General features: G+C 71.8%; 55 protein-coding genes (1 of these 55 only partly in view). 29 read left to right on the top strand and 26 right to left on the bottom strand.

Annotated elements, in window-relative coordinates; genetic code table 11:
* Positions 1-195 precede the first annotated feature (195 nt).
* On the bottom strand, positions 196-1,602 hold the full coding sequence (lpdA, locus tag ACWGR4_RS20090; RefSeq protein WP_380014741.1) for a dihydrolipoyl dehydrogenase: 1,407 nt from the start codon (positions 1,600-1,602) through the stop codon (positions 196-198).
* A gap of 110 nt (positions 1,603-1,712) precedes the next feature.
* A complete protein-coding gene (locus tag ACWGR4_RS20095) occupies positions 1,713-2,399 on the bottom strand; it encodes a helix-turn-helix domain-containing protein (RefSeq protein ID WP_452134063.1) in 687 nt (228 codons plus the stop codon).
* A gap of 213 nt (positions 2,400-2,612) precedes the next feature.
* Between ACWGR4_RS20095 and ACWGR4_RS20100 the strand changes: the two genes are divergently transcribed.
* The gene (locus tag ACWGR4_RS20100) at positions 2,613-4,046 is read left to right on the top strand and encodes an aminotransferase class V-fold PLP-dependent enzyme (protein ID WP_452134062.1); all 1,434 of its coding nucleotides are present in this window, start codon (positions 2,613-2,615) and stop codon (positions 4,044-4,046) included.
* Between the two features lie 335 nt (positions 4,047-4,381).
* Complete coding sequence (locus tag ACWGR4_RS20105) at positions 4,382-4,636, top strand: acyl carrier protein (RefSeq protein ID WP_380014732.1); 255 nt, start codon at positions 4,382-4,384, stop codon at positions 4,634-4,636.
* A gap of 41 nt (positions 4,637-4,677) precedes the next feature.
* On the opposite strand, the gene ACWGR4_RS20110 is transcribed toward ACWGR4_RS20105, so the two are convergent.
* Both ACWGR4_RS20110 and ACWGR4_RS20115 read right to left on the bottom strand, forming a co-directional pair.
* On the bottom strand, positions 4,678-5,568 hold the full coding sequence (locus tag ACWGR4_RS20110; protein WP_452132641.1) for an alpha/beta fold hydrolase: 891 nt from the start codon (positions 5,566-5,568) through the stop codon (positions 4,678-4,680).
* A 69-nt stretch (positions 5,569-5,637) separates the two neighbouring features.
* Complete coding sequence (locus tag ACWGR4_RS20115; RefSeq protein ID WP_452132640.1) at positions 5,638-6,006, bottom strand: transposase; 369 nt, start codon at positions 6,004-6,006, stop codon at positions 5,638-5,640.
* Positions 6,007-6,177: 171 nt separating this feature from the next.
* Here ACWGR4_RS20115 and ACWGR4_RS20120 point away from each other — a divergent pair, with 171 nt between their 5' ends.
* Positions 6,178-6,573, top strand: coding sequence for a Rid family hydrolase (locus tag ACWGR4_RS20120; RefSeq protein WP_452132639.1), 396 nt, complete (start codon positions 6,178-6,180; stop codon positions 6,571-6,573).
* 62 nt (positions 6,574-6,635) lie between these two features.
* On the opposite strand, the gene ACWGR4_RS20125 is transcribed toward ACWGR4_RS20120, so the two are convergent.
* Both ACWGR4_RS20125 and ACWGR4_RS20130 read right to left on the bottom strand, forming a co-directional pair.
* Complete coding sequence (locus ACWGR4_RS20125; RefSeq protein WP_452132638.1) at positions 6,636-7,910, bottom strand: hypothetical protein; 1,275 nt, start codon at positions 7,908-7,910, stop codon at positions 6,636-6,638.
* A 292-nt stretch (positions 7,911-8,202) separates the two neighbouring features.
* The gene (locus tag ACWGR4_RS20130; protein WP_380014717.1) at positions 8,203-8,433 is read right to left on the bottom strand and encodes a hypothetical protein; all 231 of its coding nucleotides are present in this window, start codon (positions 8,431-8,433) and stop codon (positions 8,203-8,205) included.
* Between the two features lie 500 nt (positions 8,434-8,933).
* On the opposite strand from ACWGR4_RS20130, the gene ACWGR4_RS20135 reads away from it, so the two are divergent.
* A complete protein-coding gene (locus ACWGR4_RS20135; RefSeq protein ID WP_452132637.1) occupies positions 8,934-10,172 on the top strand; it encodes a porin PorA family protein in 1,239 nt (412 codons plus the stop codon).
* Positions 10,173-10,240: 68 nt separating this feature from the next.
* On the opposite strand, the gene ACWGR4_RS20140 is transcribed toward ACWGR4_RS20135, so the two are convergent.
* Positions 10,241-11,131: a LysR family transcriptional regulator gene (locus tag ACWGR4_RS20140; RefSeq protein WP_452132636.1), complete on the bottom strand. Its 891-nt coding sequence runs from the start codon at positions 11,129-11,131 to the stop codon at positions 10,241-10,243.
* 84 nt (positions 11,132-11,215) lie between these two features.
* On the opposite strand from ACWGR4_RS20140, the gene ACWGR4_RS20145 reads away from it, so the two are divergent.
* The 6 genes from ACWGR4_RS20145 (at position 11,216) to ACWGR4_RS20170 (ending at position 18,057) form a co-directional block, all read left to right on the top strand.
* Positions 11,216-12,232, top strand: coding sequence for a threonine ammonia-lyase (locus tag ACWGR4_RS20145; protein WP_452132635.1), 1,017 nt, complete (start codon positions 11,216-11,218; stop codon positions 12,230-12,232).
* Between the two features lie 306 nt (positions 12,233-12,538).
* Positions 12,539-13,210 carry a FadR/GntR family transcriptional regulator gene (locus ACWGR4_RS20150; RefSeq protein WP_078979967.1) on the top strand — a complete coding sequence of 224 codons (672 nt, stop codon included), beginning with the start codon at positions 12,539-12,541 and terminating at the stop codon, positions 13,208-13,210.
* A 418-nt stretch (positions 13,211-13,628) separates the two neighbouring features.
* Positions 13,629-15,020, top strand: coding sequence for an L-fuconate dehydratase (locus ACWGR4_RS20155; protein WP_452132634.1), 1,392 nt, complete (start codon positions 13,629-13,631; stop codon positions 15,018-15,020).
* Positions 15,017-15,775 carry an SDR family NAD(P)-dependent oxidoreductase gene (locus ACWGR4_RS20160; protein ID WP_380015586.1) on the top strand — a complete coding sequence of 253 codons (759 nt, stop codon included), beginning with the start codon at positions 15,017-15,019 and terminating at the stop codon, positions 15,773-15,775. The genes ACWGR4_RS20155 and ACWGR4_RS20160 overlap by 4 nt, the downstream gene beginning before the upstream one ends.
* A 457-nt stretch (positions 15,776-16,232) precedes the next feature.
* Positions 16,233-17,174, top strand: coding sequence for an aldo/keto reductase (locus ACWGR4_RS20165; RefSeq protein WP_452132633.1), 942 nt, complete (start codon positions 16,233-16,235; stop codon positions 17,172-17,174).
* A gap of 142 nt (positions 17,175-17,316) precedes the next feature.
* Positions 17,317-18,057, top strand: a complete 741-nt coding sequence (locus tag ACWGR4_RS20170) for an SDR family NAD(P)-dependent oxidoreductase (protein WP_380015580.1) — start codon at positions 17,317-17,319, stop codon at positions 18,055-18,057.
* Here the strand turns inward: ACWGR4_RS20170 and ACWGR4_RS20175 are convergent.
* The gene (locus ACWGR4_RS20175; protein ID WP_452132642.1) at positions 18,047-18,214 is read right to left on the bottom strand and encodes a hypothetical protein; all 168 of its coding nucleotides are present in this window, start codon (positions 18,212-18,214) and stop codon (positions 18,047-18,049) included. The genes ACWGR4_RS20170 and ACWGR4_RS20175 overlap by 11 nt on opposite strands.
* Before the next feature lie 22 nt (positions 18,215-18,236).
* On the opposite strand from ACWGR4_RS20175, the gene ACWGR4_RS20180 reads away from it, so the two are divergent.
* Positions 18,237-18,539, top strand: a complete 303-nt coding sequence (locus ACWGR4_RS20180; protein ID WP_452134226.1) for a methyltransferase domain-containing protein — start codon at positions 18,237-18,239, stop codon at positions 18,537-18,539.
* Positions 18,540-18,641: 102 nt separating this feature from the next.
* The gene (locus tag ACWGR4_RS20185) at positions 18,642-19,247 is read left to right on the top strand and encodes a short chain dehydrogenase (protein WP_380015571.1); all 606 of its coding nucleotides are present in this window, start codon (positions 18,642-18,644) and stop codon (positions 19,245-19,247) included.
* Positions 19,248-19,401: 154 nt separating this feature from the next.
* On the opposite strand, the gene ACWGR4_RS20190 is transcribed toward ACWGR4_RS20185, so the two are convergent.
* Positions 19,402-20,061 carry a hemerythrin domain-containing protein gene (locus ACWGR4_RS20190; protein ID WP_452132631.1) on the bottom strand — a complete coding sequence of 220 codons (660 nt, stop codon included), beginning with the start codon at positions 20,059-20,061 and terminating at the stop codon, positions 19,402-19,404.
* 304 nt (positions 20,062-20,365) lie between these two features.
* Here ACWGR4_RS20190 and ACWGR4_RS20195 point away from each other — a divergent pair, with 304 nt between their 5' ends.
* Positions 20,366-20,653, top strand: a complete 288-nt coding sequence (locus ACWGR4_RS20195; RefSeq protein ID WP_452132630.1) for a hypothetical protein — start codon at positions 20,366-20,368, stop codon at positions 20,651-20,653.
* A gap of 98 nt (positions 20,654-20,751) precedes the next feature.
* Here the strand turns inward: ACWGR4_RS20195 and ACWGR4_RS20200 are convergent, their stop codons facing one another.
* From ACWGR4_RS20200 to ACWGR4_RS20220, 5 genes are all read right to left on the bottom strand, one after another.
* Positions 20,752-22,092, bottom strand: coding sequence for a hypothetical protein (locus ACWGR4_RS20200; RefSeq protein WP_452132629.1), 1,341 nt, complete (start codon positions 22,090-22,092; stop codon positions 20,752-20,754).
* Between the two features lie 111 nt (positions 22,093-22,203).
* Positions 22,204-23,526: a nucleotidyl transferase AbiEii/AbiGii toxin family protein gene (locus ACWGR4_RS20205; RefSeq protein ID WP_452132628.1), complete on the bottom strand. Its 1,323-nt coding sequence runs from the start codon at positions 23,524-23,526 to the stop codon at positions 22,204-22,206.
* Positions 23,527-23,573: 47 nt separating this feature from the next.
* A complete protein-coding gene (locus ACWGR4_RS20210) occupies positions 23,574-24,119 on the bottom strand; it encodes a GNAT family N-acetyltransferase (protein ID WP_452132627.1) in 546 nt (181 codons plus the stop codon).
* Between the two features lie 90 nt (positions 24,120-24,209).
* Positions 24,210-25,646: a GuaB1 family IMP dehydrogenase-related protein gene (locus ACWGR4_RS20215; RefSeq protein WP_452132626.1), complete on the bottom strand. Its 1,437-nt coding sequence runs from the start codon at positions 25,644-25,646 to the stop codon at positions 24,210-24,212.
* Positions 25,647-27,282: 1,636 nt separating this feature from the next.
* Positions 27,283-28,170 carry a sigma-70 family RNA polymerase sigma factor gene (locus ACWGR4_RS20220; protein ID WP_380015303.1) on the bottom strand — a complete coding sequence of 296 codons (888 nt, stop codon included), beginning with the start codon at positions 28,168-28,170 and terminating at the stop codon, positions 27,283-27,285.
* 473 nt (positions 28,171-28,643) lie between these two features.
* Here ACWGR4_RS20220 and ACWGR4_RS20225 point away from each other — a divergent pair, with 473 nt between their 5' ends.
* Both ACWGR4_RS20225 and ACWGR4_RS20230 read left to right on the top strand, forming a co-directional pair.
* Positions 28,644-30,197: an MFS transporter gene (locus ACWGR4_RS20225; RefSeq protein ID WP_380015300.1), complete on the top strand. Its 1,554-nt coding sequence runs from the start codon at positions 28,644-28,646 to the stop codon at positions 30,195-30,197.
* Between the two features lie 726 nt (positions 30,198-30,923).
* Positions 30,924-31,352: an OsmC family protein gene (locus ACWGR4_RS20230; protein WP_380015297.1), complete on the top strand. Its 429-nt coding sequence runs from the start codon at positions 30,924-30,926 to the stop codon at positions 31,350-31,352.
* A 96-nt stretch (positions 31,353-31,448) separates the two neighbouring features.
* On the opposite strand, the gene ACWGR4_RS20235 is transcribed toward ACWGR4_RS20230, so the two are convergent.
* Positions 31,449-32,126: a class I SAM-dependent DNA methyltransferase gene (locus tag ACWGR4_RS20235; protein ID WP_452132235.1), complete on the bottom strand. Its 678-nt coding sequence runs from the start codon at positions 32,124-32,126 to the stop codon at positions 31,449-31,451.
* Between the two features lie 190 nt (positions 32,127-32,316).
* On the opposite strand from ACWGR4_RS20235, the gene ACWGR4_RS20240 reads away from it, so the two are divergent.
* Positions 32,317-32,979 (top strand): hemerythrin domain-containing protein, encoded by a 663-nt coding sequence (locus ACWGR4_RS20240; RefSeq protein ID WP_452132234.1) that lies wholly within the window; start codon positions 32,317-32,319, stop codon positions 32,977-32,979.
* 273 nt (positions 32,980-33,252) lie between these two features.
* Complete coding sequence (locus tag ACWGR4_RS20245) at positions 33,253-33,741, top strand: beta-class carbonic anhydrase (RefSeq protein ID WP_452132233.1); 489 nt, start codon at positions 33,253-33,255, stop codon at positions 33,739-33,741.
* A gap of 104 nt (positions 33,742-33,845) precedes the next feature.
* Here ACWGR4_RS20245 and ACWGR4_RS20250 read toward each other — a convergent pair whose 3' ends face one another.
* Positions 33,846-34,880, bottom strand: a complete 1,035-nt coding sequence (locus ACWGR4_RS20250; RefSeq protein WP_452132232.1) for a hypothetical protein — start codon at positions 34,878-34,880, stop codon at positions 33,846-33,848.
* Positions 34,881-35,089: 209 nt separating this feature from the next.
* On the opposite strand from ACWGR4_RS20250, the gene ACWGR4_RS20255 reads away from it, so the two are divergent.
* The 3 genes from ACWGR4_RS20255 to ACWGR4_RS20265 all read left to right on the top strand — a co-directional run bounded on the left by ACWGR4_RS20255 (position 35,090) and on the right by ACWGR4_RS20265 (position 37,067).
* Positions 35,090-35,536: a DUF4267 domain-containing protein gene (locus tag ACWGR4_RS20255; protein ID WP_380015282.1), complete on the top strand. Its 447-nt coding sequence runs from the start codon at positions 35,090-35,092 to the stop codon at positions 35,534-35,536.
* Between the two features lie 179 nt (positions 35,537-35,715).
* Entirely contained in the window at positions 35,716-36,108 is a 393-nt protein-coding gene (locus ACWGR4_RS20260) for a BlaI/MecI/CopY family transcriptional regulator (protein WP_452132231.1), read from the top strand.
* The gene (locus ACWGR4_RS20265) at positions 36,105-37,067 is read left to right on the top strand and encodes a M56 family metallopeptidase (protein WP_452132230.1); all 963 of its coding nucleotides are present in this window, start codon (positions 36,105-36,107) and stop codon (positions 37,065-37,067) included. Before ACWGR4_RS20260 ends, ACWGR4_RS20265 begins: the two co-directional genes overlap by 4 nt.
* Positions 37,068-37,109: 42 nt before the next feature.
* On the opposite strand, the gene ACWGR4_RS20270 is transcribed toward ACWGR4_RS20265, so the two are convergent.
* Positions 37,110-37,571: an ATP-binding protein gene (locus ACWGR4_RS20270; RefSeq protein WP_380015273.1), complete on the bottom strand. Its 462-nt coding sequence runs from the start codon at positions 37,569-37,571 to the stop codon at positions 37,110-37,112.
* A gap of 177 nt (positions 37,572-37,748) precedes the next feature.
* On the opposite strand from ACWGR4_RS20270, the gene ACWGR4_RS20275 reads away from it, so the two are divergent.
* From ACWGR4_RS20275 to ACWGR4_RS20290, 4 genes are all read left to right on the top strand, one after another.
* Positions 37,749-37,949 carry a DUF1918 domain-containing protein gene (locus tag ACWGR4_RS20275; RefSeq protein WP_380015271.1) on the top strand — a complete coding sequence of 67 codons (201 nt, stop codon included), beginning with the start codon at positions 37,749-37,751 and terminating at the stop codon, positions 37,947-37,949.
* Positions 37,950-38,012: 63 nt separating this feature from the next.
* Positions 38,013-38,474 (top strand): universal stress protein, encoded by a 462-nt coding sequence (locus ACWGR4_RS20280; protein ID WP_439679893.1) that lies wholly within the window; start codon positions 38,013-38,015, stop codon positions 38,472-38,474.
* A 221-nt stretch (positions 38,475-38,695) separates the two neighbouring features.
* A complete protein-coding gene (locus ACWGR4_RS20285) occupies positions 38,696-39,475 on the top strand; it encodes a VOC family protein (RefSeq protein WP_452132229.1) in 780 nt (259 codons plus the stop codon).
* 223 nt (positions 39,476-39,698) lie between these two features.
* Positions 39,699-40,814 (top strand): PP2C family protein-serine/threonine phosphatase, encoded by a 1,116-nt coding sequence (locus tag ACWGR4_RS20290; protein WP_452132228.1) that lies wholly within the window; start codon positions 39,699-39,701, stop codon positions 40,812-40,814.
* A gap of 91 nt (positions 40,815-40,905) precedes the next feature.
* Here the strand turns inward: ACWGR4_RS20290 and ACWGR4_RS20295 are convergent, their stop codons facing one another.
* From ACWGR4_RS20295 to ACWGR4_RS20320, 6 genes are all read right to left on the bottom strand, one after another.
* Entirely contained in the window at positions 40,906-41,598 is a 693-nt protein-coding gene (locus tag ACWGR4_RS20295) for an RraA family protein (RefSeq protein WP_452132227.1), read from the bottom strand.
* A gap of 157 nt (positions 41,599-41,755) precedes the next feature.
* Positions 41,756-42,424 (bottom strand): response regulator, encoded by a 669-nt coding sequence (locus ACWGR4_RS20300; protein ID WP_452132226.1) that lies wholly within the window; start codon positions 42,422-42,424, stop codon positions 41,756-41,758.
* Position 42,425: 1 nt separating this feature from the next.
* Entirely contained in the window at positions 42,426-43,676 is a 1,251-nt protein-coding gene (locus tag ACWGR4_RS20305) for a sensor histidine kinase (RefSeq protein WP_452132225.1), read from the bottom strand.
* Positions 43,673-44,527: an ABC transporter permease gene (locus tag ACWGR4_RS20310; RefSeq protein WP_452132224.1), complete on the bottom strand. Its 855-nt coding sequence runs from the start codon at positions 44,525-44,527 to the stop codon at positions 43,673-43,675. The genes ACWGR4_RS20305 and ACWGR4_RS20310 overlap by 4 nt, the downstream gene beginning before the upstream one ends.
* Positions 44,527-45,462: an ATP-binding cassette domain-containing protein gene (locus ACWGR4_RS20315; RefSeq protein WP_380015247.1), complete on the bottom strand. Its 936-nt coding sequence runs from the start codon at positions 45,460-45,462 to the stop codon at positions 44,527-44,529. Before ACWGR4_RS20315 ends, ACWGR4_RS20310 begins: the two co-directional genes overlap by 1 nt.
* Positions 45,463-45,760: 298 nt before the next feature.
* Complete coding sequence (locus tag ACWGR4_RS20320) at positions 45,761-46,447, bottom strand: TetR/AcrR family transcriptional regulator (RefSeq protein WP_452132223.1); 687 nt, start codon at positions 46,445-46,447, stop codon at positions 45,761-45,763.
* A 162-nt stretch (positions 46,448-46,609) separates the two neighbouring features.
* Here ACWGR4_RS20320 and ACWGR4_RS20325 point away from each other — a divergent pair, with 162 nt between their 5' ends.
* The 4 genes from ACWGR4_RS20325 (at position 46,610) to ACWGR4_RS20340 (ending at position 51,472) form a co-directional block, all read left to right on the top strand.
* Entirely contained in the window at positions 46,610-47,572 is a 963-nt protein-coding gene (locus tag ACWGR4_RS20325; RefSeq protein WP_380015241.1) for a metal-dependent hydrolase, read from the top strand.
* A 129-nt stretch (positions 47,573-47,701) separates the two neighbouring features.
* Entirely contained in the window at positions 47,702-48,748 is a 1,047-nt protein-coding gene (locus ACWGR4_RS20330) for a PDR/VanB family oxidoreductase (RefSeq protein WP_452132236.1), read from the top strand.
* 31 nt (positions 48,749-48,779) lie between these two features.
* Positions 48,780-49,652 (top strand): M24 family metallopeptidase, encoded by an 873-nt coding sequence (locus ACWGR4_RS20335; protein WP_452132222.1) that lies wholly within the window; start codon positions 48,780-48,782, stop codon positions 49,650-49,652.
* 23 nt (positions 49,653-49,675) lie between these two features.
* Positions 49,676-51,472, top strand: a complete 1,797-nt coding sequence (locus ACWGR4_RS20340; protein ID WP_452132221.1) for an SDR family oxidoreductase — start codon at positions 49,676-49,678, stop codon at positions 51,470-51,472.
* A gap of 894 nt (positions 51,473-52,366) precedes the next feature.
* Here the strand turns inward: ACWGR4_RS20340 and ACWGR4_RS20345 are convergent.
* Positions 52,367-53,557 carry a Cmx/CmrA family chloramphenicol efflux MFS transporter gene (locus ACWGR4_RS20345; protein ID WP_452132220.1) on the bottom strand — a complete coding sequence of 397 codons (1,191 nt, stop codon included), beginning with the start codon at positions 53,555-53,557 and terminating at the stop codon, positions 52,367-52,369.
* 397 nt (positions 53,558-53,954) lie between these two features.
* On the opposite strand from ACWGR4_RS20345, the gene argF reads away from it, so the two are divergent.
* Positions 53,955-54,938 (top strand): ornithine carbamoyltransferase, encoded by a 984-nt coding sequence (gene argF / locus ACWGR4_RS20350; protein WP_452132219.1) that lies wholly within the window; start codon positions 53,955-53,957, stop codon positions 54,936-54,938.
* A gap of 110 nt (positions 54,939-55,048) precedes the next feature.
* Here the strand turns inward: argF and ACWGR4_RS20355 are convergent, their stop codons facing one another.
* Positions 55,049-55,900: a dioxygenase family protein gene (locus ACWGR4_RS20355; protein WP_380014888.1), complete on the bottom strand. Its 852-nt coding sequence runs from the start codon at positions 55,898-55,900 to the stop codon at positions 55,049-55,051.
* Between the two features lie 72 nt (positions 55,901-55,972).
* Positions 55,973-56,405 carry the 3' portion of an AraC family transcriptional regulator gene (locus ACWGR4_RS20360; protein ID WP_452132218.1) on the bottom strand. It continues 530 nt past the right edge of the window, so 433 of the gene's 963 nt are visible here — the last part of the coding sequence; the start codon falls outside the window, past its right edge — the gene reads right to left on this strand; the stop codon is at positions 55,973-55,975.

The raw sequence follows: 56,405 nt of genomic DNA on the forward strand, positions 1-56,405 counted from the left end.
CGGGGGTCGCGCGGCGTCGGGGGCGGTGTGGTGGGGGGGGGGCGGGCGCCCCCCCGGCCCCCCCCGCCCCCCCCCCCCCCGGCCCGGGGGCGATCCCGGAGGGATGCCGGAGTGGTCCGGATCGGCGTCACGGACGGCTTCACCGGGTGGCTCCGGCTCCGGGGTCCGGCGCGGCGAGCCCGAAGGCCCGCCTCGTCACATGTTGATCATGTGGCCGGCGAGGCCGTGGATGGCTTCCTTGACGGCTTCGCCGAGGGTCGGGTGGGCGTGGACGTTGCGGGCCACCTCGTGGACGGTGAGGTCCCACTGTTGGGCCAGGGTGAGTTCGGGGAGGAGTTCGGTGACCTCGGGGCCGATCAGGTGGGCGCCCAGGAGTTCGCCGTGGGTGCCGTCGCTGATCACCTTGACGAAGCCGACCGGGTCGCCCAGGCCATGCGCCTTGCCGTTGGCCGTGAACGGGAACTTGGCGACCTGTACGTCGAAGCCCTTCTCCCGCGCCTGCGCCTCCGTCCAGCCGAAGCTGGCGATCTGCGGCTGGCAGTAGGTGGCGCGCGGGATCATCGGGAAGTCGAGTTCCATCGTCTCGGCGCCCGCAATCGTCTCGGCGGCGATCACCGCCATCGACTCGGCCGCGTGCGCGAGCATCAGCTTCGCGGTGACGTCGCCGATCGCGTAGATGTGCGGGACGTTGGTCCGGCCGCGGCCGTCCACGTCGATCGCGCCGCGCTCGGTGAGGGCGACGCCGGTGTTCTCCAGGCCGTATCCGCTCACGCGCGGCGCGAAGCCGATCGCCTGCAGGACCTTGTCCGCCTCCAGCACCTGCTGCTGCCCGTCGCGGGTCACGGTGACCCGGACCTTGGCGTTCGGGTCACCGTCGTCGATCGACTCGACCCGCGTGGAGGTCAGGATCTCGATGCCCAACCGCCGGTAGCGCTTGGCGAGTTCGGTGGAGACCTCGACGTCCTCGAGCGGCACGACCCGGTCGAGGAACTCGACGATGGTCACCTTCACGCCGTAGTTGTGCAGGACGTACGCGAACTCCACGCCGATCGCGCCGGCGCCCGCGATGATGATGCTCTCCGGCAGCCGGTCGGTGAGGATCTGCTCCTCGTAGGTGACCACACGCTCGCTGAGCGAGGTGCCCGGCAGCAGCCGGGTGGTGGCGCCGGCCGCGATGATGCAGTGGTCGAAGGTAACGGTCTGGACGCCGCCCGCGGTGAGCGATACGTCCAGGGTGTGCGTGTCGACGAACGTGCCGAGCCCGTCGAACTCGGTGATGCCGTTCTTCTTCATCAGATAGTGCACGCCGTTGACCCGGCCGTCGGCCACCTTGCGGCTGCGCTTGAACGCGGCCTCGTAGTCGAACGTGACCGAGCCCTCGACACGGATCCCGAAGGTCTTGGCCTCCTGCGTGAAGATGTGCGCCAGCTCCGCGTTGCGCAGCAGCGCCTTGGACGGGATGCAGCCGACGTTCAGGCAGACACCTCCCCAGTACTTCTGCTCGACGACCGCGACGCGCAGTCCGAGCTGCGCGCTGCGAACCGCCGCGGTGTATCCGCCGGGACCGGCACCCAGGACGACGACGTCAAAGTGATTGCTCATGATCCATACGATATGCGGCCGGCGTCGGGCCCGGGACGGCCGGGGCGCCCTCGCGGGCACGTGTTCCGGACGCCCCGGCGGACGCCGCCGCACCCGCCCCGCCACGCCCGCTACGCCTCCCCCGCCGGCGGTCGCACCCGCCGCCCCGTCATGCGCTCGGCGCGGATCCGGATGCACACGTCGCGGCGCCCGGCCGGCCACGGTCCCTCGTCCGCACCCGGCATGTCGGCGGGGTCGTCGTCGGGCTCCGCCGTGCCCCGGATCAGGACGCTCCAGCCGATCCGCGCCGCGTCGACGATGTCGTCCACCTCGAACAGCACCGGGCCCGCGACGCGCGCCAGGGACGAGTCGGCGGCGGTACAGAACACCACGTCGCGGCCGAGCAGCACGTAGTTGACCGGCAGCACGAACGGATCGGGCGCATCCAGCGCGGCCACCCGGCCGACCAGTTGCAGGGCGACCCGGGCCAGACACTCCTCCTCCGTCATCACCACCAACTCCCGCTCCGGGGCCTGCTCCCGACCCTGCGGCGCGGGCGCGATCCGGTGCGTGAAGGCCGCGGACGACGGGGCCAGCAGGTCGTCGACGGTGGTTTCGAGCGCGTCGGCGAGTCGGGACAGGGCCGGCGCCGACGGCGCGGTCGAACCGGACTCGACGGAGTGCACCCACCCGCCGGGCAGCCCCGTACGGCGGGCGATGTCCGGTACGGACAACCCGAGTTCGCGTCGCCGGGCGGCCACCCGCCCGGGCAACGCGTCGGTGGATGGACGGACGGTACCCGCAGTCTCCTCGGTCATCACCCCAGCCCACTCCCCAAGACCCGGTTCGACCGGGCATTGCGCCGATCGGCGGCGCGCCCCCTCCGGAGGCGGGCGAACACCACGCGTCGATCCCTACAGACATCCCGCACCCGCCGCGCTACCGTGCCCGAACCCCGGGTCGAAGCGCGTGGGAACACCGCCGGATCGGGTCGTGATCGGTCGCATCGAGGCAACGATCGGGAGGCACGAATGGGCACATTCGCGGACGGGCGGCCGGCGGCCGAGGTGCTGGCGGAGTTGACCACGCTGCACGCCGGGGACGAGCCCGGGCGCGGGCGGCCCGGGGTGGCCAATACCTTCGACTCCGGTTCGGCCACGGTCGAGGACGTCGCGGTCCGCGCATTCGAACTGTATCTGCACGTCAACGGCCTGTATCCGACCTCCTTCCCGAGCGTGGCCACGCTGGAGCACGAGGTCGTCGCGATCGTCGGCGAGCAGCTGCACGCCCCGCCGGGCGCCGCCGGGAGCTGGACCAGCGGCGGCACCGAGAGCTGCCTGCTCGCGGCGAAGGCGGCCCGGGACGCGCGCCCCGACGTGGCCCGCCCGCGCGTCGTGTTCGCCCGCTCGGCGCACGCGGCCTGGGCCAAGGCTGCCGGATACTTCGGCCTCGACCCCGTCATCGTGGACATCGACCCCGTCACGATGACCGCCGACGTCGCCGCGATCGAGCGGGCGATCGACGACGACACCGTCCTGGTGGTCGCCTCGGCACCCTCCTACGGCCACGGCGTCGTCGACCCCATCCCCGAGATCGCCGCGATCTGCGCTCGGCGCGGCGTGCGCTGCCACGTGGACGCGTGCATCGGCGGCTGGGTACTGCCGTTCGCCGAACAACTCGGACACCCCGTCCCAGCCTGGGACTTCCGCGTCCCCGGCGTGGACTCGATCTCGGTGGATCTGCACAAGTACGGCTACACGCCCAAGGGTTGCTCGATCCTGCTGTACCGCACCGCGTCGCTGCGCCGGACCCAATACTTCGTCGGGTCCGACTGGACCGGCTATCCGGTGGTCAATCCGACCATGCAGAGTTCGAAGTCGGGCGGACTGATCGCCGCAGCGTGGGCGGTACTGCGCCACCTCGGGGCGGACGGATACCGGGAGTTGGTCACCCGCACACTGACCGCCACTCGCGAACTGGTCGACGGCGTGGGGGAGATCCCGGAACTCCGCGTCCTGGGCACTCCCGCCGCCAGTCTGGTCGCGGTGACCACGAACGGCGTCGACTTCTTCGCCTTCCTGGACGAACTGGAGCGCCTGGGTTGGGCCGTGCAGCCCCAGCTGTCGCAGCCGAACGTACCGCCGACGATCCATCTGACCATGACCGCGACCCACGGCCCCCACGTCCCGGATCTGCTCCACGCGCTCCGCACCGCCGCCCGCACCGCAGCCGACCGCGAACCGCTGCCCACCGCCGAGCAGTTGCGTGCGGTCGACCGGCTCACCGCGCTCGCCGCCGCCGACGGCGGGGTGTCGCCCGACGCACTGACCGAACTCATGGCAGAGACCGGCCTGTTGACCGATGGTCGGCTCGCCCCGGTACACGCGCTCCTGGACCACCTGCCGCCCGCTCTGCGCGAGGCCGTGTTACTCGCCTTCTTCGAGGGCCTGAATCCGCCGCTGTAGGCCCGGCCTGCCCGACACCCACCCCAACACCCACCCCGGGGCGCCCGCGCGGTGCCCGGCCGCCACGCCCGGCCGAATCGCCGCCGGCCTGGTCGTCACGGCGATTCGCCATGCTTCGCCACCCGCGCCGCGCCGATTGTGTCCTACCGCCGGAACCTGGGCGCCGACTAGCGTTTCCTCCGGTACGACAGGAGCCGATGCCGTCGATCGGCGGCCTCGGAGCCCGGTCGACGGGCCGCCCCGGAACATCCCCGCCGTCGGCCGCCACGCCCGTGTCCGTGTACCGCCCCTCTCCCCGTCCGGGACGCATCCATGACCCGCCAAGGAGCCACGCCATGTCCGTCAACGCCGCTCTTCTGGACGAGATCGTCGATCAGACCGCCCGACTCATCTCTCTCGACGTGACCCGAATCGATCCCGACGACACCTTCGCCGAACTGGGCGTGGACGCGACCCTCGCGGTCGAGTTCGCGGAGGTGCTCGGCAAGCGGTACGGCATCTCCGTCGCGCCGGCGGCGATCCTGGCGCGGGTCACGCCCAGCGGACTGGCCGAGTTCGTCGACCAAGTGCGCGCGGGCGGCACGGCCTGATCGCCTGCGGCGGGCGACCGGCGATCGCCCGCCGCAGGCGATCACCCACCGCGCTCGGCCCGCGCGGACACGCCGTTGCGCCCGGACAGGAAGGCCCGGAGCACGGCCAGGGACCGTTCCGGCGCCTCCCGGAAGGCCCCGTGACCGGCGTCCGGCAGTACGTGCAGCCGGGTCTCGGCGTTGACCAGACCGGCCGCCAGGCGCCGCGCCGCGCTCGCGGTGGTCACCGGGTCGTGTTCGCCGGCCAGGACCAGCGTCGGGCAGGTGACCGCGTCGAGCCCGATCCACTCCTCGAAGTGGTCGGCGAGGTGGTACCGGAACCGCTCCATGACGTCGTGGTTCCACCGGATCCGGCGCGCGCGGTCCACGGCGTCGGGGTCGCCGTCCGGACGTCGCGAGTACAGCGGTACGCAGTCCTGCTCCCAACCCCGCCGTATCTCGTCGGAACGCTCGCCCTGCCAGTAGCGCCGGGCGATCTCCCGTACCCGCGCGCCACCGAGGCGTTCGAACACGTCGAGTCGCTCGTCGGTACGGCCGGGCAACACGCTGTCCAGTACGAGCCGGCCGACCCGCCCCGGATGCCGAATGGCCGCGGTGAGCGCAACCCGCCCGCCGCTCGCGGTGCCCACCAGGATCGGCGCGGAAATGTCCACGATGTCACAGAACGCAACCACGTCGTCGGCCCAGCGTTCCCACGTCCACAACGCGGGATCGCCCCGCTCGGACCGTCCGCTGCCCCGCTGGTCGAGGTAGACGACCTGGGCGAACCGCGCGGCGGCGTACATCGCGGGCTTGAACCCGGAGTGGTCGGCGCCGGGACCACCGTGCAGCAGCACCAGGGTCGGCCGCTCGACCATGATCGGGCCGTACGGAACGACTTTGGGCCCATCAACATCGAAGTAGAGCCGGATGTCACCTATGGACACACGCATATCAACATCGTGACAGAGCGGACGCACATCGGCCGGATGCCGATGCGCGGGGTCACGACCCACCGGGCATCACGACACCGCCGACTCGTCCCCCCGCTCGCCCCGCGCACCGGCCGCCCGGGCCCCGAGCGCCGCGTCGACCTCGATCAGCCAGTCCAGATTGCCGTTCGGGTCGGGACAGTGTTGGAGCCGGGCCAGGATGCGATGCCAGGTGCCGTCGTTGCCCCACACGGTGTACCGGTGATAGACGGTCCGCCACGGCCCGAACCGCTCCGGCAGTTCCCACCACGCACACCCGCGCTCGTGTTTCCAGGCCACCGCGTCGATCACGGCCCGCCGATCGAGCGACCGGCCGCCCCGTCGCCGCCGCGCCCGTTCCGGCAGCAGAGGCTCCACCAGCGCCCACTGACCATCCGTCAGCCCATCCCAACGACCCACACCCCACCAACGACGCACCCACCCATCCGACACGGCACCGGTGTGGGGATCTCCGACCGGGCGGCGTGTTCGGTGGGGGTGAGCATGGAAGTTGGTTAAAGTTGCTGGGGCAACTTGCGCCATTTTGCCAGCTTTTGCCAACCTCCAGGCTCATGGGCGAAGGATGATGCGATGCACAGGCAGGACATCGGACCGCGAATGTTCGGCGATCGACTCGGCTACAACCGGGCCGTCTCGGTGGACCGCCCCGATCGGTGGCTGGTGTTGGCCGGTCACGAATCCCGCGGGCCCGACGGTGCGATCGTGCATGTACGGGATCTGCGCGGCCAGATCGAGACCACCTTCGACCGAATCGCCGAAACACTGGACAAGGCCGGCTTCACCTTCACGGACGTCGTGCAACTGCGCTACTTCGCGCTCGACGTCGCCGCCGTCACCAGCCACTTCGACGTGATCACCGCCCGCCTGGAACGAGAGAACTGCCGCCCGGCCACGGTCCTGGTCGGCGTCACCGCCCTCTCCGACCCGGACATGCTGATCGAAATCGAGGGCCTGGCCGTCCGGTAGGGCCGGGCCCGGCCCGGGAGCCGAACGACTCCCGGACCGAACCCGACCACCGCCGTTCACCGTCACCCGTACAGGGCGCCCGCCTCCTCGAAGTCCGCGACACCCTCGGCCGCCCGACCCACCGTGGCCAGCAGCAGGGCATGGTCGGTGAGGGCACGGACCAGCAACGGCGTACCGACGTCCGGATCGGCGACGGCGAACGCCCGCGCGTGCTCGACGGCCTTGGCGAAGGCCGGCAACAACCGATCGATCACGTCCGCCCGGGGCATGTACGCGAACGCGGCCCGGACGTTGAGCCGACGTTCGAGCACCAGGCGTTCGGCGGCGCCGGCCCTCGGCGCGTCGAGCGCGCCACGAAGCGCGGTTTCGGCGTGGACGTACCGATCCAGGCGCGTCGGCGACCAGTGGTCGCGAGTCGTGGCGTGCGCGACATCCGCCGGCTCGTCGGCGGCGCCGAAGACAGCCAGGTGGTAGGCGAGTTGGTCGTGGCGCAGGCCGTGCACCGAACCGCGGAACGGGCCACGATCCGGACCCCGAACCAGGCCCTGATCGACACCTCGGCGATACACCTCGACGGCACGCGCGAACACCGCCCTCCCCTCCGCACGCCGTTGCGCGGCGGCCAGCAGGTGGGCGCCGTAGAGCAGGATCGGCACCCGACGGTCGTCCGGCATGGCTTCGACAGCGACGGCAAGGCCGTTGCCGTCGCCATTGCCGTCGCCGAGCAGTGGGGCGTACACCTCCGCCGCCTCGGCAAAGCGGCCGCGCGTGGCGAGGTGGCCCGCGTAGGCGGTGACGTACCAGTGCCGGTCGGCCGCCAACCGGTAGTCCCGCCGCAGCCCCGCCGTGACCGCGACCGCCTCGGCGAACAACGACTCGGCCTCGTCGTCCCGTCCGTCCTCGACCAGTCCGACGGCCAACTCCAGGATCGCCTCGGCCAGGGCCCAGCGGTCGCCCCCTCCGGCGCGGGCGAGCGCGACGAGTTCGCGTCGAACGGCAAGTGCCTCCCGCCGCCGCCCGTAGCGGTACAGCGCCCATTGGCGAGTAGCCTGCATCCCCCGCAACACCGCATCCCGGTCCCGGTGTTCGGTCGAGTCCAACCCTCGGCACAGCTCGATCGCCTCGGTCAGCCGCCCGAGAGTGAGACCCATGTCGGCCCCGTGCCGGGCGAAGACGTGACCGGTCGTGTGCAACGCCACGGCCAACCGTCGCGCGTAGTGCCGCGGCCCGTCGACCTCCCCCAACACCCGATAGATCCCGACCAATCGCTCCGCCGACAACCGCTCGACGTCGAACAGCGCGACTCGCGCACGAGCCACCACATCGGCATTCGCCACATGCACCCCTGTAATTCGTGTCCACCCCGTCGCGCCACTCGACACGACGCCACAACGCACCCCGGAAACGCGCATGCCGCCGAAACCCCCGGACTCCCCCGGCGGCTCGATCGATCCGACATGTACGAACACCCGATGCCGCGCCCGTCCCCGGCGGCTCGTTGTCGCGGAACCGTACAGCGAGCGATGTGCCTTCAGGCTGTACGCAAATTCCCATAAGGTAAGGGCGTATCAACCTCCGGGCCCGGTCCCGAGACTCCGACTCTCGGCTGTCAACCGGTAGCCGGCGGCGTCAGGGCACCTGGCGGAGGTAGAGCGCGCCGCACGTGTGGCAGACGGGGTGGATGGTGCCCCATTCGAGATCCGACCTGGTTTCGGCGTGCGGCCGGAGGGCGCGGCCACACAGGGCATCGGTGCCGGCGTTGCGGATCATGTGCCAGAGCTTGACCGGGGCGGCGGTGTCGTCCCCGGCGGCTCCGGCCGATTCGACGTACTCGGCGCACAGTTCGTAGACCACGAGCATGATCGCACCACCTCTGCTGGGCTCGGTCGGATGAGACATCGCACCCTTTCGTCCACTTTTGCACATAGTGACCCGGCGGACGACCAAGAGCTGTTCATGTTTCCGATGGGGCGTCAAAAAAGGTCTCTGACCTGGGACTTGCATGGCGAGCTGCAACAGAAGCTGCATGAAGGCATGTTCGGGGAAGTGCAGCGACACTCACAACGCACGCTGCGACGACGCATATGGCGGCACTTGCAACGCCGCCCGCATCGGCATCGGCATCGGCATCGGCAACGGCAACGGCAACGGCGGTTCGACGAACGCTGGTTCAAGTGAGGCACAACAGCTCGTACGCCCGATATACCACGAACCAACCGTACTGAGGTAGGAATCGTGGTATCTGGCGCAATCCGTTGCGAATCCTGGTGGGGTACGGGCCAACAGGTCGCGTGCGCCGACGCGACGGGGGGACATCCGGCCCTCCCGGGGCCATCTGGCGACCTGCGGAGGCTGGTCTGATGAGAAAGACGTCCTGGTATCTCGGTGCCGCCGCCACATTGCTGGTGACGGCGAGTGCGGTGACCCGGTTCGCCGTGCTGCCCGCCGTGCACCAGGTGCCCGACGACGCCGACTTCACGATGCACTTCGCCGGCGGCATGACCATGTTGGATCCCCAGGCGTTGCAGGCAGGCAATCTGTCCGGGGCCATCGTGCGCGACCTGCCGGTGAAGGTGGACCGGCACGTGCACGCCGTGCACACTTCCGGTTCGACGATCGTGCTGAGCGACCGGACCGTGGTGTCCGGTCCGCAGAAGCAGACCCTGACCGATGTGGACAACCGCTGGGCGGTGGACCGCAAGACACTGCTGGAGCGGTCCATTCCCAAGGGTGTCCGCGCCAATCCGCACAAGGGTCTGACGGCGGGCTTCCCGTTGGAGCCGAAGAAGAAGAACTATCCGTTCTGGGACTCGCCGACCCGGACCACCGTCCCGGCCACGTACATCCGCACCGAACAACGCGCCGGCCGCGAGACGTACGTGTTCTCGATCCGCACGAGCGGCCCGCTCGCCGACCCGGACACGCTGCGCTCGCTGCCGCCCGCGATGCCCAAGGCGGCCGTGCAGGCCCTGGCCGGTGTCGCGTTCCCGAATCGGCCCGCCGATCTGACCGGCGGGGCCGATCCCACGCCCCTCGCGTACACGTCGACCACCGACCTCACCGGCTGGGTCGACAGCGAAACGGGCACCACGGTGGACCTCGAATCCACCCAGTCGGTCACCGCGACCGCCGTGACCGCGAACGGCACCCCGACCGAGGTCTTCCCGGTGGTGCAGCTCAAGATGACCACCACGCCGGCCTCGCGCGCGGAGTTGGCCGACATCGCCGCCGACGGCGCGCAGGCCCTGTGGCTGCTCGGCGTGGTGGGTCCGCTGGTCGCGCTGCTCCTCGGCCTGGCACTGCTCGGCCTGGCCGGGTACCTCGAATTCCGGGCCCGGCGGGCGCAGCCCGACCCGACCGTCCCGGGGCCGCGCACCGAGGCCGACGCCGCTCCCGAGCCGTCACCGGATCCGGCGACGGTTGGGACCGCGCCCGGAACCGCGACCGGGACCGCAGCCGGAGCCACGGAATCGACCACGAAGGCGGACACCAACACCGCCTCGTCGGTCCCGGCAGCCGGTTCCGATGCCGAAGCGGGGGCCGATGCCGACTCGGATGCCGGAACCAACCACAAAACCAACAACGCCTCGACCACCTGAACCACGCCCCCACGAGCGGCCCGACCCCGGGGAACCCCACCCCGGCGGCCGGGCCGCGGCCCGTCCCATCACCCCTCGGCCAACACCCCCGCCGCCGCGCGGCCCAGTTCCGCCAGCAACGCGGCCGTGGGCGCCGGATCGGGCCCGGCGCCGTGTACCGCCGCGTCGACCAGGCGTACCTGATCGGCCAGCCGCACCGTCCGCACCGCCGCATTGCGCTGCGCGGCCAGGGCCAGGCCCGGCAGCGTGGTGACCCCCAGGCCGGCCGCAACCAGTGCCTGGACGGCGACGTAGTCGTCGGTGGTGAACGCGATGTCGGGGACGAACCCGGCCGCCGCGCACGAGCGGACCAGCTGCGTACGGCAACGTTCGCAGCCGGTGATCCAGCGCCGCTCGGCGTGGTCCGCGACCCGGTCACCGGCCACGGCGAGCGGCGTGACCAAATGAATCGGCTCGACCAACAGCCGGGTGCGGCGCAGCCCGTCGTCGTCCGCCGACACCGTGCCCGGATGCGCGAACAGCACCGCCACGTCCACCTCACCGGCCCGCAACAGCCTTACCGCTTCCGGCGGTTCGGCCTCGATGAGGCGCAGTTCGACCCCCGGGTGGGCGGCATCGAACGCGGCGGCGGCGCGCGGGACGAAGGTGCCGAGCGCGGAGGGGAACGCGGCCAGGCGCACCCGGCCCGCGCGCAGTCCGGTATGGGCGGCCAACTCCGCCTCGGCCGCGTCGAGCCGACCCAGGATCTCCTCGGCCCGCTCGGCCAGCATGCGCCCGGCGTCGGTCAACCGGATCCCGCGCCCCACCCGCTGGATCAGCCGACTGCCGGTCTCCGCCTCCAGGCGCGACAGGTGATGGCTGATCGAGGGCTGCGCGTACCCGAGCGCCCGGGCCGCGTCGGTGACCGACCCATATCGGGCGACGGCGGCGAGCACACGCAATCGGGTGACGTCGAGCATGCGGCCAATATATCGATGCCATCGATGGATGACCCATAAAAATGGCATTGGACCAATGAATCGGCAACACCGGAGGATGACCCCATGACCGCCGACCCGACCGTTCCCCCTCCGGCCCTCACTCCCCGGCCCACGCCCCCACCCCCGCCCACCTTCGCCGACATCCTCACCGCCCGCGATCTCCTCGCCGGCCATCTCCCACCGACCCCGATGTGGTCCTATCCCGCGCTCGACGCGGCCACCGGCGCCGAGGTGTACGTCAAACACGAGAACGTGCAGCCGGTCGGCGCCTTCAAGGTGCGGGGCGGCCTGACCCTGCTCGCCGGCCTGGACCCGGCGGAACGGGCCCGCGGCCTGGTCACCTACTCGACGGGCAATCACGCGCAGTCGATCGCCTACGCGTGTGCCGCCTTCGGCGTGACCGGCACCGTGGTGATGCCCGCCGGCGCGAACCCGGCCAAGGTGCGGGCGGTGCGCGCGCTCGGGGCGAGCGTGGTGCTGCACGGCGCGGACATGGCCGGCGCACAGGGGCGGGCCGAGCAGTACGCGGACGAGACCGGCGCGCTCCTCGTCAGCCCCGGCGACACCCCGTCCCTGGTGGCCGGCGTCGGCACCGCGTACCTGGAGATCTGCACCGCCCGACCCGACCTGGATGCGATCGTGGTCCCGATCGGCAGTGGCACCGGCGCCGCGGCCGCCGTCCTCGTGGCCGCCGAACTCGCCCCGAACTGCCGGGTGATCGGCGTACAGTCCGCCGCCGCGCCGGCCGCGCACGACTCCTGGCGCGCCGGCACGTGCGTCACGCGCACCAACACCACCGTCGTGGACGGACTGGCCACCGGCCGCGGATTCGCCCTGCCACAACGGCTGTTGCGGCAGGGGCTGGCCGACTTCCTGCTGGTCTCCGACGCGGACATCGCGGTCGCCCAGCGGCTGTTCGCCACCCACGCCCACACCCTGGCCGAGGGCGCGGGGGCCGCGGCACTGGCCGCCGTACTGACCCATCCGGCCGAGTTCACCGGGCGTCGGATCGCGGTGATGTGCTCCGGGGGCAATGCGTCGCCCGCCGAGATCGCGGCGCTCGGCGAAGGGCACGCTTGAGCGATCCCGAACGCCCCGACGTATGGCGACGCGATCTCCGGGACCCGCCTGCGGAGTACGCCGGAAGATCGGACGGCTGACGGGGTCCCGGTGCGGTACACCACCCCGGACAGCGACCGGATCGCGGCGCTGCCGCCCCTCCGTAGCCGGTTTCCCCGCTCCGGTGGTGCCGCGGATCAGCCCCGCACCCCACCCGATTCGACCCTCCCCGGTCCCGGTCCCGCGCGTGCCGGCCGGCGGCCCTGTCCATGTACGGGCCGACCCGCCATACTGGGGAGTCATCGGATCTCTGGAAGGGTCATCGGCGTGGCGGTCACAGACGAAGCCATCGACAAGATCAAGGGCATGATCGTCTCCGGGGAGCTTCAGCCGGGCGAGAAGCTGCCCAAGGAGGCCGACCTGGCCGCGAAGCTCGGCCTGTCCCGGAATTCGCTGCGCGAGGCGGTCAAGGCGCTGTCGCTGATCCAGATCCTCGACGTGCGCCAGGGTGACGGCACCTACGTGACGAGCCTGGAGCCCAATCTGCTCCTCGGCGCGATCTCCTTCGTGGTCGACTTCCACCACGACAAGAGCGTGCTCGACTTCCTCCAGGTACGGCGGATCCTGGAGCCGGCGGCGACCGCGCTGGCCGCCGAGCGGATCGACGCGGAGGGCATCGCCAAGCTGCGGGCGCTCGCGGACGCGCCGAGCCCGGACGCGGGACACGAGGCGCTGATCGAGCAGGATCTGCGCTTCCATCACGAAATCGCCGTGTTCAGCGGCAACCAGGTGTTGTGCTCGCTCCTCGAGACGTTGTCGAGCCCGACCACACGTGCCCGGATCTGGCGCGGGCTGACCGAGGACGACTCGTGGCTGCGCACGATCCGCGAGCACCACTCGATCGTGGACGCCCTGGAGAACCACGACGCGGCGGCGGCGCACGCGTGGTCGACGGTGCACACGAGCGGGGTCGAGCAGTGGCTGCGGCGGATGGCCTGAGTTCCGAAGGCGCGGACAGCCTGCGGGACGGGCGGCCGGCGGCGCGGGCGGCCGGCGAGGCGGCAGGACGAGGGGCCCGGGTCCGGGGTGTGTCGGATGCGCCGGATGCGCCGGGGCCGCGTCGAGCCGTATCCGGCCGGGCGTCGACCCGGCGTCGGTGCGGGAGGCGGCGGGTCATTCGGAGCGATCGGCGCCTTTGCCCTCCCGGCGAGCATCATTGACCCGATGTATCAGACCTCTTCAAGGAAAATTGCACCGGAAACCCGGCATTTCTCGGCTAGCCCTCCGATGAATCGTAGACGAGCGACCGGAAACGGGGTATACATCGGATGTCTGATCGTCCTTCACCCCGCTCGGACGCATTCCCGTTCCCGTGTTCGGCGATCGGGTCGCACGGTCGAGAACCGAGGAGTCGCACGTGATCCCGCACCACTCCGATGATCCGCCCCGGCGGGTCGCCGGCGCCGTCCCCCGCGTCACCGAACTCGTCACCGCGGACATCCGCTTTCCCACCTCGCGGGAACTGGACGGCTCCGATGCGATGAACCCCGACCCGGACTACTCGGCCGCGTACGTGATCCTGCGCACCGACGCGGGCGACGGGCACGAGGGCCACGGGTTCGCGTTCACCATCGGGCGTGGCAACGATGTGCAGGTCGCCGCGATCGAGACGCTGCGCCCCTATGTGGTCGGCCGGCCGCTCGATGAACTCCTCGACGATCTGGGCGAGTTCTCGCGCAGCCTGATCGGCGACAGCCAGCTGCGTTGGCTCGGGCCGGAGAAGGGCGTCATGCACATGGCCATCTCGGCCGTGGTCAACGCCGCCTGGGATCTCAAGGCCAAGCGCGCCGGGCAACCGCTGTGGCAGCTGCTGGCCGAGATGAGCCCGGAACGGATCGTCGATCTGGTCGACTTCCGCTACCTGGGCGACGCGCTCACGCGCGAGGAGGCGCTGGAGATCCTGCACCGTGCCGTGCCCGGTCGGGCCGCGCGGGTCGAGACGTTGCGGGCGCAGGGCTATCCCGCCTACACCACGTCGCCCGGCTGGCTGGGCTACGACGATGCCAAACTCGCCCGGCTGTGCCGCGAGGCGGTGGCCGACGGCTTCGGTCAGATCAAGCTGAAGGTCGGCGCGGACGTCGAGGACGACGTCCGTCGGTTGCGGATCGCCCGGGCGACGGTGGGGCCGGACATCCGCATCGCGGTGGACGCCAACCAGCGCTGGGAGGTGGCGGAGGCGATCTCGTGGATGAGCCGGCTCGCCGAGTTCGACCCGCACTGGATCGAGGAACCCACCAGTCCCGACGAAGTCCTCGGCCACGCCGCGATCCGCGCCGCGATCGCGCCGGTCAAGGTCGCCACCGGCGAACACGTACAGAACCGGATCGTGTTCAAGCAGTTGCTCCAGGCCGGGGCGATCGACTTCCTGCAGCTCGACGCGTGTCGGGTCGGCGGGGTCAACGAGAACATCGCCATCCTGCTGCTGGCCGCCAAGTTCGGCGTGCCGGTCTGCCCGCACGCGGGCGGGGTGGGGCTGTGTGAACTGGTCCGGCATCTCTCGATGTTCGACTACGTCGCGGTCAGCGGCACGCTCCAGGACCGGGTCATCGAGTACGTCGACCACCTGCACGAGCACTTCGTCGACCCGGTGGTGATCGAGCGCGGGGCCTACCGCGCGCCCACCGCGCCCGGCTTCTCCGCGACGATGCACCCCGCGTCGATCGACACCTACCGCTACCCGGACGGCCTGTTCTGGATCGCCGACCGGGCGGCCGAACTCGCCGAAACCCATGTCGGAGCCGCCTCGTGAGCACCCATCAGGAATTCGCCGGCCTGCGGGCCCTGGTCACGGGCGGCGCGTCCGGCATCGGGCTGGCCACCGCGCGCCTGCTTGCCGCGCGCGGGGCGGCCGTCGCCGTCCTGGATCGCGACCTCACCGGCCTGCCGGACGAACTCACGGGCCACACCGCCGACGTCACCGACGACGCGTCGGTGGTCCGCGCCGTCGAGGCGGTCGGCGTGGCGCTCGGTGGGCTGGACATCCTGGTCAACAACGCCGGGATCGGCGCCGCGGGGACCGTCGCGGACAACGACGACGCGGAGTGGCACCGGGTCCTGGACGTCAACGTGCTCGGCCTGGTTCGGGTCACGCGCGCGTGCCTGCCGTACCTGCGGGCTTCCGCGCATGCGGCCATCGTCAACACGTGCTCGATCGCGGCGACGGCGGGGTTGCCGCAGCGGGCGCTGTACTCGGCGTCCAAGGGCGCGGTACAGGCGCTGACGCTGGCGATGGCGGCCGACCACGTGCGGGAGGGGATTCGGGTCAACTGCGTCAATCCCGGTACGGCCGACACGCCGTGGGTGGGGCGGTTGTTGTCCGCCGCGGCCGACCCCGACGGGGAGCGGGCTGCGCTCAACGCCCGGCAGCCGCTGGGGCGGTTGGTCAGTGCGGAGGAGGTCGCCTACGCGATCTGCACGTTGGCCAGCCCACTCGCTTCCGCGACCACCGGGGCGGCGGTGGCGGTGGATGGCGGTATGCAAGGTTTGCGGTTGCGGCCGTCGTGAAATCGGCCTGTGGTCGGGGGTTGTCCTCAAACGTCGGACGGGCTGATTGATTGGCTCGCTCTCGGAGCTGGGCGAGGCGCCCGGCACCGGCCTGCGGCCGGCCTTGTCCTCAAACGCCGGACGGGCTGAAGTCATTGGCTCGCCCTTGGCGCAAAGCGAGGCGCCCGGCACGGGCCTGCGGCCGCGTTTGTCCTCAAACGCCGGACAGGCTGAGATGGTTGGCTCGCTCTCGGAGCTGGGCGAGGCGCCCGGCACCGGCCCGCGGACTGGGCTTCGGCCGGCGCGGGTCTGCGGGGCGGTTTGGGCTCGGACGTCAGGCGGGCTGGAATGGTTGGCTCGCCCCTGGAGCCAGGCGAGGCGCCCGGCGCAGGTGTGCGGGGCGGTTTGGGCTTGGGCGTCGGGGTGCGTGGGTGGGTTGGGTTATTGGGAGCGGCCTTTGGAGTGGGAGGTGATGGTTGTGAAGTGGCGTGTGGTTGGTGGGACCGATGTGTTGGTGAGTGAAGTGGGGCTCGGGGCTGCGCCGTTGGGGAATCTTGGCGCGCCGATCGACGATGAGACGGCCGGTGCGGTCGTGGATGCCGCCTGGCAGGCCGGGGTTCGGTACTTCGATACCGCGCCGCATTACGGCGTCGGGTTGTCCGAGTCCCGACTCGGGGACGCGTTGCGTGGCCGGCCGCGTGGTGAGTTCACCGTTTCGACCAAGGTTGGTCGGCTCCTCGTGGACGATCCCGACGCGCCCACCTCCGGGGAGGGGTTCGTCGACACGCCCACGCGGCGTCGAGTACGCGACTACTCGGCGGACGGCGTACGGCGCAGTCTCGAAACGAGCCTGGACCGGCTCGGGCTGGATCGGATCGACATCGTGCTGATCCACGATCCGGACGAGCACTGGGCCGAGGCCGTCGGCGCCGCGTATCCCGCCCTCGCCGAACTGCGCGCCCAAGGCGTGATCGGCGCGATCGGCGTCGGCATGAACCAGAGCGCGATGCCCGCCAGGTTCGTGGCCGAGACCGACCTCGACTGCGTCATGCTCGCCGGCCGCTACACCCTCCTCGACCGCACCGGCGCCGACCTGCTCGACCTGTGCGCCCGCCGAGGCGTCTCCGTCCTGGGCGCCGGCGTCTACAACAGCGGCCTCCTCGCCAACCCGCGCCCGGGCGCCACCTACGACTACGCGCCCGCCGACGCCGAGCTGCTGACGCGGGCGTTGCGGCTGCGCGACCTCTGCGAGGCGTACGACGTACCGCTGCGCGCCGCGGCCCTGCGCTTCGTCGCGGCACACCCGGCGGTGGCCACCATCGTGGTCGGTGCCCGGAGCGCGGCCCAGATCACGGACACCGTCGCCCTCGCCGCCGAACGCATCCCCGACGAGCTGTGGGAGGAACTGGCCATCCTGTGAGAGATGTCGGTGACGACGTACGTACGCACCGGATCGTCCACCCGGGGCATGATCAAACACGTCTGACGCCGGTCGTCGCAGGCGAAATGCCAGGGCGGTTTTCCGCCGGCTCCGCGGAGGGGGGTCGGCCAGGCTTGGGGACATGAACGAGATCCAAGGAAAAATCGCGTTGGTCACCGGTGGCAGCCGAGGCATCGGAGCCGCGTCGGTGCGGGCGCTGGCCGCACACGGGGCCGACGTGGCGTTCACCTACCGGTCCGACGTCGACGCGGCGGCCGGTGTGGTGGAGCAGGTGAAGGCGCTGGGACGGCGGGCGTTGGCGATCCGCGCCGACGGCGTGGACACGGACGCGGTGGTCGCGGCCGTGGACGAGACGGCCGCCACGTTCGGCCGGTTGGACATCCTGCTGAACAACGCGGCGGTGTTCCGGCTCGGCCCGATCGAGGAGTTGGGCGCGGCCGAGCTGAACGAGACGCTCGCGGCCAACGTGAGTGCCCCGTACCTGGCTTCGCGTGCGGCGGCCGGACACATGGTCGACGGCGGCCGGATCATCACCATCGGCAGCAACGTCGCCGGGCGCACCCCCTTCCCGGGCTTCACCCTGTACACGCTGAGCAAGGCCGCGGTGGTCGGCATGACCAAGGGCCTGGCCCGGGACCTGGGTCCGCGCGGGATCACGGTCAATGTGATCCAGCCCGGCCCGACCGACACCGACCTCAACCCCGCCGACGGCCCGAACGCCGAGGGCGTGCGCGGCCACACCGCGCTCGGGCGCTTCGCGTCCACGGACGAGATAGCCCGCACCGTCGTGTACCTGGCCGGTCCGGGCGGCGACTACGTCACCGGCACCGCGATCGAAGTGGACGGGGGGTTCAACATCTGAGCGATGCCTCGTGACAGCCGGCCCGGGCCGCACCCGGGCCGGCGTCGGTGAGTGCGTCCCGGAAGTGCGGGCAGTGGGTCAGGTCGTCGTGGGTGCAGGACAGGGCGCACGTGACCAGATCCAACGCGGTGCGGGTGCGGGCGAGTTCCGCTGCCAAGGCGGCCTGCCGCCGGCGCAGGGTGGCTCGACGGGCGTGCGGGTCGGCGTCGGCGAGCAGGGCCGCGATGTCGTCCAGGGGCAGGCCGTTCGGCGGCTACCGCGCGGACAAGGTCCTGCACGAATCGGCCGACCCGGAGGCGGTGGTGGCCGAAGCCCGGCGGGTATTGCGACCGGGCGGGCGGATCGTACTGACCGGGCAGGACTGGGACACCATCCTCGTCGACCGGTGCCGCGCCCGGATCGCCGACCAACACGAACGCGCGGAAGCGGACCGCTCGTTCGTGACCGTCCCGATGTTCGTCGCGGCCGGCACCCGTCCCTGAACCCTCGCGAACCCGGGTCGGTCGTATCCGCCGTTTGCCCATCCCCGACGAACCGGCGAGGATCACAGCGGTATTCGTTCGTATCCCTCGTCGGAGGTCGTCGTGAAGGTCCTCGTGGTCGGTGCCACCGGCACTCTCGGTGCCGCAGTCACCACATTGCTCGCCACTCGACACGACGTGGTCACCGCGTCACGGACGGGGCGCACCGACGTGGCGGTGGACATCACCGACCCGGCGTCGATCGCGGCGATGTACGAACGGGTCGGCCGCGTCGACGCGGTCGCCTGTACCGCCGGCAGTGTGCCGTTCAAGGAGATCGGCGACCTCTCGCGGGAGGACACCGTGAGCGCGGCGCTGGACAAGCTGCTCGGACAGGTCGAACTGGTCCGCCGCGGGCTCGACGCGGTCGCGGACAACGGCTCGTTCACGCTGATCACCGGCATCCTGGCGGGCGAGCCGGTCCGCACCGGATCGATGTCCTCGATGGCCAACGGCGGCGTCGACGCGTTCGTCCGGGGGGCGGCCGTCGAACTCCCGCGCGGGTTGCGGATCAACTCGGTCAGCCCGACGGTGTTCACCGAATCCGCCGAGGCATACGACGCGATCTTCCCCGGTTTTCCGCCGGTCGACGTGTCCGCCGCCGCGCTCGCCTACCGACGCTCGATCGAGGGCGTGCAGACGGGGCAGACGTTCCGCGTGGGCTGGTAGCCGACGGCATGGTGTGTACGACGGTCCGGACCGTCGGGGTGGCTGTACCGGCCTCGCCGGGTGGGGGGTCCGGATCACCGCCGTGATCCGAAGCCGCACCCGGCCGGGGCGGTGTGGGCCTCGGGGGGGCTGCGGCACCGGTGCGGGGTGTGGGTCATGCGGCGGTGGGGCCGTTCTGCGGGCCCCAGATGTCGCGGGCGGCGTAGGCCGGCTTCCACTCGGCGTGGTAGGCGGCGCGGACCGGTTCGGGCAGCACGCCGAGGGCGATCGCGATGTGTTCGTCGCTCGCGCCTTGGAGGAGCCAGGGAAGGTATTCGGGGGTGCCCGGCCCGATCCGTACCTGGTGCTCGGCGCCGAATCGCTGAAGCAGTTCGGGTGTGCAGTGCTCGTCGACGATCGCCAGGGCCTCGTCCTCCTCGTGCGTGAGGTGCCCGCCGAGGCCGCCGACCAGGCGCTCGACGATCATCGCCAGGCGTTCCGGGCCGCCCTCACGGTCCGCCAGCGCGGCGTCGACGGCGTTCAGGCCGGGGTCGACGATCGCGTGCTCCGCCTCCATCGCGTCGATCACCGCGAGCTGGTTCGGCAGGTTCTGGGTGGCCAACCGGATCGCGGGCCACAACACGTCGTCCTCGGCGCCGTGGTGTACGTGCAGGTACCGCTTGAACAGCTCCCAGCCGACCGACGCCTGGAGGATCACCCGGGGATCGTCCGTGGCCTCGGCGGTGATCCGCGCGATCTGTTCCAGTTGGCGACGAAGCGCATCGTGGAAGATGAACATCATCGACATATCGTTCTTGAAGGACTTGCCGGTCATGCTGTGCTCCGATTCGCGATCTGCCGACCTCGGCTGCGGCGCGCGGCGATGCGCGGTCCCACGGCGTTGCCGCCGGGTGCCGTCGCCGGTCCGATCGGCTCGTTGTCGTCGGCTCGTTGTCGTCGGCTCGTGGTCGGCGGCTCGTTGCCGCCCGACACCTCACTGACGGATGCGAATCGGGGAATGTGACCGATCGCGGCCGGATATTTTTCCGGGGCCTCGGACGGGGTGGGTGGGCCTGTCGAGGTGGTGGGCCGCATCGATCGGGGCGGGTGGTGTCCGTCCTGTCGGACATCATGGGGGGATGAACACACACCGCCCACGAGGCACCTGCGGAGTGTGCGGGCGTCGGGTCGCGGTGACCGAGACGCACGCGGTCTGGCGGCACGACGATCCCGGACACGTGCGGGCCGGCGACGCGCCGATCTCCTGCCGGGGGTCCTGGACGCCCGCCGCCGAGCGGGCGCACGACCTGCTCGACGGGCACGAGCAGCTGGTCCTGCTCGGCGCCGAGACGGAAGCGGAGCGGGATCGGGAGGAGCCGGACGGCGAGCCGACGGCCGTCTCTGCCGGGAACTCCTCAAGTCGGTGAGATGATCCGGGCCGGACGCCGGTGGGCGGTCTGGGTCGGGCGGTGGGCGGTGGGCGGTGGGCGGTCGGCGAACCCACCCGATCCGGGCCGGCCGTCGGTCAGCCAACCGCCCCCGCCCGATCCCCCGTCACCGCGCCTGCGGTGGCCAGGAGTTCCGGGATGGTGCCGGTGAAGTCCGGGAACAGTCGCAGCGCGACGATCCACGCCTCCACGTCCGTCCCCAGATAGCGGTCGGCCAGCAGGTACGCTCGGGCACGTGGCGCGCCCGACGCCCAACGGTCCGGGGACGTACGTCCGTCGGTGCCGGCGAGGATCGACAACGCCACCGCCGCCGGGCGGGCGTGGTCCAGTACGTCGGCGCCCGTCAGCCGGCCTGCGGCCAGTGCCGCGTGCAGCCACGGTCGGTCGTCGCGGCTCGACTGCGGCAATCCTTCGGCCAACAGCGCGATCAGCAACTCGTTGGGGCAGTCCGGCAGTTCGGCCAGTCGTGCATGCAGCGCGGCGGGCAGCGAGGTGGTTCGGTGCGCCCGGATCAGCTCCGGCCACGGGATCGTGCCGCCGTCGTCGAGGATCCCGTCGACCCGGTCGGGCTGCTCGGAGTCGTCGCCCGCGCACAGGAACTCCACGATGTGCTCCGGGACTTCCGACTCGGCCAAGCGCGCGTCGAGGATGGCGCGGCCGTCGTGGCGACCCAGGGCCTCCTCGATCTCGGCCCGCGCCTCGGCCGGGAAGTGGGCCTCGGCGAGCACCCGGCGCACCTCGTCCCGGCCGTGCCGCGCCCATACCCCGAGGATCAGCCGCAGTCGGCCCGCCTCGGTGCGCAGCGGCAGGCGGTTGACCACGATCCGGGCCACCTCGGCGTCGCCCGAGGCCATCCCGGCGGCGAGCCACCGGGCGCAGCGGCCCAGTTCGGCCGCCCACAGCAGATCGGTGAGCGCCGTGGGCACCGGACCGACCGTACCGTCGCGGCGCACACCCGCGAGCAGCCGGGCGCGTTCCGTGCGGTCCAGGACCGGTCCGGCGAACAGGCGGGCGTCGACGAGCGGGTCGTCCAGGTCGAGGAGCGCGTCCAGTTCCTCGGCGGTGAGGTCGGTCCGGGCGGCCCGGACGACGGGATCGTGCGGCGCCGGGTCGTACGACCCGGCGTCGGCGGGGGTGGGGATGGATGGGGCGGCCTGGACGGCGAAGCCCGCCGGCGCGAACGGGCGCACGGCGGCCGAATCCGACCGGTCCGCGCGCGCCTCGACGGCCTCGACGGCCTCGACCAGCACCGGATCGCCCCCGGCCCGGACCGCGTCGGCCAACGGCCCGGGCACACTGGGCAACGAGCGCAATGCCGCGCCGAGTTCTTCCCCGAGCCGGTCCACGAGCACGGGCACGATGGCGGCATCCGCCAGCGTGAAGACGGCCTTGACCACGGACGGGTCGATGGTGCTCACCGATGGTCCTTCCTGAACGGTGATCCGAGCGATTCGACGATCGGTCGGGCGGTCGGGCGGTCGGGCGGTCGGGCGGTCGGGCGGTCGGGCAGCCGAGGGATGCTCGGCCGGTCAGACCTCTTCCCGCAGCGCCTCCAACGCGTTGCGCACAACATCCGGATTACGCTCGTAGTAGCCGAGTTGGCTCGACCCGTACGGCAGTTCCGCCACATACGCGGCCGCCGCCTGTTCCGGTGTGCAGCGCTCGGGGCCGACCACCTCGCGGATCACCACGATGCTCTCGGTCAGGCCGAGAGCGCGGCTGCGCAGCCACCCCGCCAGCGCCGGCATCCCGCCGTGTGCCGCCTCGCGCCGCCCGTCCGGGAGCAGCGGCGCGAGCCACCGCAGTCGCCAGGTGTAGCCGTCGACGGCCGGCCCGCCCGCCTCCTCGGCGAAGACCGGGGCCAGCGCGGTGAGCAGGCGCTCCATGAACTCCTCGGTCGAGCCGCCGAGATGCGGGTATTCCTTGGCGAACTCGCTCCAGTCGGGGTCCTGGTCGACCAGCGCGCTGCGCCCCACCCGCCGGCCGGCCCAGTGCGGTTCCGCCGCGACCAGGGTGGCGTGCAGCAGTTCGGCGCGCAGCGGCGTCGACTCGGCGAGCAGGACCGCGTCGTACAGGTCCTTGCCCTGTGGGTAGGCGTCGGCGATGAGCCACAACAACTTCCAGGCCAGGGACTGCTCGCGGGTGGCGGCCAGGAGCCGATGCCCGCCCGTGCCGTCGTGCCGGGGCACCTCGGTGTACGCGGCCGGCGAGGGCAGCGTCTCGGAGAAGACGAAGTCGAGTTGCACCGTCCCGGACGGCAGTCCGTCGGCCTGCCAGGGCAACACCAGCCGTCGGCCGGGGACGCGGTCGTAGGTCCAGATCTCGTCGTCGACCGCGCCGGCCGCGTCGATCCGCACCTCGCCCGCCGTGCGTGCGTGCGCCTCGGCGGCGCGCCCGATCCCGGCCAACATCCGCTCCGTGCGCGGCTCGGCCAGTTCCCAGGTGGCCGGGACCACGACGAAGTCCAGGTCGCCCGGCTCCCGGGCGGCGTCGCCGTACCAGGCGCGGAGCAGCATGCTCCCGCGCAGCACCAGGTGTTCGGCCCACCGGGACTCCGCGATCGCGGCGAGCACGTGGTCGATCGCGCGGCGGCGCGCGGTGTGCCAGCGCTCGGCGGCCTCGGGCGCGGCGAACTGCGGCTCCCCGGCCCGCATCGCGCTGGCGTACTGCTTCAACGCCGGGTCGAATACGGCGCGTTGCACCACCCCGGGGCCGGTCGCCGCCAGCAGTGTGCGGGGCAATTCCTGTTGCTCACGGTCCTGTTCGCTCGGCGGCCCCTGCGGGATCGCCAATCTCTCGTCCCACGGCCCCCATCCGAGGTTGTACCAGTTGTCGTCCTGGTCGCCGGTCATGCCCGCTCCCCCTCGTCGTCTCCGCCGCCGCGCTCCCGTCCGTGTGCTCAGGCCGGATCGGCCGGCTCCGGCGCGCCGTCGGCGGTGAGGTCCTTGGCGTACCAGATCTCCGCGTATTGGCAATTGTTGTGCGCCGGCACCTCGACGTAGCCGGTCCTGGTATACAGGGTGCGCGCCTCGATCAGATCCAGCCGGGTGTCGAGCATGATGCGTTCGGCGCCCAACGCCCGCGCGGCGTCGTCCACGGCGGCCATCAGGCGCCGGCCGCCGCCGGTGCCGCGCACGTCGGGGCGGACGAAGACGCGCGTGAGTTCGGCGGCGCCGTCGGCGCGCAGCCGCACTCCGGCGCAGGCGGCCGGTTCGTCGCCGTACCGGCCGACCAGGAACACCCCGGCGGGCGGCACGAGATCGTCGTGCGTGGTCTCGGCGAGGCCCGCCTCGATCTCGGCGGGGGTGGAGTCGCGGCCCTCGTGCAACCGGTAGTAGCGGTCGCTGACCTCGACGTAGTACTCGCGATGCAGCGCGAGTGCCTCGGGCGAGTCGACCGGGGTGGGCACGATCGTCCAGGTTCCGATGCGGGTGGCGTGCGTCATGACAAGAGTGTCACCCGGCCGTCAATCCGTTTCGTACGGAGGGTGCCTCGGCGGCGCGCTCCCGGGGCGGAGGTTCGCGCCGCCGACGGCTCACCAGCTCTCGGGCAGCGGTTTGCCCTCCGCGTAACCCGCCGGGCTCTGCACGCCCAGGATCGCGCGCTCGTGGAACTCGGCGAGGTTGCGGGCGCCCGCGTAGGTGCAGGCGCTGCGCACGCCCGCGCCGATCGAGTCCATCAGGTCCTCGACGCCCGGGCGGACCGGGTCCAGGTACATCCGCGAGGACGAGATGCCCTCCTCGAACAGCGCCTTGCGGGCCCGGTCGAAGGCGGATTCGGTGGCGGTGCGCAGTCGGACCGCGCGGGCCGAGGCCATCCCGAAGCTCTCCTTGTACAGCCGGCCCTCGCCGTCGCGGTACGCGTCCCCGGGTGATTCGTAGGTGGCCGCGAACCACGAGCCGACCATCACGTTCGAGGCCCCGGCGGCCAGCGCGAGGGCCACGTCGCGCGGGTACCGAACGCCGCCGTCGGCCCACACGTGTCGCCCCGACCGCGCCGCCTCGGCGGCACATTCGGCGACGGCGGAGAACTGCGGGCGGCCGACGCCGGTCATCATCCGCGTGGTACACATCGCGCCGGGACCGACGCCGACCTTGACGATGTCGGCGCCCGCGTCGATCAGGTCGCGCACGCCCGCCACGGTGACCACGTTGCCCGCGACGATCGGTACGGGCGGGTCGAGCGCCCGTACCGCGCGCAGCGCCTTGAGCATCTGCTCCTGGTGACCGTGCGCGGTGTCCAGGACCAGTGTGTCCACGCCCGCCTCGATCAGGCTCGCCGCCTTGTGCGCCACGTCGTTGGTGATGCCGATCGCGGCGGCCACCCGCAGCCGGCCCGCGGCGTCCACGGCCGGCGTGTACAACGTCGAGCGCAGCGCGCCGGTGCGGGTGAGTACGGCGACCAGTCGGCCGTGGGCGTCCACGATCGGCGCGAGCTTGTGCCTGCCCTCGTGCAGTCGGTCGAACGCCTCGCGCGGATCGACCCCGTCGGGCAGTGTGAGCAGTTCGGTGGACATCACCCGCGCGAGCTGCGCGAAGCGGTCCACGCCCAGGCAGTCCGCCTCGGCCACGATCCCCACCGGTCGACCACCCTCGGTCACCACGACCGCCCCGTGCGCCCGCTTGGGAAGCAGGTTCATCGCCTCGCCGACGGTGTCGGTGGGCGACATCGTGATGGGGGTGTCGTACACGAGGTGACGTTGCTTGACCCAGGCGGTCACCTCGGCGACCACATCGACCGGGATGTCCTGGGGAATCACCGCGAGCCCACCCCGCCGCGCAATGGTCTCGGCCATCCGCCGCCCGGCCACAGCGGTCATATTGGCCACCACCACGGGGATGGTGGTCCCGGTCCCATCGGAGGTGGTCAGGTCCACATCGAGCCGCGACCCCACACCGGATCGCGACGGAACGAGGAAGACGTCACTGTAGGTGAGGTCATGGGGCGGAACCTGATCGTGGAGAAATCTCATGCCGCGGAACGTACCCACCCCGACAGCGGATATCGATCTTCGTGACGGACTGCCTTTGGCCACTGGGCGGTTGGGGGTGGGGGGCGTGGGGGCGTGGGGGCGTGGGGGTTGAGTTTTTGGCTGCGGGGGCCGCCTGGGGCGGGGCTGGTCCGACTCGGCGGGGTGGCCGCTGCCGGCGGCGGGCGGGGCTCCGAGACGAAGGATGCCCGACGAGACGGGCGCCTTGGTCGGCGAAACCGGCCGGCAGCGGCGGGCGGGAGGGGCTCGGGTCGAGTGTGTTGCGGAGCCTTTCCGAGGGGCCGGGCGCTTTCGGCGTGCGTTGCGCCTTGGGGTGCGGGTGGCTGGTGCGGGGCCGGTCGGAGTCGGTCGTGGGCCGCCGCCGGCGTGCGGGGCTCCGAGACTCGGGGCTCCCGACGAGGCGGACGTGTCGGTCGGCGAAAAAGCGACCAGCGGCGGCGGGCGGGGAGGGCGCTCGGGTCGGGTTCGCCGGGCGTGCGTTCTTGAGTGGGTCGGGTGTCTTTCGGCGCGCGTTGCGCCTTGGGGTGCGGGTGGCTGGTACGGGGCCGGTCGGAGTCGGTGGTGGGCCGCCGCCGGCGTGCGGGGCTCCGAGACCCGAAGCTCCCGACGAGACGCGCGCGTTGCTCAGCGAAAACTGGCCGGCAGCGGCGGGCAGGAGGGGACTCGGGTCGAGTCCTCCGGGGAGCCTTCCCGGGTGGGCCGGGCGTTTCCGGCGTGTGGTCGGCGTGTGGGTGACAAGGGTTCACAAAACCGGACGGCGTGGGGTGCCGTGGCCTCCGCGTGAGGGAAAACCGCAGGTCAGCGCGAAGAAGAGAGCGTTTAGGGCGCCTCGGGATCCGGTTTCGACCCTCACTGGGCACTTTCGGTCCCCTCGACGACCTCCGCGACGCCGCAGCCGACTCCGACCAGGCACATTCGGTCTCCACACTCGCGCTGACGAGGCCGAAGAACACGAAACCGGCACTCGACACCCGACTTTCCACCCCGACCCCACAAAACCGCAGGTCACAGAAACCCGGAGCCCACAACCACCCACCGAGATCCGGTTCCGAACCCCAACCCCTCCCCCAACACCACCAAAACGCACCAACCCACCCCGGAAGGCCCCTCGGCAGACTCGACCCAACCACCGACCCACTCCCTCGCTGCCGGCCGGTTTTCGGTGAGCAACGCACCCGCCTCGTCGGGAGCTTCGGGTCTTGGAGCCCCGCACGCCGGCGGCGGCCCACCACCGACTCAGACCGGCCCCGCACCAGCCACCCGCAACCACAAGCGCAACGCGCGCCGAAAGACACCCGGCCCATTCGGGAACGCACGCCCGGCGAACCCAACCCGAGCGCCCTCCCCGCCCGCCGCCGCTGGTCGCTTTTTCGCCGACCGACACGTCCGCCTCGCCGCAAGCCCCGAGTCTCGGAGCCCCGCACGCCGGCGGCGGCCCACCACCGACTCAGACCGGCCCCGCACCAGCCACCCGCAACCACAAGCGCAACGCGCGCCAAAAACACCCGACCCACTCGGGAACGCCCCCCGGCGAACCCGACCCGAGCACCCACCCCGCCCGCCGCTGCCGGCCGCGCGCCACCGCTCGGCCCGCAACCCGCCCCGCGGCGGCCTTCGTTCAGCTCGCCGGGACGGTCAGGTCCAGGTGGCTGAGGCGGGTCGGGTCGGCCAGGATGTCCAGGCTGATGATTCGGCCGGCCGCGAAGCCGAAGGCCAGTACCGACATCGGCCGGCCGGCGGAGATGGCCACCACCCCGGCCATGCCGTTGACCAGTGCGGGGCGGGCGCTGTCGGCGATTTGGGCGAAGGCGAGCGCCTGGCCGGCCACCGCCGCCGCGCCGCGCACGATCGAGCCGCCGGGGCGCAGCGGGCCGCCGTCGGCGCGGGCCACCACGTCCGGGTCGAGCACCGCGACCAAGGCGTCGAAGTCGCCGCCGCGGACAGCCGCCAGGAACGCGTCGACGATCTCGCGCTGGACGGCGAGGTCGACGTCGGGGGACGGGGCCGCGCCCTGGACCCGGCGTCGGGCCCGGCTGGCGAGTTGGCGGGCCGCGGCCGGCGTGCGGTCCACGATCGGCGCGATCTCGTCGAACGGGACGGCGAACAGGTCGTGCAGGACGAAGGCCAGCCGTTCGGCGGGGGCGAGCGTCTCCAGGACCACCATGAGGGCGAGGCCGATCGAGTCGGCGATCAGGACCGATTCCTCGGGGTCGCCGGCGCCCATCCCGGTGATGATCGGGTCGGGCACGTGTACCTGCGGGTCCAGCGGCTCCTCGCCGCGGGAGCGACGCGAGCGCAGCATGTCCAGGCAGACCCGGCCGACCACGGTGGTCAGCCAGCCGGCCAGGTTGTCCACCTCGTCCGGGTCGGACCGGCTGAGCTTGAGCCAGGTCTCCTGGAGCGCGTCGTCGGCCTCGGTCAGCGAGCCGAGCATGCGATAGGCCACCGCCAACAGGTGGCCGCGATGCGTCTCGAAGCGCTCGGCCAGGAAATCGTGCTCGTTCATCCGCATCACCATCACCGTCACCATCCCCGTCCTGCGGTCGCGTCCTCGGTTCTCGTCGCGACCCTCACAGCCATGACGTTGCGACCAGGGCCGATGTGACAGCGCGGGGACGGCGGGGACGGAAGCACGGACCGAGGGACGGACCGAAGCACCGGCCGAGGATGCGGACCTTGGGCCGCGCGTCGGGGCGCCCCCTGGGGCGTACGGAAATTGCCCTCCGCCCCGCTGTCACATTCGCCCTCGGCGATCCGTCAAGGCGGTGACGAACGAGTCCCGGCCCCTGCGGCCGGGGGCGGAACCGACGCGAACGTACGACGCGGCCGGTTCGGCGGATCCCCGCGACGACGCGCGGCCGGTTGCCTCCCGCGACCGCCCGGCGTGGGTGGGACCTGCCCTCGAACACCCGACACCGCGATCGCCACGGACGTCCGATCGCTCGATCAACCGATTCCGCATGGTTTAGGAGAAATGTGATGTCTGCCACCGATTCGGCGACGAGCCGATCCGGACCCGGCGTCGGCACCGGAGCAATCCTCGCGTTCCTGTGCCTGGGCCAGTTCATGGTGTTCCTCGACGTGTCGATCGTGAACCTGGCGCTGCCGTCGATCAAGACCGGCCTGGACATGTCGGAGGTGAGCCAGAACTACATCGTCACCGCGTACGGCACCGTCCTCGGCGGCTTCCTGCTGCTCGGCGGACGACTTGCGGACACCTTCGGCCGCCGCCGGGTACTGCAGGCGGGCTTCGTGCTGTTCGCACTCGCGTCGCTGGTCTCGGGCCTGGCGCAGAACGGCACGATGCTGATCACCGCACGCGGCTTCCAGGGCCTGGGCTCGTCGATGATCGCGCCGTCGGCGCTGTCCATCCTGACCAACACCTTCCCCGAGGGCGCCGAGCGCAACAAGGCGCTGGGCATCTGGGGTTCGCTCGCCGGCATCGCGTCGATCGTCGGCGTGATCATGGGCGGCCTGCTCGCGGACGGACCCGGCTGGGAGTGGATCTTCTGGATCAACGTGCCGATCGGACTCGGCGTCGCGCTCCTCGCCCCGAAGGTGCTGCCGGAGAGCGTGGCCGAGGAGCGTGAACACAGGTTCGACGTGGCCGGCGCGGCCACCCTCACCGCCGGTCTGCTGCTGCTGATCTTCACCCTGGGCGAGGCCACCACGGTGGGCTGGGCCACGACGCGGACCAGCGTCAGCCTGAGCGCTGTGGCCGCCCTGCTCGGCGCGTTCGTGGCGATCGAGGCGCGGGCGGCGGCACCGATCCTGCCGCTGCGGGTCTTCCGATTGAAGACGATGCGGACCGCGAACCTGTCCGCGATCCTGGTGTTCGGCATGTTCGGCGCGCTGTTCTTCTTCGCCAGCCTGTTCATGCAGGACGTGTACGACTACTCGCCGATGAAGGCCGGCTTCGCCTACGTGCCGCTGGCCGTCGCGGTCGCGGTCGGTGCGGGGGTCGCGTCGGGTCTGATCACCAAGGTGGCCGCGCGACCGGTGTTGATCGCCGGACTCGCGGTGACCACCGCAGGACTGCTCCTGCTGTGGCGGGCCCCGCTGGACGGCCGGTACGCGGTGGACATCCTGCCCGCGTTCATTGCCCTCGGCCTCGGTTGCGGCATGTGCTTCGTCACCCTCCAGATCGCCGCGTTCGTGGGCATCAGCGAGGAGGAAGCGGGCATGGGCGCCGGTCTGATCAACACCAGCCAGGAGGCGGGCGGCGCGCTGGGCCTCGCGGTGATCGCCACCATCGCCTACAGCGGCTTCGCCGGCGACATGACCCGGGCGGCGGGCAACGTGCACAGGATGCACGAGGCGCAACTGTCGGTCAACCACGACGCGTTCCTGTCCGCCGCGATCCTGGGCGTGGTCGCGTTGCTCTTCGCGGCGCTGCTGATGCCCCGGGGCCAGGCGGCGATGAGTTCCGCCCCGGCGCCGGCGGCCGGCGCGGCTCCGGCCGGTGCGGCGGGCGGCGTGGACGTCACCTCCGCGATGACGGAGGCCGAGGTCGAGATCGAGGCCCGGAAGTAGCCGGAGGCAGCCCGGGAGTTCCCGTCGAGGCGTCGCCCCGGACCGAGTTCGGCCCGGGGCGACGCCTCGACGTGTCGAACGACCGCACGGACTGCGGCGCGGGCTCGCCGACACCCCCGTGCGGCCGAGGCGCCGGACACGACACGTCGACCGGTTGCGCGGGTCGTCGGCATCGCGGCCGAGCCCGTGCGCGACGGCGACCGGCATCTGGTGCTCACGTACCGTCAGGTCCGGGTAGTGGGCGCCGACATCCAGCACGGTCGCGATCCGGGCGGGGGTGGCCGGGTCGTCCTCGTCCACGGGAGCGCCGGCGAAGCGCACCCGGCCCGAGGCGGGCCGTTCGCGGCCGACGGCCAGGCGGAGCAGCGTCGATGTGCCCCGTTGTCGCCCATCAGCGCCAGGCACTCCCCGGGGCGGATCGACGCGCTGACCCGTCGAGCACGGGCCGGTCCCCGTAGCGGTGGCCGACCTCGTCGAGGACGAGCAGCGCGTCGTGGTCGGCGCTCACGGCGCTTCCCCTCCGTTCGAGGCGTTCGTTGCGGCGACCGGCCACCCGGCGGCTCGGCCCTCGGCCTACGCGGGACGTCCGCGCCGCCCGGGCGACCTCCATCGGGCATCTCGCCGGCCGAAGAACGGGGAGGAAACCGGGGTCCGAAGCGGCGCGAGGCGCGGCGGGCCGTCGCCACTTCCACGGGAACGAATATCGTCACGCGCTAGGGTCGTCCCATGACTATTCGTAGCGCGACCGCACACTGGCAGGGCACCATCCTCGAGGGCGCCGGCACCATGCGCACCGGTAAGGGCGGCCTGGAAGGCGCCTATTCGTTCAAGTCCCGCTTCGAGGAGGGCGAGGGCACCAACCCGGAGGAGCTGATCGGCGCGGCTCTCGCGGGCTGCTTCTCGATGGCCCTGGCCAAGGGCCTGGGCGACGCGGGCTTCCCGGCCACGAGCGTGGTCACCACCGCCAAGGTGCACCTGGACAAGGTCGACGGCGCCCCGACCGTGACCCGGATCGACCTGGAGAACACCGTCGTGGCCGCCGGGATCGACGAGGCCGAGTTCCTCAAGATCGCCGATGTCACCAAGCAGAACTGCCCCATCTCGCGGCTGCTGGCGCCCGGCACGGAGATCACCCTGACCGCGTCGCTGGGCTGACCCGGCGCACGCTCCCCGAACCGCCGTCCGGGCTCACGTCCCGGACGGCGGCCGGGGCAACCCGGCCCGGCGCAACGGAACCCCGACCCGACCGGCTCACGGGACAGGGTCGAGCCCGGGCTTTCGGGCCGACAGATACGCATGCCGGGTGGGACGTACACCCTCGCCGGGATCGGGTTCGCGAACCGTCCGCGCGTGCATGACCAGACCCGACGCGGTGAGCAGGTCGGCGATCATGTCCGGGTGCCGACGATGGCAGTCCAGGGACACCTCGTGGCCGAACGCCTCGGTCAGGCGCAGCGGTTCGTCGCCGGCCTGAAAGGCGAGCAACAACCGGCCCCCCGGAGCCAGGACCCGATGGAACTCGGCGAACACGCGCGGGAGTTCCTCGTCCGGTACATGAATGATCGAATACCAGGCGACCAGCCCGCCGAGGCTGTCGTCCGCCAGGTCGAGGTCGAGCATCGAGCCCACCTCGAAGCGCAGTTCGGGATGCTCCCGCCGGGCAGTCGCGATCATCCCCGGCGACAGGTCGAGGCCGAACACGCGCAGTCCCAGGCCGTGCAGATACGCCGCGATCCGACCCGGGCCGCAGCCGATGTCGGCGACCGGTCCGGCCTCGGGGCCGGCCGCGAGCACCGATTCGGCGAAGACGGCCAAGTGGGCCCGATCCATCGGCTTGCGCGCGAGTTCGTCGCGGGCGAGGTCGGTGTACGCGGCGGCGATCGTGTCGTAGGACGCTCGGGTGGCGCGAAGGAAACCGGGTTCGCTCACGCCGCGACACCCTAACCATTGGGTCGGACAACGCCGATCGACGGAGTCGACGGCGGCTACCGGATCGCGGCCCCACCGCCCGGTCACATCACCCCGTCGCCGCGCGTCAAAGAGGTACACGAGTGCGGAGTCACCGAGATCGAGGGCCGACTCCCCGCGCCACCCGACCCGGCCACAAGCGAGGCATCCCATGCGCAACAAGGCCTTTCGACACGACATGTCGACCACGTTCGCCATTCACGACGCGCTGCGCCGCGACCTGGAGCGCATCGCCCGCCTGGCCGCGCGTGGCGAGGACGAGGCATGGCGTGTGTTGCGGTTCGCGGGCGGGTGGGGGATGTTCGAGCACTACCTGCGGGTGCATCACGACGCCGAGGACGCCGCCCTGTGGCCGCTCCTGCGGCGCGGGCTCGCGCACCGGCCGGACGAGTCGGCCCTGATCGCGGTGATGGAGGCGGAACACGCCACCTTCGACCCGCTCCTGGACGCGATAGACGCGGCACTGGCCGACCCGGTGTGGGGACCCGCCCGGCTCGGCGACCTCCTCGACGGCCTGGTCACCGGGCTGCGCGGGCACCTCGCCCACGAGGAGGACGAGGTCCTGCCGCTCCTGGACGCGGTCGCCGGCGCCGATCAGGTGCACCGACTCGACGTGGAACACGGCCGCCGCATCGGCTCCGGCACCTGCCGCTACCTGCCCTGGCTGTTGGATCAGGCGGATCCCGAGACGGTCACCACCATCCTCGGCCGACTCCCGGAATCCATCCGCCCGACCTACCTGAACCTGTGGCAACCGGCCTACGCGGCCCGAGACCTGTGGGGCACCCACAACCGATCGACCCTGGCCTCCTGAGCGGCTCCACCCCGAACGGGTGTGCGCTTGCGCCACACGGGCACGTTCAGTTCACTGTCCTCATGGGGAACGGGCCCGGTGTGGCGTCGACTTCGCTCGAAGGCTTCTGGCCGACGCGCCGCGTCCGCCTGTTCGACGAGTGGTGTCCATGGGCCACGCCGCGTGTCGTCACCGCCCGCGTGGCCGCTTCGCGTCCGAACCCGCCCGGTTCGCACGACACTTCGGGCGCCGGGATCGGGTGAGTCCCGCAACTCCCCAGCCGAAGGACCCCACATGTCCGTCACCGACGAACTCCTGGCCAACAACGTGGCCTACGTCGAGAACTTCACCGGTCCCCTCCCGCTCCCACCCGCCCGGCACGTCGCCGTGGTCGCGTGCATGGACGCGCGGTTGAACGTGTACGCGATCCTCGGGCTGGCCGAGGGCGACGCACACGTGATCCGCAATGCCGGCGGGGTGATCACCGCCGACGAACTGCGGTCGCTGACGATCAGTCAACGGCTGCTCGGCACCGAGGAGATCATCCTCATCCACCACACCGACTGCGGCATGCTGACCTTCGACGACGACGGGTTCAAGGCCGACATCGCGGCCGACACCGGCCTCAAGCCCGCCTGGGCGAGCGAGGCGTTCACGGATGTGGAAACCGACGTACGCCAGTCGATCGGCCGGATCAAGGCCGACCCGTTCATCGTGCACAAGGACCGTGTGCGCGGCTTCGTCTTCGACGTGGCCACCGGGAAGCTCAACGAGGTCGTCTGAGCCACGACGCCACCCGGCCCGAGGGCCCGAGGAACACACGCGGATCCTCGGGCCGGGGGGAATCGTACGAAACGCCGGAGGGTTCGACGCGGCGTGCCCGACGCTCAGCAGGCGAACGGATCGGTCGGGTCGGTGGCGTCGCTCGGATGGGCGGGGTACGAAGGCCCGTTCGGCGGCGCCGCACCGCGCCGGGGACCCGCACCGGCGGACGTGACCGCGGCACGCGCCGAGGCCGTATCCGTCGCCGGACGGTCACCCGGCCCCGATCCCGTACCGGCAGCCGACCCGTCGCCGATCCCCCGCGCCGCCTCGACCCCGTCCGGCTCCTCGTCGCCGTCGGCCGCGACCGCCTCGGCCTGTTCGCGCTGAGCGCGGAGCCTCGTGGCGATCGTGTCGGTCCGGGCACGCAGCACGCGGGTACGCTCGGCCGCCGCCGCGTCGTCCGAGCCGCCCGCCGAGGCGGCCTCGACCACCTCGACGCCGTGCGCCCGCGCGGTGGCCACCAGGCTCTCCGCGACGGCGGTCTGCCGAGCCAGCAGCGCGGTCGCGAACAGGCTTGCCCGCAGGGTGCGTTCCCGACCGAGCAGGCCGCGGTAGGTGATCTCGCAGGCCACCGGCACCCGGTCGATGCGCCGGTCGTCGGCCTGTTCCAGCGAGGCCAGGACGACGGTGAGCAACCCCTCCACGACCTTGGTGACCGCCCACTTGCGCCCCGGCAACGGCGGCAGCACCTCGCGGATCCGGTCCACCTCGGTGTCCAGCGCCGCCGTGGTCATCGACTCGAACGCGTCGTGCGTGGTCAGCCGGACGACCTTCTCCCACGGGATGTCCTCCCCGTCGAAGCCGACCGTCTCCGGGCCGAACCGCACCGCACCCAGGCCGTCGAGCAACCGCAGCGGCCGGGCGGTGATCGCGGGTACCTTCGGGTGCCGACAGACCAGCGCGCCGAGGGAGAACTCCCAGGCCAGGAAGGTCGGCGCGTTCGGCGCGGGCAGTGCGTCCAGCGTCGCGTGCACCCACTCGCCCGACGCGACCCGGGCCCGACCGGCCCCGATCCGACTGCCCACCGCGGCCCGCCCGGACGCCGCCGCGGAGCCCACCGCGCCGCCGATGCCCCGCAGTTGGTCCCGTATCGCCACGTCCCCGCTCCCCTCGCCGAACCACCCCGCGAACCCTTCATGATCACCTTAATCGCACCCACCCCCACCGACCGGCCCCGGCGGCTCCCCGCGCACCCTCCGGGCCGCCTCCAAGTCGCTTCCATGTGCCTTCCAGGACCACCCGGCGAGTGTTGTCCCCACAAGACGACGACAGCCGGTCCCACCGGCCCGACACCGGGGAGAACACCATGAAGCTCAGGACCCTCACCACCATCCTGGCCGCGCTCGGTGGCGCGTTCATCATCTACGTGGGCCTCGCCTATCTGATCGCCCCCCAATCGACCGCGTCCGGCTTCGGCCTGCCCAGTTGGCCCGAACACGAAGGCACCGGGTTCCTCGCCGTCAAGGGCGTCCGCGACATCGGCACCGGGCTGGTCATACTCGCCCTCCTGCTGACCGGACACCGGCGGGCGCTCGGCTGGACGATGCTCGCCATGACCTTCATCCCGGCCGGCGACATGACGGTCGTGCTGAGCAACGACGGCTCCACCGCCACGGCCTTCGGCGTCCACGGCCTGACCGCCTCGCTGGTGGCGCTCACCGCCGGCCTGCTGCTGCGCGAACGCCCGGCCGCGGCAACCGCCCCCGCGCCGACCGCGACCACCCCGCACGTGAGCGTCCCGGCGACACGTTGACCCCTCGGGCCCTGCCGGCGATCGTGCTCCGACGCCTGCGGCGCGAAATAGCGCGGGATGACCGGGAACCCCGCACCAACGGATACGGTCTAGTGCCGTCACGGCGCCACCGAGCGTGGCGCGGGCGGGTGCGGGGTACGGAGCCGGGGGAGCGAAGCCGGGGACGGAGGGACACGGGCATGGGCGAATCACCGCGAGTGCAGGGCGAGTTGCAGGCCGAGATCATGGCCGTGTTGTGGCGGATCGAGGCCGGCACCGTCGAGCGGATCAGGTCCGAACTGCCCGAGTCCTCACGCGGGGCTTATACGACCGTTCAGACCGTGTGCAACCGCCTCGCCGAGCGGGGGCTGTTGGCCAGGGCGCGGGAGGGTCAGGCGTTCGTGTACCGGCCGACGGTGACCGAGGCCGACTATGTGGCGTCGTCGGTGTCCTCGGCGCTCGCCGCGGCGTCCGAACCGGCCCGCCGGGTGGCGCTGGCTCAACTCGTCGGCGGTCTGGACGCGTCGGAGTTGGCCGATCTGCGTGCGCTGGCCCGCCGGATCGAGATCGAACGCGGGCCCGACGGCCGATGAGTTCGCTCGCCGTCTGGGCCGCGCTCCTGGGCGCGGCGATCGTACTTCCCCACCTCGCGCCGCTGGACCGGGTCCGTCCCGTGGGCGCGGCGGCGGTCTGGGCGTCGGCCTTGGCGGCCCGCGCGGCAGTGGCGATCGGCCTCGTCCTCACCGCGGTGATCTGCCTGCCCGACACCCCGCGCTTCGCGCACTGGGTACGGGAGTTGCCGCACCAGGTGGTCACCGGCGTCGGCGACACCGAACTCGCCCTGGGCGGCCTGGCGTTCCTGACCCTGGCCGCGGTCGCCCACCGCCTCCGGACCTGCCTGCGCGACGCCCGCACCCCCCTGCACCCGCTGCCGCTGACCGGCCCGGGCGGCAGCATCGTGGTCGGCGACCGCGAGGTGCTGATGGCGGCCGTCGGCCGGCGGCAGCGCTCGATCGTGGTCAGCGCCGGCGCGTTGGCGGCGCTCGACGACGACGAGTTGGCGGCCGGTCTCGCACACGAGCTGGGCCACATCTCCCGCGCCCACCACTGGTGGCAGGCCGGCGCCGAGGTGTGCCGCCTGCTCGCCCGCTGCCTGCCCGGCACCGCGCGGGCCGCCGACGAGTTGGCGTTCCAACTGGAACGGGCCGCCGACGTATGGGCGATCGAGCACGGCCACGACCCGGTCGTCCTGGCGAGCGCGGTGTGCAAGGCGGCACTCGCCGGGCCGATCCGCGAACCCGACCCGAGCGGCGGGGCGCACCACCTGATCGGCCGCTCCCCGACCTACGCGGGACGCCGGGTCCGCCTGCTCCTGGAGGGCTGCCCGACCGGCACCCACCGACGCAACCTGGCGGTCCGGGCAAGCGCGCTGGCCATGACCGTCCTGATCACCGGCGCAACCCTGACCGGCACCACCCACTTCGGCACGACCCTGCTCCGCTGCCACATCACCACCACATGCCCCCACCCGATCCAGTCGGCACACCGCTGACGCCGCCGTCACCACACCCGCCCGGCCCCGCCCGATCGCCCGTCACCCACCCGCCCCCGTCACGGTCCGCGCGAGCGTCGCCCACACCAGCAGCTCGCCCGCCGCCGGCCGGCTCCCCCACTCCACCGCGAGCGCCTCGACCAGGCGCAGCCCCCGACCGCATTCGCTGTCCTCCGCTGGGCCGTTCGGCCGAGGCAGCCGTCGTGGCCGGGCGTGCCGACTGCGGACCGCCAGGTGGATCCGCGTCGGCTCGATCCGCACGTCGAGGTCCATCGTCGGCCCACTGCCGTGCCGAATCGCGTTGCTCAGCAACTCGCAGACGATCAGCTGCGCGGTATGTACGTCGTCCTCGTGCACGTGCCGCCGACGCAGCGCCGAGGCCAGCACCCGACGGGCCCGAGGCACCTCGGCCGCCACCGCGTCGAAGACCGCACCGCCCCGAAGCGCGGGCTGCTCCGCGGGATCCGCCGGGGTGGCCGACCCACCGCCTGCACGCTGCGCCATCCGACACATCCCCTCACCGGGCGAAGCACGTAAGTCCTACGAACTGTAGGAGAGATCGGCTCGGGACTCCACCACCATCGACGACGGCTCGTTCCCGACCTTCACCCACCGTGATCATCCTGTTACGATCTGATGGCTGAATCGACTTCCCACCCCACTCCAGAGGAGCCAGTCGACATGCATGCCACCAAGGGTGATCGCCTTCTCATCCACGGCCGGGTCGTCGGCCAACAGGACCACGTCGTCGAGATCGTCGAGGTGCTGGGCCCGAACGGTACCCCGCCCTTCCGGATCCGCGCCGCGGACGGCCACGAATCGATCATGTCCCCGGGCCCGGACTGCGTGGTCGAACACCGCCAGTCCCCCGACCAGGGGTAGCCTCGGAAGCCGTCGCCCGCCCCTCGAACGCGTGCGCACGACCCCCATGTCCGAGGAGCACCCGTGACCGACCCCGCGTCGCCGCCCGTCTTCGAACTCGGTACGGACGGACCGCGCGCCGTGCTCGTCGGCGTGGACGGCAGCCGCACTTCCCTCCGCGCCGCCGACTACGCCCTCGGGCAGGCCCGCCGCGGCGACGCGGAGTTGGTCTCCGTCTACGTCCGCGCCCCCATGGGCATCGCCGCCACCACCCCCGAGGGGGCCGGGGTGATGGAGCAGGCGCACGAGTCGGCCGTCCACGAGGTCGCCGACTACATCACGAAGCGGGCCGCCGAGTTGCGGGTGCGCCACCGCTTCGTCGAGGCGTACGGCGACGTGGCGCACGAGATCGCCAAACTCGCCGACCAGGTCCGCGCGGACGCGGTGGTCGTCGGCGCCTCCGAACGATTCGGCCACCGCCTCGTCGGCTCGCTCGCGATCCGCCTGGTCCGCTCGGCCCGTTGGCCGGTCACGGTCATCCCCTGAGCCTTGAGCCCCCGCTCCCCCATACCTCACGCCCGCCCTGACCTCCCGGCGGATCGCTCACCCGTTCGACACGACCGCAGCGCGACCGCAGCACGACCGCAGCCCACCACCCGCCCGTGCGCAGGCGCGGAACGGGTGTCCGGCGTCAGACTTGTCGAGTCCGTGCAATTCATGACATATGCGGCAATTCGGACCGAAGCGAGGTCCGGCGAAGGAGCGACATGCTCAGCACCGACTACGCGACCGGCGCGCCGAACTGGCTCGACCTGGGCAGCCCCGACACCGACGCGGCGGCGCGTTTCTACACCACGATCTTCGGCTGGGACTTCCTGTCGGCCGGCGAGGATGCCGGCGGCTACGGCCTCTTCCAGCAGGACGGCAAGCCGGTCGCCGGACTCGGGCCGCTGACCGAGGAGGGCGCCTCGTCCGCCTGGACCGTCTACTTCAAGAGCCCCGACGCCGACGCGACCGCCCGCGCCGTGACCGACGGCGGCGGCCGGGTGCGGGTGGAACCGTTCGACGTGATGGAGATGGGTCGGATGTCGCCGCTCACCGACCCGGCGGGCGCCGATTTCGCGATCTGGCAGCCCGGTACCTTCCAGGGCGCGGAGCTGGTCGGCAAGCCGACCTCGCTGGCCTGGGTCGAACTGCACGGCGTGGAACTCACCGCCGCGCTCGCCTTCTACGGGAAGCTGTTCGGCTGGCGCACGCAGCAGTTCGAGATGCCGGGCATGACGTACAACGTGCTGTCCACGGCCGAGGGCGACCAGCACGCGACCTCCTTCGGCGGCATCGTGCCCGACCCGCACGGCCAGGACGCGCACTGGATCGCCTACTTCGAGGTCGCCGACCCCGACGACGTGATCGCCAAGGCGGAGCGCAACCGCGGCACCGTGACGATGCCCGCCGCCGACGTCCCGGACGTGGGCCGACTGGCGTGGCTGACCGACCCGTTCGGCGCACCGTTCGCCATCATCAAGAGCGTGGACCAAACCGCGTAGACCGCGTGGCGCCGAGGGCCCGGATCACCCGGCTCGGCGGCGCCGCGATCGGCGTCCCGGGCCCGACGGCTCCGGGACGCCGACGGCGTTCGCCCGGATCCCGCTGCTCCCCACCGCCCCCCGCCCCCACCTCGCCGGGCCGCCCGTTCGAGTGTCGTCACCTGTTCAGCGGGCGCTGTACGTGCGGCATACCAGTACATTCTGGGCGACCATGGACGCACCGATGAGCAGCAGGGAGCCGCAGCAGCCCGTGGCCGGAACCGCGACACAGTCGCTGTTTCGTCAGATCGCGCTGCCCGTCGGCATCCTCGTCGTGGTCACCGTCGTGGACCTGGCGACGGGTTCGTCGATGGTGTTCTATCCGTTCCTGCTGCTCGCACCGACCCTCGCCGCCGCCACCGCGCCGCCCCTGGCGATTCTCGTCATCGGCGGCGTCTCCCTGCCGCTGCGCTACTGGCTGGCGTCGGTGGACGGCTATCTCGGGCCCGAGTACCACGACCTGTTCAACATCAGCACGTGGATGTACGTGATGGCCACGGCGCTGGCGATGTACCTGTCCGCCGCCCGGATACGGCACGAGCGGGCATTGGTCGCGGTCTCCGAGGTGGCCGTCGCGGCGCAGCGCGCGATCCTGATGCCGCCGACCGACGGCCTCGGCGGCCTGCGCTTGGCGGTGCGCTACTTCGCGGTGGCCGAGGGGGCGGAGCTGGGCGGGGATCTGTACATCGCGCTCGACACCCAGTTCGGGGTGCGGCTGATCATCGGCGACGTGCTCGGGAAGGGGCTGGGGGCGGTGCGGACCGCCTCGATCACGATCGGCGCGTTTCGCGAGGCGGCGTACGACGAGCCGGAACTGAGCGCGGTGGCCCGCCGGGTGGACGCCAGTGTGACCCGCAACGCGCCGGCCGACCGCTTCGTGACCGCGCTGCTCGTCGAGGTGCGGGCCGAGCAGGTGGCGTTCGTACACCGGGGCCATGAGCAGCCGGTGGCGATCCGGGCGGACGGCACGGTGCATGTGCTGGAGCCGCCCGATCCGGGCCTGCCGCTGGGTCTGGGCGAGCTGGACCCGGGCACGCCGCCCGAGTGGGAGGTGCCGTTCGGCGCGGGCGACCTGCTGCTGCTGATGACCGACGGCTTCGCCGACGCCCGGGACGCGAGGGGCCGGCACTATCCGCTGGTCGAGCGGATCGAGGCGCTGCTCGGCGGAGAGCGGCCGATCGCGGCGGATCCGGTGGCCGCGGTCGAGCGGCTGGGCGACGACCTGCGGCGACACGTCGGCACGCTGCGCCTGACCGACGACGCGCTGGTGCTGGCGCTGTGCCGCCCGCCGGCCCGCTGACCGCCGGCCGACCGTGTGGCAACCGTGTACCGGCCCCGGGACGCCGCGCCCCGCCGCCGAACGCCGGCGCGCGCCGACCGCTGCCCCTCGGCTACTCCTCGATCGCGCCGCCCGTGCGGCGCAGGTGTTGCCGGAACGTGTACGACGGGTCGGCGGCGCGGCGGGAGAGGTAGTCGGCGAAGGTGGTCTGCTCGCGCAGGGTGTCGCCGGAGCGGATGCGGCGGGCCTGTTCGCGTTCGGTGTCGTGGATGCGGTGGGCGGTGGCCAGGACCTCCTCGACCCGGTCGGCGGCGACGAACAGGACGCCGTCCTCGTCGCCGAACACCACGTCGTCGACGCCCACCGTGTGCGGCCCGATCCGGGCCGAGGTCAGCGCCTCGGGCTCACGCTCGTCCAGCCGGGTCGGTCCCGGCGGGTAGGCGCCGTAGCTGAACACCGGCAGCCCGATCTCGACCAGTTCCGGCGTATCGCGGTGCAGCCCCCACACCACCAGCGCCGCCACCCCCGCCGCCTCGGCCTCCAACACCGCCAGATCGCCCACACACGCCTCGTCGACCCGACCGCTGTTGTCGATCACCAGCACGTCACCCGGCGCGACCGCGCCGAACGCCTCCAGGAACACGTCCACGCTCCCGTAGTGCCGAACCGGCAACACCCGCCCGGCGATCCGCTGCCCGGGAACCACCGCCCGAATCCCGGGCGGCGCGATGCGCAGCGGTGCGTCGACCCGGACGCAGGCGTCGGCCACGAGGGGTGTGGACAGGTCCGCGAATGCCTTGAGCATGTGCGTTCTCCGTGGCTCGGCACCGTCGCCGTCGACGGCGCGCCCGAATACGACAAGTCAGTCTCATGATGCTACCCACCCGCCCACCCTCCGTCGACGCACTCGGCACACCCGGCGGTCGGGCCGCGCGCATCACGGCGGTTGCACGAGACGGCATTCACAGGGGTTGCACGAGGCGGCTTTCGTAGGCGACCACCACCGCCTGGACCCGGTCGCGGACGCCGAGTTTGGCCAGGACCCGACTGACGTGGGTCTTGATGGTGGCGTCGGACAGCTGGAGGCGGGCGGCGATCTCGGCGTTGGACAGGCCGCGGGCCATCTCGACCAGGACGCCGCGTTCGCGTTCGGTCAGGCCGCCCAGGCGCGGGTCCTCGGCGCCGGGGGCGGCGTCGTGTTCGGGCAGGCGGTGGGCGAAGGTCTCCAGGAGGCGGCGGGTGACCCGGGGCGCGACCACCGCGTCGCCGGCCGCCACCGAGCGGATCGCAGCGAGCAGTTCGGCGGGCAGCGCGTTCTTGAGCAGGAAGCCGGAGGCGCCGGCGCGCAGTCCGGCGAACGCGTACTCGTCCAGGTCGAACGTGGTCAGGATGAGCACCCTGGTGTCGGGGCAGCGCTCGGTGATCAGCCGGGTGGCCTCGATGCCGTCCATGCCGGGCATCCGCACGTCCATCAACACCACGTCGGGACGGGTGCGTTCGGCCAGGCGCACGGCCTCCTCGCCGCAGTCGGCCTCGCCGGCCACGCTCATGTCGTCCTGGGCGCCCAGAACCATCGTGAACGCCATCCGCAGCAGCGGCTGGTCGTCCACCACCAGTACGTCGATGGCCACGTCAGGATCCTCCCGGGTCGGTCAGGTGCAGTACGGCCGACACGCGCCAGCCGCCGCCGGGCAGCGGTCCGGCCGCCACTTCGCCACCGTAGACGGCGGCGCGCTCACGCATGCCGGCGATGCCGGTGCCGGTGCCGGTGGTGGCGGTAGCCGCGGCGCCGGTGGTGCCGCCGGCGGTGGCGAATGCGCTCGGGCGGCCGTCGTCGACCACGCTCAGTTCCAGGCGATCGGGCGAACTCCACACCCGGATCCGGGCGTTCGCGCCGGGTTCGGCGTGCTTGAGGGTGTTGGTCAGGGCCTCCTGGGCGAGCCGGTACACCGCGAGTTGGGCACCCTGCGGCACCTCGCGGGTGTCGCCCTGGATGGTCAGCGTGGTCGGCAGGCCCGCCGCGCGGACCTGTTCGGCCAGCGCGCCGAGCCGGGCCAGGTCGGGCTGCGGGTGCCGAGCCGCGTCCGGTTCGTCCTCGCGCAGCACGCCCAGGAAGCGACGCATCTCGGTGAGCGCCTGCCGGCCGGTGCCGGAGACCTGCTCCATCGCCGTCGCGGATCGGTCGGGCGTACTGCGCACGGTCATCGCGGCGGCGTCGGCGAGGGCGACCATCACCGACAGGTTGTGCGTGACGATGTCGTGCATCTCCCGGGCGATCCGCGCGCGTTCGGCCGCTACGGCGAGTTGGGCCTGCTGTTCCTGGTCGCGCTCCAGGCGGTGGGCGCGGTCCTCCAGGGCGGCCAGGTAGCGCCGTCGGGTGCGCAGGTTCGCGCCCAGCACCACCGCCGTGACGGCCATCGCGCTCAGTCCGACGAACGCGCCGAAGCGGTAGCCGTCCAGGGTCCAGCTCCCGACGGCCAGCAGGATGCCGACCTCGACCACGGCCAGCGCGTACACCGTGCGGCGCCGGTCCTGGGTGGCGGCAACCGTGTACAGCGCGATGAGCAGGCTCGCGTCCGCGCCCGTGCGCGCGTCGATGATCCACTGGATCAGGGCCACGGTCGCGATCACCGCGAACACCGCCACCGGGGCCCGGCGGCGCAGCGCGAGCGGCAGGATCAGGGCCAGCCCGACCACCGACCAGGCGGACAGCCGCATCAGGTTGCCGGACTCGAAAATGAGCACCAGGCCCACCGCCACGGTGGTGTCGGCCCAGATCGGATGCCTGCGGGTGAAGGTCATCACGCGCGCCGGGACGGCGGCGAGCCCATGCCCGCCGCCGTCCCGCCGTAGCGCCGTTTCGATGCGCCGTGCCGTACTCATGCGTCGCGCCTGCGCAACAACACCGCCGCTGCCGCGAGGGTCGCCGCGGCGTAGAGCGCGAAAACCGTGATGCCCGTGTTCGGGGACAGCGCGTCCGCCGACGGATGCCAGCGGGTGAACGCCTGACCGGCCTCGCTGGGCAGGTATTTGGTGATGTGGTCCTGCCACGCGGTCGGCAGGGCCTGCACCACCTGGGGCAGCACGAGCAGCAGGCCGAACACGATCGCGATGCCGCCGGCGGCGTTGCGCACGATGGCGCCGACGCCGATCGCCAGGATGCCGGTGATCGCGAGGTAGAGGGCCACGCCGATCACCACGCGCGGCACGCCCGGGTCGCCGAGTGCGACGTCGATGTGCTCCTTGCTCAGCACCGCCTGCCCGGCCAGGAACGCGATCAGGGAGGTGACCAGCATCAGTGCGAAGGTGACCGCGCCGAAGACGACGGCCTTGGCCCACAACACGGGCAGGCGGTACGGCACCGCGGACATCGTGGCCCGGATCGAGCCGGTGGCGTACTCCCCGGTGATCACCAGCACACCGAGTACGCCGATGGCCAACTGGGCGAGGTAGAGGCCGGTCAGGCTCGCGTTGGGCGCGGAGAACCGCGCCCGCTCGGCGGCACCGGTGTCCGGCCGGCGGTCGACCGTGCCGGAGGTGACCAGCAGGCCGAGCGCGATCACCACGAAGACCGCGGCGACCAGGACCCAGAACGTCGAGCGCAGGCTGCGCAGTTTGATCCATTCGGCGTGGAGCACACGGACGAAGGTGACCCGGCCGCGCCCGGCGGCGCGGGAGACGAAGTCGGGGGTGGGCGTGGGAGCGGGGGCGCCGGGGGTGATCGTGGTCGACATCAGGCGGCCCTGCCCTGTGTCCCACCCGACGGGTCGCCGACCCGATACTCGACCGCGTCGCGTGTCGACTCCATGAACGCCTCCTCCAGGGACACCCGATGCGGGACCAGTTCGAACAGGGTGATGCCGTGCGCCGCCGCGATCCGGCCGATGTCGTCGCTGGAGACCCCGCTGACCTCCAACACGTCGCGCTCCTCGGTAGCGATCCGCACCTCGGGCCCGAACAGCAGCGCGCGCAGCCGGTCGGCGTCGGGGGTGCGGACCCGGACCAGGTCGGGCGCGGCGCCCGCAATGAAGTCCGCGACCGACGTGTCGGCGATCAGCCGGCCCCGACCGACCACGATCAGGTGCTCGGCGGTGAGCGCCATCTCGCTCATCAGGTGCGAGGACAGGAAGACCGTACGTCCCTCGGCGGCGAGCGACTTGAGCAGGGTACGAATCCACAACACGCCCTCGGGGTCGAGGCCGTTGACCGGTTCGTCCAGGACCAGCGTCGCCGGGTCGCCGAGCAGTGCGGTGGCGATGCCGAGGCGCTGGCCCATGCCGAGCGAGAAGCCGCCGACCCGCTTGCGGGCCACCTCGTCCAGGCCGACCATCCGAATCACCTGGTGCACCCGACGGGTGGGGATGCCGGTGGTGGCGGCCATGGACAGCAGGTGGTGGTACGCCGAGCGGCCGGTGTGTACCGCCTTCGCCTCCAAGAGCGCGCCGACCTCGTGCAGCGGGGCCGGATGGTCGGCGTAGCGGCGACCGTTGACGGTGACCGAGCCGGAGGTGGGGCGGTCCAGGCCCAGGATCATCCGCATGGTGGTGGACTTGCCGGCGCCGTTGGGACCCAGGAAGCCGGTGACCACGCCGGGACGGACGGTGAAGCTCAACCCCTCCACGGCGGTCTTGGGACCGTAGCGTTTGGTCAGTGCTTCGGCTGTGATCATCGCTGGATCTCCGCGGCTCCGGTGCGTCGACGCCTCCCCGGGGAGGGCCGCCGGGCGGGTGCCCGGTATGCCCTCGACGGTAGGGAATCGGTACGGCCGTGACGATCGCCGTGCGGACGAACCTTTGGGGCGTGGACGTGCGCCCGGAGGGTGAACGGGTACGCCCCGGGGATGACCCGGGGGGAGTGGGGGTCGGGTGGGGGTGGAGTGGGGGTCCGGCGCGGGGCGAGTGCGGGTCGAGCGCTGTGGGGCGTCGATCCTTGCCAGGGCGTGTCTTCAATCTCCCGTCGGGCTCCACCTAGTCCGGCTGCTGCTTCCGCGCGCGCTGCAGGGCGAGGGCGGCCTCGGGTGGTTGCCACGCCGGGTCGAGGTCGGCGATGGTGACGAACGTGTCCATCAGCAGCATCACCAGCAGGTTGTGGACCTCCTCGCGGGCCAACTCCCCCCGGGCCAGCCAGTCCAGCGTGACCCCCTCGACGCAGTACAGCCAACCCACCAGCGCGGCGCGGGCGATCGGCGACAGGTCGACGCGGCCGTAGGCGCCGTCGGCGAGCGAGATGAGCATCTCCTCGCGGACCCGTTCGCGGATGGTGAGCACGTCGGTGTCGAAGCCCACGCCCCCGCTGACCACGGTGCGGTAGGCGGCCTCGTTGCCCTGGGCGAAGCGCAGATAGCCGTCCAGCACCTTGCGCAGCCGGTCGGCCGCGGGTTGGTCGGCGTCGCTGCGGGCGCGGGCGACCAGGTCGGCGACGGAGTCCTCGATCACCGCGACGTAGTAGCCGCGCTTGTTCCGGAAGTAGTAGTAGAGCAGGCCCTTGGCGACGTTGGCCCGGGTCGCGATCTCGTCCACGGACAGCGCGTCGTAGGAGGTGTTCGCGAACAACTGGCGCCCGATGGCCACGAGTTCGGCGCGCCGGGCCTGCGAGCGCTCGGAGTCGGGCGGGGTTCGGCGACCCTCCGTGCGGGATCGTTGACTCTTGTTCAAATCGGGGCCTGGTTTCGGTCGCGGCGACGGCGGCGGGTACGCGCAGAGTATCGAAACCGGCGGGCGCTCGAAGTATTGACTTTTATTCAACACTCCCTACTGTGAGGTAACAAGACAGGTGACCAGAGAGGCAGCAAGAGTTCCCCACGAAGGAGCACCGTCATGTCCTCGGCTCCCCCCGGCCCACCGCTCCCCCGCCGCGACCACCGCGACCGTCACTCGGCCCGAACCCCGGCCAGGGGTCCGGCCGTTCGCGCCGACGAGCACCACGACCTCGCGCTCAACCCGCGCGACGTGCGCTTCGACTGGTCGCGCCTGCCGATGCACTGGGTCCCGCAGGAGCCGATGGCCACACACACCATGAACGTGCTGCACCTGCTGCTGCCCGAGGGCGAGCGCTGGTTCGTGCGCACCTTCCGGGAGGCGTTGCCGCTGGTCACCGACGAGCGGCTGCGCGAGGACGTGATCGGCTTCATCGGCCAGGAGTCCGTACACGCCGAGGCCCACCAGGGCGTGCTCGACCTGCTGCTCGCCAAGGGCCTGGACCCGGCGCCGTTCGTGCGCCAGGTGGAGTGGCTCTTCCACCGCGTGCTCGCCGGCCGGGACGACCTCACCGGCCCGGCCGGGCGCGAGCACCTGATCGAGCGGGTCGCGATCATCGCCGCGATCGAGCACTTCACCGCGTTCCTCGGCGACTGGGTGCTCGACGCGCCCGGCCTGGACCGGGCCGGGGTCGACCCGGTGATGCTGGACCTGCTCCGCTGGCACGGCGCCGAGGAGGTGGAACACCGCAGCGTGGCCTACGACTTGCTGGTCCACCTCGACCCTGGCTATCTGCGCCGGATGCGCACGATGGCGGTCACCGGACCGGTGCTCACCTGGATGTGGGTGCGCGGCGTGCGCTTCCTGATGCTGGCCGACCCCGACCTGGAGGGCCGGGCCCGGCCCACGTGGCGCGCGTACGTACAGGCGTCGCGGCGCGGGTTGTTGCCGGGGCTGACCGGCGCGGCCCGCTCCGCCGCGCGGTACGTCAAACCGCGCTACCACCCGACCCAGGAGGGCTCGACCGGGCAGGCGGTGGCGTATCTGGCCCGATCTCCGGCGGCGCGGGCGGCTGCGCGGTAGTTCGCTGCGATACCCCTTTCGATCCGGACACCGAGGATGCCGATGAATCCATCCATACCGCCGACTTCCGCGCCGTCGGAGCCGATCACGCCACCGACGGACCTGTACGGGCGCGAGCGCGGCGACCGGATGATGCGGGCGCTGACCGTGCTCGGCCGCGTCCACACCGAGGCGATCGCCCGGCGCGGGCGGCGGGCGGCCCGGGTGGGCGCGCCGAACACCCCCGCCGTGCGCCCCGACGCGCTCGAACTGGTGGTGCGCGAACGGGTCGTCGAGGCCGAGGACGTGGTCTCCCTGCGGCTGACCGCACCGGCCGGTGGCCGACTGCCCCGCTGGCAGCCGGGTGCGCACCTGCTCCTGTTGCTGCCGTCCGGACGTCGCCGGCACTACTCGCTGTGCGGCGACCCCGAGGACCGCTACACCTATCGGATCGCGGTGCGCCGGCTGGCCGCGGGCGGCGGCGGATCGATCGAGATGCACGACGCGTTGCCGGTGGGCGCCACGCTGCGAACCGCCGGTCCTCGCAACGCGTTTCCGTTCGCCGCCGAACCCGCCGTGTTGTTCCTGGCCGGCGGCATCGGCATCACCCCGATCCTGCCGATGGTGCGTCGGGCCGCGCGGGTCGGATCGGACTGGCGGCTGATCCACCTCGGACGCACCCGCGAGTCGCTGCCGTTCGGCGCCGAACTGGCGGAACTGGGCGCCGCCGAGGGCCGCTTCGAGGTGCGCGCGGACGACGAGGAGGGCCCGCCGGACTGCGCCGAACTGCTCGGCCGCGCGCCTGCCGGGGCTGCGGTGTACTGCTGCGGGCCGGCACCGATGCTGGCCGCCGTACGCGAGGCCGTCGAGGCAAGTCCGGCGGTGGGCCTGCACTTCGAACGTTTTGCGCCGGCGCCGGTGATCGACGGCCACCCGTTCACGCTCCGCCTGCGGCGCAGCGGCATCGAGTTGCCGATACCGGCCGATCGGCCGGCGCTCGATGTGCTGCGCGAGGCCGATCCCGACACCGCCTACTCCTGCCGGCAGGGCTTTTGCGGCGTGTGTCGGGTCAACGTGGTGGCCGGCACGGTGCAGCACCGCGACCTGCGCCTGACCGACGACGAACGCGCGGCCGGCGCGATGCTGATCTGCGTCTCCCGCGCCGCCGAGGGCGAGCGGTTGGTCCTCGACCTGTGACGCGCATGATCTCGCTTGGAAGGCGGCGTTGATGAGCACACGGCTCAAGGTCCCGGCGGCGCGCCCCGGGGGCATGCCGGCGTTCCGGTACGACGAGGACGACCTGGATCGATTCCGCGACGTGCAGCGGTTGGCGTATCGGTGCGCCGAGCGGGTGGCGGCCTGGATCGAGCCGGGCGTCACCGAGCAGCAGACCGCCGCGCGGCTCGGGCGGGAGTTGGCGGCGGAGGGTGTCCGGGACTGCTTCCACATCCCGTTCGTGTGGTTCGGCGACCGCACCGCGTTCCGCAACTTCCGTATCCCGCTGCAGTTCTTCCCCAGCTGTCGAGTCCTGACCGAGGGCATGCCGTACGTGCTGGACTGCGCGCCGATCGTGGACGGGTACACGGGCGACATCGGCTACGCGGGCAAGGTCGGCGAAAACCCGGTGTGGGACCGGGTCGTGGCCGATCTCGGCGCCTACCGCGAGCTGATCGTGGCCGAGGTGCGCCGGCGCAGGCCGCTGGACGACGTGTACCGGGCGGTCGACGCACTGACGGTCGCGCACGGCTACGACAACCGGCATCGGGTCTATCCGGGGCGGGTGATCGCCCATCAGGTCACCCGGGTCACCTTGCGGAGACCGATCGGGGTGAACGTGCTCGGCTTCGGCGTGCGCACGATTCGCACCCTCGGTCGGGAGCTGATCGCCGAGCGGCTGCACGGGCGTTCGCCGCTGTGGGCGGACGGTCGAGCGTCGCGACATGCGCCGACGCCGGGCCTGTGGGCGGTGGAACCGCACATCGCGCTGCGCGCGGTGGGGGCCAAATTCGAGGAGTTGCTGGTGGTCACCGACGACGACGCGTACTGGCTCGACGACGACGTGCCGCACGTGCGGCGGTTGCGCGAAGGGGGGTCGCGATGACGCCGGGGGCCTCCGAGGGGGTCGTGAACGAAGGTGTCGTGGAGGCGGTCGGGGAGGTCGGCGTCGTGCGCGCTCGGACCGTCGTCTCCGGTGGGGTCCGGCTCGCGGTATACGAACAGGGGCCGACGGACGGCCCGTTGGTGCTGCTGGTGCACGGCTACCCGGACACCCACCACGTGTGGGACGACGTGGCCGCCGATCTGGCACACGACCACCGGGTGGTGCGCTACGACGTGCGTGGCGCGGGGGCGTCGGGGGTGCCCGGGAGTCGATACGGCTATCGGCTGGAGCAGTTGGCCGCCGACCTGTTCGCCGTGCTGGACGCGGTGAGCCCGGAACGGCCGGCGCACGTGCTCGCCCACGACTGGGGTTCGATCCAGGCGTGGGAGGCGGTCACCGACCGGGCCGGGCCACGCCGGATCGCCTCGTACACCTCGATCTCCGGGCCGTGCCTGGACCACGTCGGACACTGGGCCGGACGCCGACTGGCCCGGCCCACGCCACGGCATCTGCGCCAACTCGCGGCTCAGTCGGCGCGTTCCTGGTATATCGCGGTGTTCCACCTGCCGTTCCTCGCCCCCGCGGCCTGGCGGTCGGGACTGGCGGCGCGCTGGGGCGGGCTGTTGGCCCGGGCCGAGGGGGTGCGGCCGCGCGCGGATCACCCGCAGGCCACGCTCGTCGACGACGCGGTACGCGGCATCGAGCTGTACCGGGCCAACATGCTGCCCCGGATGTTGCTTCCGGGGCGGCGCGAGACGACCGTGCCGGTGCAGCTGATCACCCTCGCCGACGATCCGTATGTCGGTGCGGCGCTGTCCGAGGACCTGGACCGCTGGGTGCCTCGGTTGTGGCGGCGCACGCTCGCGGCAGGCCACTGGTCCGCCCTTCTGGAGAAAGGCCCGACCGTGGCCCGGATGACCCGCGAATTCGCCGCACACATCGACCACGGCACCACGACGCCCGGCCTCGACGCCGCCCGGCACGGCGAACGGGCGCCCGGAAAGGACCCGTTCGCGGGCCGGCTCGCCCTGATCACCGGCGCGGGCGGCGGAATCGGCCGAGCCACCGCAATCGCGTTCGCCGAACAGGGCGCCGACATCGTGGTGTGCGACGTCGACCCGGCCGGAGCCGAACGCACCGCCGAACTGGCCCGCCTGTACGGGCGTTCGGCGCACGTGTACCGCGTCGACGTGTCCGACGGCGCGGCCATGGACGCCTTCGCGGCCAAGGTCGCGGCGGCACACGGCGTCCCGGACATCGTGGTCAACAACGCGGGCGTCGGCCACGCCGGCACGTTCCTGGCCACCACCGACGCCGAGTGGAAGCGGGTGTTGGACGTCAACCTGTGGGGCGTCATCCACGGCTGCCGGGCCTTCGGCACACTGCTGGCCGAACGCGGCGAGGGCGGACAGATCGTCAACATCGCGTCGGCGGCGGCGTACACCCCCTCCAAACTGCTGGCGGCCTACGCGACCACCAAGGCGGCGGTGGCCATGCTGTCGGACTGCCTACGAGCCGAACTGGCCGGCTCCGGCGTGCGAGTGACCACGATCCACCCGGGCATCGTCAACACCGGAATCACCCGCAGCACCACGTTCTCCGGAATGAGCACCAGCGACCAGGCCGCACACCGAGAACGAGCATCCAGACTCTATGCCCGCCGCAACTACCCTCCGGAAAAGGTGGCAGACCAAATCGTCCGAGCAATCCGCCGTCGCCAAGCGGTGGCACCAATAACCCCGGAAGCCCGAGCCGCCTGGTGGCTGAGCCGCCTATCCCCCACAACAATGCGAATACTGGCCCGCGCAGGCATCGCGTAACCACCCCCGCCACTCATCGTGCCCAGGCCCCCGCTCCTCAACGCCGACACCGGCACCGGCACCGCGCAACCGTCGCCACAGAACACCCAGGAACCAAGTCGGCCACGGGCGGAGCGTCCCCGGCGCGCGTTGCGCTTATGGCTGCAGGAGGCCGATGCGGGGCCGGCCGGAGTCGGTCGTGGGCCGCCGCCGGCGTGCGGGGTTCCGAGGCTGAGGGCTCCTGACGAGACAGCTGCGTTGGTCGGCGAAAACCGGCCGGCTGTGGCGGGGCGGGAGGGTGCTCGGGTCGAGTCTGCCGGGGCGCCGTCCCGAGTGGGTCAGGGCATTTTGGAGGCGTTGGGGCGGGGCTGGGGTTCGAAACCGGATCTCGGCGGGTGGTTGTGGGCTTGGAGCTTCGGTGACCTGCGGTTTTGCGTGGTCGGGGTGGAAAGTCGGGTGTCGAGTGCCGGTTTCGTGTGCACCGGCCCCCTCAACGCCGGTGTGAAGGCCAAAAAGGCCCGGTCACAGCCGACTTCGGGCACTGCGACCTCACGGAGCCGTCGAGGAGACCGAAAGTGCCCAGTGGATGCCGGAACCGGATTCCGAGGCGGTCGAAACGGCTCCTCTTCGCACTGACCTGCGGTTTCTCTCGTGCCGAGGCTCCGGCACCCCACGCCGTCCAGGTTTGTGAACCCTCGTCACCCAAATGCCCACCGCACACCGAAAACACCCAACCCACTCGGGAAAGCCCCCGGCAAACCGACCCGACCCCTCCCCTCCCCGCCGCTGCCGGCCGGTTTTCGCCGACCAACACACCCATCTCGTCGCAAGCCCAAGGCTCGGAGCGCCGCACGCCGGCGGCGGCCCGGCCACCCGCAGTCACTCGACCCCGGGTGCCGGGTGGCCTGGGTTGGGTCAGGTGTGTGCCGTGGGCTTGGGGAGTTGGTGGGGCTTGGGGTCGTGGTGGTGGTGGGTTGTTGCTGCCGCCGTCAGGGCCAGGAGCATGAGGGCTGCGCTGGTTGCCAGGGGGGCTCGGTAGCCGAGGTTGGCGTCGATCGTCAGGCCGCCGAGCCAGGGGCCCAGGGTGCCGCCGATGTTGAAGGCGGAGGTGGCCAGGGCGCCGGACAGGCCGGAGGTGTCCTGGGAGAGGCGAAGTACGCGGGCGATCAAGGCCGTTCCGGTCGCGAAGGCGAGCATGCCCTGGATTGCGACCAGGGTGATCGCCGCCCACGGGGTGCCCGCTGTGTACGCGAACAGGGCCCAGCCGACGGCCGAGGCCGCCATCCCCCATCCGATCACCTGGGTCGGTCGTCGGTCGACGATCCGGCCCGCGATGGTGACGCCGACGAACGAGCCGACTCCGAACAGGGCCAGGGCGATCGGGACCCAGCCGTCGGCCAGGCCGGTGACCTCGGTGATCACCGGCTCGAAGTAGGAGAACGCGCAGAAGGTGGCGCCCTGGACGAGGGCCATCACCGACAGGGTCGACAGCAGCGGCCGGGTGAGCAGGGCGCGCAGTTCGCGACGGGTGTTTGCCGACGGGTCCGGGTGCGCCGGTGGTGCGTGGTTCGGGATGGTTCGGGCGATGGCGAGTACGGCCGGCAGCGACACCAGGGCCACCGCCCAGAACGCCGCGCGCCAGCCCCACCGGTCGCCCAGGAGCGCGCCGGCCGGTACGCCGACCACGCACGCGATGGTGACGCCGCCGACCACCACCGAGGTGGCGCGGGCCCGCTGTTCGGGTCGGACCAGGTCGATCGCGGTCACCAGGGCGACCGCCCAGAAGCCGGCGTTGGCCAGTGCGCCGAAGACGCGAGTGGCCAGCAGGACCGGGTAGTTCGGGGTGAGCGCGCCCACCACGTGCGCGGCGATGAACACGCACAGGAAGAACAGCAGTGCACGGCGACGTGGTTGTCGGCGCCCGACCAGCGCCATCGCGGGCGCGCCCACCACCATCCCGACGGCGAACGCCGAGGTGAGCAGTCCGGCGGTGGGAATGGACACGTGCAGATCGTCGGCGATGCCCGAGAGCAGGCCGGAGAGCATGAACTCCGAGGTGCCCTGGGCAAAGACCGCGAGCCCGAGCACGTATACGGCGAATGGCATGACGAAACCCCATGGACGTCCGATGGATTACCTCACGGCTCGACACCGGCGACACCGGTGGCGGCCATGTCCGAGGACGCCCGCGGCCATTGCGGCCACGCGGCTTCAGCTCATCGACAGGGGATCGGCCACCGGCTCACCGGCGGCCGTCGTCTGTCCGACTCGGGGTTGCTCACGGGAGCGAAGCTACCAGCCCCGTTCACGGCACCTCCACCGGGTTTTCGCCCTCACCGGGCACCGGCACCCGGCGCCGAGGACCGAACATCGAACACCGAACACCGAGCACCCGGTGGTGGCTGCCGGAAAATGGGCCGCCGTTTCCGTCTCGATCGTGCATGATCATGCCGCATCAGGCATATTCATGCATCTTCATCAGGCCACGAAATCGAGGTCATCCATGGGGTTTTCCGCCCTCAAGGGCCGCAACCTGCTCTCGCTCCTGGACGTGAGCGCCGCAGAGATCGGTGAGTTGTCGGATCGGGCCGGGGATCTGAAGGAGCGGGCCGCGTTCGGGGAGCGGGTGCCTGTGCCGGCGAGGCGCAATATCGCGTTGATATTTCTCGAGCCCTCGTGCCGCACTCGCGTCTCGTTCGTCGTCGCGGCGACGCAGTCCGGTGCGCATCCGGAGGTCTTCGGTCGCGAGGACATCCGATTCGGGATCAAGGAGTCCGTGCGCGATATCGCCCGGGCGTTCGGGCGGGTCTTCGACGGGGTGATGTTCCGCGGCTTCGAGCATACGACCGTCGCCGAGTTCGCCGCGCACGCGGGGGTGCCGGTGTGGAACGGGCTGTGCGAGACCTACCATCCGACCCAGGTACTCGCCGATCTGCTCACGCTGCGGGAGAACTTCGGCGAACTCCGCGGCCTGCCCATCACATACGTCGGCGACGGCCGCAACAACGTGGCCCGTACCCTGGCCGTCGCCGCCGTCAGGCTCGGCCTCGACCTGCGCGTCCTGGCCCCGGAGCCGCTGCACCCGGACCCCGCGTCGATCGCCGAACTGCTCGCCGGGGCCGAGTCGTCGCAGGCCGCGATCACCGTCACCGCGTCGCCGGAGGAGGCACTGGCCGGTTCGGCCGCGGTGTACGGCGACGTGTGGGTGTCCATGGGCGAGGAGGCGGAGACCGACCGTCGTATCGAGCTGCTGCGCGACCTGAAGGTCACGCCCGAGCTGATGGCCCGCACCGGCCGCGCCGACACCGTCTACCCGCACTGCCTGCCCGCGTTCCACGACCTGGAGACCGAGACCGCGCGGGCCCGTCCCGACCTCCGCGAGGTGGCGGACGAGGTTTTCGAGGGCCCGCGCAGCCGGGTGTTCGACCAGTCGGAAAACCGCATGCACACCGCCAAGGCCCTGATGCAACTCACCATCGCGAGCTGAACGGTCGCGATTCGCGCGGTCGCGCCCGACGACGGCGCCCACGAACGCCGGGCCCCGGCGGGTGGCACCGCCGGGGCCCGTGATCGACTCGCCTCCCCCGGCGATGTCGATCAGATCCGCTGCCAAAGAGCCGGCACGTTCGGCGGCTCCCATCCCGAAATTGCCGTATGCCCCTGCAGGCAGCGGTAGTTCTGACCGCCGTAGGACACCGTGGCGCCGGCGGCGTAGTTGGTGCCCGCCCGCCAGGTGCCGCCCGGCGGGTTCGTCGGCGGCTCGCTCGTGGGCGGCTGGCTCGTCGGCGGCTGGCTCGTCGGGGGGACCCCGGCGATGTTGAGGACGAAGTCGAAGGTCGCCTCCTTGCCGGGGTTGCCGTTGCGTACGTTCATCAACAGCCGCGCGTCGAAGATCGTGTCGGTGTTGTTGCGCGGCTCGCCCGGGAAGTAGGTCTGCGTGGTCAGGATCCCGCGGTTGGGCGCCTGGACCTTCACGTGCAGGTGCCGGGTGCGGCCCGGGTACAGACCCGGTACCACCGTGGTCAGCTTGTACGCGCCCTGCGCGTTGGTGAACTGGTGGCCGCGGAAGGTGTATCCGACGTTGTCGTACTCGCCGTTGGTGTCCGCCTGCCAAAAGTCGAGCAGCACGTTGGCCAGTGGCTGACACGCGCGGTTGAACACGAAGCCGGACACCACCAGTGGGGTACCGGCGCCGGTGAGCACCGACCGCTCCGGGGAGTTGGGCTTGAAGTACGGTCCTTCGGTCTGGTCGATGGTGGGCGCGTCGCCGTCGTGGCAGAACGGCGTCGGGGCCAACGGCCCGCCGCTGTTGCGCTGCGCCCGGGCCAGCGCGGGCACGCCGCCGATCAGCAGCGGCAGCGGAGCGGCGATCAGCGCCGCCTTGAGCAGATTCTTGCGGGTGATGCCGCGCGCGGCGGGCTCGTCCTGATCGGTGATCTCGGGGTCCATGTCGACTCCTCGGCGAGGGGACGGGCGGGCAAGGTCGACGAATCGATCCGCCCGCTCGCGATTGGTCTGAACCTATGCTCGCCGGGTGCGGGCGTCGATGGACAAAGCACGGCTCTCGTGGTGCTTCGCGTTGATCTCGCGGCGGTACTCCCCCGGGGTGCTCCCGGTCTCCCGACGAAAGAACCGGCAGAAGTACGCGGGGTCCGCGAAACCCACCCTGTCCGCGACTTGACGCACTGTCAGATCACTGCCGGCGAGCAGCCGTTTGGCCTCCACCACCTGCGCCTGGCGGATGATCCGGCCGGGGGTGCGCCCGGTGGCGGTCTTCACCGCGTGGTTGAGATGGCCCACCGAGACGCCGAGGCGGTCGGCGTACGCACCGACCGTACGCTCGACCGGATCCGGATCCGGTGGGCCGTCCAGGAGCCGGGCGAAGCGCTGGGCGAGCGCCGCGGTCGGCCCCGGATCGGGCTGTCCCGGATCCGACCGCCCCGCATCCCGCCGG

Source organism: Embleya sp. NPDC055664, from assembly GCF_053618075.1.

Bases quoted from the DNA above. Each gene is read 5' to 3' on its own strand.
- ACWGR4_RS20205 (WP_452132628.1), bottom strand. From the start codon at position 23,526: ATGACCGGCGACCAGGACGACAACTGGTACAACCTCGGATGGGGGCCG.
- ACWGR4_RS20135 (WP_452132637.1), top strand. From the start codon at position 8,934: ATGAGAAAGACGTCCTGGTATCTCGGTGCCGCCGCCACATTGCTGGTG.
- ACWGR4_RS20095 (WP_452134063.1), bottom strand. From the start codon at position 2,399: ATGACCGAGGAGACTGCGGGTACCGTCCGTCCATCCACCGACGCGTTG.
- ACWGR4_RS20195 (WP_452132630.1), top strand. From the start codon at position 20,366: ATGAACACACACCGCCCACGAGGCACCTGCGGAGTGTGCGGGCGTCGG.
- ACWGR4_RS20145 (WP_452132635.1), top strand. From the start codon at position 11,216: ATGACCGCCGACCCGACCGTTCCCCCTCCGGCCCTCACTCCCCGGCCC.
- ACWGR4_RS20325 (WP_380015241.1), top strand. From the start codon at position 46,610: ATGTCCTCGGCTCCCCCCGGCCCACCGCTCCCCCGCCGCGACCACCGC.
- ACWGR4_RS20285 (WP_452132229.1), top strand. From the start codon at position 38,696: ATGCTCAGCACCGACTACGCGACCGGCGCGCCGAACTGGCTCGACCTG.
- ACWGR4_RS20170 (WP_380015580.1), top strand. From the start codon at position 17,317: ATGAACGAGATCCAAGGAAAAATCGCGTTGGTCACCGGTGGCAGCCGA.
- argF (WP_452132219.1), top strand. From the start codon at position 53,955: ATGGGGTTTTCCGCCCTCAAGGGCCGCAACCTGCTCTCGCTCCTGGAC.
- ACWGR4_RS20305 (WP_452132225.1), bottom strand. From the start codon at position 43,676: ATGAGTACGGCACGGCGCATCGAAACGGCGCTACGGCGGGACGGCGGC.
- ACWGR4_RS20265 (WP_452132230.1), top strand. From the start codon at position 36,105: ATGAGTTCGCTCGCCGTCTGGGCCGCGCTCCTGGGCGCGGCGATCGTA.
- ACWGR4_RS20110 (WP_452132641.1), bottom strand. From the start codon at position 5,568: ATGCGTGTGTCCATAGGTGACATCCGGCTCTACTTCGATGTTGATGGG.
- ACWGR4_RS20210 (WP_452132627.1), bottom strand. From the start codon at position 24,119: ATGACGCACGCCACCCGCATCGGAACCTGGACGATCGTGCCCACCCCG.
- ACWGR4_RS20275 (WP_380015271.1), top strand. From the start codon at position 37,749: ATGCATGCCACCAAGGGTGATCGCCTTCTCATCCACGGCCGGGTCGTC.
- ACWGR4_RS20140 (WP_452132636.1), bottom strand. From the start codon at position 11,131: ATGCTCGACGTCACCCGATTGCGTGTGCTCGCCGCCGTCGCCCGATAT.
- ACWGR4_RS20105 (WP_380014732.1), top strand. From the start codon at position 4,382: ATGTCCGTCAACGCCGCTCTTCTGGACGAGATCGTCGATCAGACCGCC.
- ACWGR4_RS20215 (WP_452132626.1), bottom strand. From the start codon at position 25,646: ATGAGATTTCTCCACGATCAGGTTCCGCCCCATGACCTCACCTACAGT.
- ACWGR4_RS20100 (WP_452134062.1), top strand. From the start codon at position 2,613: ATGGGCACATTCGCGGACGGGCGGCCGGCGGCCGAGGTGCTGGCGGAG.
- ACWGR4_RS20230 (WP_380015297.1), top strand. From the start codon at position 30,924: ATGACTATTCGTAGCGCGACCGCACACTGGCAGGGCACCATCCTCGAG.
- ACWGR4_RS20315 (WP_380015247.1), bottom strand. From the start codon at position 45,462: ATGATCACAGCCGAAGCACTGACCAAACGCTACGGTCCCAAGACCGCC.
- ACWGR4_RS20225 (WP_380015300.1), top strand. From the start codon at position 28,644: ATGTCTGCCACCGATTCGGCGACGAGCCGATCCGGACCCGGCGTCGGC.
- ACWGR4_RS20355 (WP_380014888.1), bottom strand. From the start codon at position 55,900: ATGGACCCCGAGATCACCGATCAGGACGAGCCCGCCGCGCGCGGCATC.
- ACWGR4_RS20130 (WP_380014717.1), bottom strand. From the start codon at position 8,433: ATGCTCGTGGTCTACGAACTGTGCGCCGAGTACGTCGAATCGGCCGGA.
- ACWGR4_RS20270 (WP_380015273.1), bottom strand. From the start codon at position 37,571: ATGGCGCAGCGTGCAGGCGGTGGGTCGGCCACCCCGGCGGATCCCGCG.
- ACWGR4_RS20295 (WP_452132227.1), bottom strand. From the start codon at position 41,598: ATGCTCAAGGCATTCGCGGACCTGTCCACACCCCTCGTGGCCGACGCC.
- ACWGR4_RS20190 (WP_452132631.1), bottom strand. From the start codon at position 20,061: ATGACCGGCAAGTCCTTCAAGAACGATATGTCGATGATGTTCATCTTC.
- ACWGR4_RS20120 (WP_452132639.1), top strand. From the start codon at position 6,178: ATGCACAGGCAGGACATCGGACCGCGAATGTTCGGCGATCGACTCGGC.
- ACWGR4_RS20245 (WP_452132233.1), top strand. From the start codon at position 33,253: ATGTCCGTCACCGACGAACTCCTGGCCAACAACGTGGCCTACGTCGAG.
- ACWGR4_RS20330 (WP_452132236.1), top strand. From the start codon at position 47,702: ATGATGCGGGCGCTGACCGTGCTCGGCCGCGTCCACACCGAGGCGATC.
- ACWGR4_RS20290 (WP_452132228.1), top strand. From the start codon at position 39,699: ATGAGCAGCAGGGAGCCGCAGCAGCCCGTGGCCGGAACCGCGACACAG.
- ACWGR4_RS20345 (WP_452132220.1), bottom strand. From the start codon at position 53,557: ATGCCATTCGCCGTATACGTGCTCGGGCTCGCGGTCTTTGCCCAGGGC.
- ACWGR4_RS20335 (WP_452132222.1), top strand. From the start codon at position 48,780: ATGAGCACACGGCTCAAGGTCCCGGCGGCGCGCCCCGGGGGCATGCCG.
- ACWGR4_RS20240 (WP_452132234.1), top strand. From the start codon at position 32,317: ATGCGCAACAAGGCCTTTCGACACGACATGTCGACCACGTTCGCCATT.
- ACWGR4_RS20255 (WP_380015282.1), top strand. From the start codon at position 35,090: ATGAAGCTCAGGACCCTCACCACCATCCTGGCCGCGCTCGGTGGCGCG.
- ACWGR4_RS20310 (WP_452132224.1), bottom strand. From the start codon at position 44,527: ATGTCGACCACGATCACCCCCGGCGCCCCCGCTCCCACGCCCACCCCC.
- lpdA (WP_380014741.1), bottom strand. From the start codon at position 1,602: ATGAGCAATCACTTTGACGTCGTCGTCCTGGGTGCCGGTCCCGGCGGA.
- ACWGR4_RS20220 (WP_380015303.1), bottom strand. From the start codon at position 28,170: ATGAACGAGCACGATTTCCTGGCCGAGCGCTTCGAGACGCATCGCGGC.
- ACWGR4_RS20260 (WP_452132231.1), top strand. From the start codon at position 35,716: ATGGGCGAATCACCGCGAGTGCAGGGCGAGTTGCAGGCCGAGATCATG.